This window comes from Halopseudomonas bauzanensis (genome assembly GCF_900114735.1).
GTDB classification, from domain to species: domain Bacteria; phylum Pseudomonadota; class Gammaproteobacteria; order Pseudomonadales; family Pseudomonadaceae; genus Halopseudomonas; species Halopseudomonas bauzanensis.
In genome coordinates this window covers 55,906-113,576 of sequence record NZ_FOUA01000002.1, presented here as the reverse complement: position 1 = coordinate 113,576, position 57,671 = coordinate 55,906, and the positions used below count along the sequence as shown (strand labels likewise).

The 57,671-nt window shown below is 62.2% G+C and carries 52 protein-coding genes (2 of these 52 only partly in view); 21 read left to right on the top strand and 31 right to left on the bottom strand.

Going from position 1 to position 57,671, the window contains the following annotated elements; genetic code table 11:
• The 9 genes from BM267_RS06895 to BM267_RS06855 all read right to left on the bottom strand — a co-directional run.
• On the bottom strand, positions 1–1,038 hold the 5' portion of the coding sequence (locus BM267_RS06895) for an ATP-binding protein (RefSeq protein ID WP_218144716.1). 288 nt of this gene lie to the left of the window's left edge; 1,038 of the gene's 1,326 nt are visible here — the first part of the coding sequence; it begins with the start codon at positions 1,036–1,038; its stop codon lies beyond the left edge, outside the window.
• A 21-nt stretch (positions 1,039–1,059) separates the two neighbouring features.
• Complete coding sequence (locus BM267_RS06890) at positions 1,060–3,606, bottom strand: tellurite resistance TerB family protein (RefSeq protein WP_083392449.1); 2,547 nt, start codon at positions 3,604–3,606, stop codon at positions 1,060–1,062.
• 156 nt (positions 3,607–3,762) lie between these two features.
• Positions 3,763–4,629, bottom strand: a complete 867-nt coding sequence (locus tag BM267_RS06885) for a metallophosphoesterase family protein (RefSeq protein ID WP_074779150.1) — start codon at positions 4,627–4,629, stop codon at positions 3,763–3,765.
• A gap of 147 nt (positions 4,630–4,776) precedes the next feature.
• Positions 4,777–6,762 carry a PhoX family protein gene (locus tag BM267_RS06880; RefSeq protein ID WP_074779152.1) on the bottom strand — a complete coding sequence of 662 codons (1,986 nt, stop codon included), beginning with the start codon at positions 6,760–6,762 and terminating at the stop codon, positions 4,777–4,779.
• A 10-nt stretch (positions 6,763–6,772) separates the two neighbouring features.
• The gene (locus BM267_RS06875) at positions 6,773–7,579 is read right to left on the bottom strand and encodes an energy transducer TonB (RefSeq protein ID WP_074779154.1); all 807 of its coding nucleotides are present in this window, start codon (positions 7,577–7,579) and stop codon (positions 6,773–6,775) included.
• 3 nt (positions 7,580–7,582) lie between these two features.
• Entirely contained in the window at positions 7,583–8,023 is a 441-nt protein-coding gene (gene tolR, locus BM267_RS06870) for a protein TolR (protein WP_036991435.1), read from the bottom strand.
• A gap of 3 nt (positions 8,024–8,026) precedes the next feature.
• The gene (tolQ, locus tag BM267_RS06865; RefSeq protein ID WP_036991433.1) at positions 8,027–8,716 is read right to left on the bottom strand and encodes a protein TolQ; all 690 of its coding nucleotides are present in this window, start codon (positions 8,714–8,716) and stop codon (positions 8,027–8,029) included.
• Positions 8,717–8,730: 14 nt separating this feature from the next.
• Positions 8,731–10,671 carry a phytase gene (locus BM267_RS06860; protein ID WP_074779156.1) on the bottom strand — a complete coding sequence of 647 codons (1,941 nt, stop codon included), beginning with the start codon at positions 10,669–10,671 and terminating at the stop codon, positions 8,731–8,733.
• Positions 10,672–10,739: 68 nt separating this feature from the next.
• Complete coding sequence (locus tag BM267_RS06855) at positions 10,740–13,265, bottom strand: TonB-dependent receptor (protein WP_074779158.1); 2,526 nt, start codon at positions 13,263–13,265, stop codon at positions 10,740–10,742.
• 314 nt (positions 13,266–13,579) lie between these two features.
• Between BM267_RS06855 and BM267_RS06850 the strand changes: the two genes are divergently transcribed.
• Positions 13,580–14,497, top strand: coding sequence for a GGDEF domain-containing protein (locus BM267_RS06850; protein ID WP_074779160.1), 918 nt, complete (start codon positions 13,580–13,582; stop codon positions 14,495–14,497).
• Positions 14,490–15,536: an AraC family transcriptional regulator gene (locus tag BM267_RS06845; RefSeq protein ID WP_074779162.1), complete on the top strand. Its 1,047-nt coding sequence runs from the start codon at positions 14,490–14,492 to the stop codon at positions 15,534–15,536. The genes BM267_RS06850 and BM267_RS06845 overlap by 8 nt, the downstream gene beginning before the upstream one ends.
• Before the next feature lie 99 nt (positions 15,537–15,635).
• On the opposite strand, the gene mtgA is transcribed toward BM267_RS06845, so the two are convergent.
• Complete coding sequence (mtgA, locus tag BM267_RS06840) at positions 15,636–16,388, bottom strand: monofunctional biosynthetic peptidoglycan transglycosylase (protein WP_051611165.1); 753 nt, start codon at positions 16,386–16,388, stop codon at positions 15,636–15,638.
• A gap of 89 nt (positions 16,389–16,477) precedes the next feature.
• On the opposite strand from mtgA, the gene BM267_RS06835 reads away from it, so the two are divergent.
• From BM267_RS06835 to BM267_RS06815, 5 genes are all read left to right on the top strand, one after another.
• Positions 16,478–16,849 (top strand): DUF423 domain-containing protein, encoded by a 372-nt coding sequence (locus BM267_RS06835; protein ID WP_074779164.1) that lies wholly within the window; start codon positions 16,478–16,480, stop codon positions 16,847–16,849.
• Positions 16,850–16,937: 88 nt separating this feature from the next.
• On the top strand, positions 16,938–17,138 hold the full coding sequence (gene thiS, locus BM267_RS06830) for a sulfur carrier protein ThiS (RefSeq protein ID WP_036991423.1): 201 nt from the start codon (positions 16,938–16,940) through the stop codon (positions 17,136–17,138).
• Between the two features lie 17 nt (positions 17,139–17,155).
• Complete coding sequence (locus tag BM267_RS06825) at positions 17,156–17,956, top strand: thiazole synthase (protein ID WP_074779166.1); 801 nt, start codon at positions 17,156–17,158, stop codon at positions 17,954–17,956.
• On the top strand, positions 17,949–18,674 hold the full coding sequence (gene trmB, locus BM267_RS06820) for a tRNA (guanosine(46)-N7)-methyltransferase TrmB (protein ID WP_074779168.1): 726 nt from the start codon (positions 17,949–17,951) through the stop codon (positions 18,672–18,674). Before BM267_RS06825 ends, trmB begins: the two co-directional genes overlap by 8 nt.
• A 300-nt stretch (positions 18,675–18,974) precedes the next feature.
• Positions 18,975–19,835 carry a crotonase/enoyl-CoA hydratase family protein gene (locus tag BM267_RS06815; protein WP_036991417.1) on the top strand — a complete coding sequence of 287 codons (861 nt, stop codon included), beginning with the start codon at positions 18,975–18,977 and terminating at the stop codon, positions 19,833–19,835.
• Here the strand turns inward: BM267_RS06815 and BM267_RS06810 are convergent, their stop codons facing one another.
• The 10 genes from BM267_RS06810 to BM267_RS06765 form a co-directional block, all read right to left on the bottom strand.
• On the bottom strand, positions 19,836–20,267 hold the full coding sequence (locus BM267_RS06810; protein WP_074779170.1) for an acyl-CoA thioesterase: 432 nt from the start codon (positions 20,265–20,267) through the stop codon (positions 19,836–19,838).
• A gap of 195 nt (positions 20,268–20,462) precedes the next feature.
• Positions 20,463–21,623: an iron-containing alcohol dehydrogenase gene (locus tag BM267_RS06805; protein ID WP_074779172.1), complete on the bottom strand. Its 1,161-nt coding sequence runs from the start codon at positions 21,621–21,623 to the stop codon at positions 20,463–20,465.
• Between the two features lie 225 nt (positions 21,624–21,848).
• Positions 21,849–22,985 carry a radical SAM family heme chaperone HemW gene (gene hemW, locus BM267_RS06800; protein WP_074779174.1) on the bottom strand — a complete coding sequence of 379 codons (1,137 nt, stop codon included), beginning with the start codon at positions 22,983–22,985 and terminating at the stop codon, positions 21,849–21,851.
• Positions 22,982–23,584 carry an RdgB/HAM1 family non-canonical purine NTP pyrophosphatase gene (rdgB, locus tag BM267_RS06795; RefSeq protein WP_036991409.1) on the bottom strand — a complete coding sequence of 201 codons (603 nt, stop codon included), beginning with the start codon at positions 23,582–23,584 and terminating at the stop codon, positions 22,982–22,984. Before rdgB ends, hemW begins: the two co-directional genes overlap by 4 nt.
• Positions 23,577–24,026: a DUF4426 domain-containing protein gene (locus BM267_RS06790; RefSeq protein WP_074779176.1), complete on the bottom strand. Its 450-nt coding sequence runs from the start codon at positions 24,024–24,026 to the stop codon at positions 23,577–23,579. Before BM267_RS06790 ends, rdgB begins: the two co-directional genes overlap by 8 nt.
• Positions 24,027–24,038: 12 nt before the next feature.
• Positions 24,039–24,629: a methionine biosynthesis protein MetW gene (gene metW, locus BM267_RS06785; protein WP_036992029.1), complete on the bottom strand. Its 591-nt coding sequence runs from the start codon at positions 24,627–24,629 to the stop codon at positions 24,039–24,041.
• 2 nt (positions 24,630–24,631) lie between these two features.
• Positions 24,632–25,774 (bottom strand): homoserine O-succinyltransferase MetX, encoded by a 1,143-nt coding sequence (gene metX / locus BM267_RS06780; RefSeq protein ID WP_074779178.1) that lies wholly within the window; start codon positions 25,772–25,774, stop codon positions 24,632–24,634.
• Between the two features lie 45 nt (positions 25,775–25,819).
• Complete coding sequence (locus tag BM267_RS06775; protein WP_074779180.1) at positions 25,820–26,410, bottom strand: YggT family protein; 591 nt, start codon at positions 26,408–26,410, stop codon at positions 25,820–25,822.
• Positions 26,411–26,419: 9 nt separating this feature from the next.
• On the bottom strand, positions 26,420–27,238 hold the full coding sequence (gene proC / locus BM267_RS06770) for a pyrroline-5-carboxylate reductase (protein WP_036991405.1): 819 nt from the start codon (positions 27,236–27,238) through the stop codon (positions 26,420–26,422).
• Positions 27,235–27,942: a YggS family pyridoxal phosphate-dependent enzyme gene (locus tag BM267_RS06765; protein WP_036991403.1), complete on the bottom strand. Its 708-nt coding sequence runs from the start codon at positions 27,940–27,942 to the stop codon at positions 27,235–27,237. The genes proC and BM267_RS06765 overlap by 4 nt, the downstream gene beginning before the upstream one ends.
• A 78-nt stretch (positions 27,943–28,020) precedes the next feature.
• Between BM267_RS06765 and BM267_RS06760 the strand changes: the two genes are divergently transcribed.
• Together BM267_RS06760 and BM267_RS06755 are read left to right on the top strand one after the other, a co-directional pair.
• The gene (locus BM267_RS06760) at positions 28,021–29,055 is read left to right on the top strand and encodes a type IV pilus twitching motility protein PilT (protein WP_036991401.1); all 1,035 of its coding nucleotides are present in this window, start codon (positions 28,021–28,023) and stop codon (positions 29,053–29,055) included.
• 45 nt (positions 29,056–29,100) lie between these two features.
• Positions 29,101–30,240, top strand: a complete 1,140-nt coding sequence (locus tag BM267_RS06755; RefSeq protein ID WP_036991400.1) for a PilT/PilU family type 4a pilus ATPase — start codon at positions 29,101–29,103, stop codon at positions 30,238–30,240.
• Between the two features lie 18 nt (positions 30,241–30,258).
• Here BM267_RS06755 and BM267_RS06750 read toward each other — a convergent pair whose 3' ends face one another.
• The 7 genes from BM267_RS06750 to gshB all read right to left on the bottom strand — a co-directional run bounded on the left by BM267_RS06750 (position 30,259) and on the right by gshB (position 36,068).
• A complete protein-coding gene (locus BM267_RS06750) occupies positions 30,259–31,530 on the bottom strand; it encodes a dihydroorotase (protein WP_036991398.1) in 1,272 nt (423 codons plus the stop codon).
• A gap of 2 nt (positions 31,531–31,532) precedes the next feature.
• The gene (locus tag BM267_RS06745) at positions 31,533–32,528 is read right to left on the bottom strand and encodes an aspartate carbamoyltransferase catalytic subunit (protein WP_036991396.1); all 996 of its coding nucleotides are present in this window, start codon (positions 32,526–32,528) and stop codon (positions 31,533–31,535) included.
• 7 nt (positions 32,529–32,535) lie between these two features.
• On the bottom strand, positions 32,536–33,048 hold the full coding sequence (gene pyrR / locus BM267_RS06740; protein ID WP_036991395.1) for a bifunctional pyr operon transcriptional regulator/uracil phosphoribosyltransferase PyrR: 513 nt from the start codon (positions 33,046–33,048) through the stop codon (positions 32,536–32,538).
• Positions 33,045–33,485 (bottom strand): Holliday junction resolvase RuvX, encoded by a 441-nt coding sequence (ruvX, locus tag BM267_RS06735; protein ID WP_036991393.1) that lies wholly within the window; start codon positions 33,483–33,485, stop codon positions 33,045–33,047. Before ruvX ends, pyrR begins: the two co-directional genes overlap by 4 nt.
• On the bottom strand, positions 33,485–34,054 hold the full coding sequence (locus BM267_RS06730; RefSeq protein WP_036991392.1) for a YqgE/AlgH family protein: 570 nt from the start codon (positions 34,052–34,054) through the stop codon (positions 33,485–33,487). The genes ruvX and BM267_RS06730 overlap by 1 nt, the downstream gene beginning before the upstream one ends.
• An 82-nt stretch (positions 34,055–34,136) precedes the next feature.
• On the bottom strand, positions 34,137–35,042 hold the full coding sequence (locus tag BM267_RS06725) for an energy transducer TonB (RefSeq protein WP_036992026.1): 906 nt from the start codon (positions 35,040–35,042) through the stop codon (positions 34,137–34,139).
• A gap of 63 nt (positions 35,043–35,105) precedes the next feature.
• The gene (gshB, locus tag BM267_RS06720; protein ID WP_036991390.1) at positions 35,106–36,068 is read right to left on the bottom strand and encodes a glutathione synthase; all 963 of its coding nucleotides are present in this window, start codon (positions 36,066–36,068) and stop codon (positions 35,106–35,108) included.
• A 211-nt stretch (positions 36,069–36,279) separates the two neighbouring features.
• Here gshB and pilG point away from each other — a divergent pair, with 211 nt between their 5' ends.
• From pilG to BM267_RS06680, 8 genes are all read left to right on the top strand, one after another.
• On the top strand, positions 36,280–36,696 hold the full coding sequence (gene pilG, locus BM267_RS06715; protein ID WP_036992025.1) for a twitching motility response regulator PilG: 417 nt from the start codon (positions 36,280–36,282) through the stop codon (positions 36,694–36,696).
• 37 nt (positions 36,697–36,733) lie between these two features.
• Positions 36,734–37,099, top strand: a complete 366-nt coding sequence (pilH, locus tag BM267_RS06710; RefSeq protein WP_036991389.1) for a twitching motility response regulator PilH — start codon at positions 36,734–36,736, stop codon at positions 37,097–37,099.
• Positions 37,100–37,137: 38 nt separating this feature from the next.
• Entirely contained in the window at positions 37,138–37,674 is a 537-nt protein-coding gene (locus BM267_RS06705; protein WP_036991387.1) for a chemotaxis protein CheW, read from the top strand.
• Between the two features lie 80 nt (positions 37,675–37,754).
• Complete coding sequence (locus tag BM267_RS06700) at positions 37,755–39,791, top strand: methyl-accepting chemotaxis protein (RefSeq protein WP_036991384.1); 2,037 nt, start codon at positions 37,755–37,757, stop codon at positions 39,789–39,791.
• Between the two features lie 53 nt (positions 39,792–39,844).
• On the top strand, positions 39,845–40,726 hold the full coding sequence (locus BM267_RS06695) for a CheR family methyltransferase (protein WP_036991382.1): 882 nt from the start codon (positions 39,845–39,847) through the stop codon (positions 40,724–40,726).
• 2 nt (positions 40,727–40,728) lie between these two features.
• Positions 40,729–46,974, top strand: a complete 6,246-nt coding sequence (locus tag BM267_RS06690; RefSeq protein WP_036991379.1) for a hybrid sensor histidine kinase/response regulator — start codon at positions 40,729–40,731, stop codon at positions 46,972–46,974.
• Positions 46,967–47,926, top strand: coding sequence for a chemotaxis protein CheB (locus BM267_RS06685; protein WP_036992023.1), 960 nt, complete (start codon positions 46,967–46,969; stop codon positions 47,924–47,926). Before BM267_RS06690 ends, BM267_RS06685 begins: the two co-directional genes overlap by 8 nt.
• 30 nt (positions 47,927–47,956) lie before the next feature.
• The gene (locus tag BM267_RS06680) at positions 47,957–48,427 is read left to right on the top strand and encodes a chemotaxis protein CheW (protein ID WP_036991377.1); all 471 of its coding nucleotides are present in this window, start codon (positions 47,957–47,959) and stop codon (positions 48,425–48,427) included.
• Between the two features lie 205 nt (positions 48,428–48,632).
• Here BM267_RS06680 and BM267_RS06675 read toward each other — a convergent pair whose 3' ends face one another.
• Positions 48,633–49,943, bottom strand: coding sequence for an ATP-binding protein (locus BM267_RS06675; RefSeq protein WP_235818254.1), 1,311 nt, complete (start codon positions 49,941–49,943; stop codon positions 48,633–48,635).
• A complete protein-coding gene (ompR, locus tag BM267_RS06670) occupies positions 49,940–50,662 on the bottom strand; it encodes an osmolarity response regulator transcription factor OmpR (protein WP_036991374.1) in 723 nt (240 codons plus the stop codon). Before ompR ends, BM267_RS06675 begins: the two co-directional genes overlap by 4 nt.
• 192 nt (positions 50,663–50,854) lie before the next feature.
• Between ompR and BM267_RS06665 the strand changes: the two genes are divergently transcribed.
• The 4 genes from BM267_RS06665 (at position 50,855) to BM267_RS06650 (ending at position 56,327) form a co-directional block, all read left to right on the top strand.
• Positions 50,855–53,185, top strand: coding sequence for a Tex family protein (locus tag BM267_RS06665; protein ID WP_074779182.1), 2,331 nt, complete (start codon positions 50,855–50,857; stop codon positions 53,183–53,185).
• A 2-nt stretch (positions 53,186–53,187) separates the two neighbouring features.
• Entirely contained in the window at positions 53,188–53,589 is a 402-nt protein-coding gene (locus BM267_RS06660) for a PaaI family thioesterase (protein ID WP_051611162.1), read from the top strand.
• Positions 53,590–53,643: 54 nt separating this feature from the next.
• Positions 53,644–55,215: a glutamate--cysteine ligase gene (gene gshA, locus BM267_RS06655; protein WP_036991369.1), complete on the top strand. Its 1,572-nt coding sequence runs from the start codon at positions 53,644–53,646 to the stop codon at positions 55,213–55,215.
• Positions 55,216–55,349: 134 nt separating this feature from the next.
• Complete coding sequence (locus BM267_RS06650; protein WP_036991367.1) at positions 55,350–56,327, top strand: NADPH:quinone oxidoreductase family protein; 978 nt, start codon at positions 55,350–55,352, stop codon at positions 56,325–56,327.
• Between the two features lie 97 nt (positions 56,328–56,424).
• On the opposite strand, the gene trmL is transcribed toward BM267_RS06650, so the two are convergent.
• Complete coding sequence (gene trmL, locus BM267_RS06645) at positions 56,425–56,889, bottom strand: tRNA (uridine(34)/cytosine(34)/5-carboxymethylaminomethyluridine(34)-2'-O)-methyltransferase TrmL (RefSeq protein WP_036991364.1); 465 nt, start codon at positions 56,887–56,889, stop codon at positions 56,425–56,427.
• 229 nt (positions 56,890–57,118) lie between these two features.
• A protein-coding gene (ntrC, locus tag BM267_RS06640) for a nitrogen regulation protein NR(I) (RefSeq protein WP_074779184.1) crosses the window boundary here: on the bottom strand, positions 57,119–57,671 show its final stretch. The gene runs 878 nt beyond the window's last position; the window shows 553 of its 1,431 coding nt (coding positions 879–1,431); its start codon lies beyond the right edge, outside the window; the stop codon is at positions 57,119–57,121.

The following is a 57,671-nucleotide window of genomic DNA, read 5'->3' as shown; positions in this document are numbered from 1 at the left end:
GCTGGCGAACACGTTACGCAGATTGCGCAACAGGATATAGAGTTCTTCTGGCGTCAAGCTGGCTAGGTGCAGGGCTGGTGAACTGTAATCCACAACGCCGGCGCGCAATGCAAAACTGTTTTGTGCCAAACGCGATTGCAGAGCTTCATAGCTGTACAGCCCCTTGCGGGGGTCAAGCAGGAACTCCGGAGTACCACCCAACAGGAAGCCGAGCCCTTCTACCGAGCCCTGTAAGCAATCATTGAGCATTCGAAGGATCTGCTCGTAATTGGAGGTGCGCGCCTGGGTTGAGTTGAGTTTGTAGAGGTTCACCATTTCATCGAGATTGATCAACAAGCCGGAGTAGCCAGCCTGACGGACGAAAAGGCTCATCAGCTTGAGCGAGTCATAGAACGAGGCATCGTCAATGATCGTACGTACACCCAAGTCAGCTCTGGCTTGGGTCTTGGTAGTGTATTCGGCACGGAGCCAGCGTACTGCATTGGACTTCAGCGTCTCGTTGTCTTGCTCATGCCCATTCCAGTATTGCTCGATGACCTTTGCAAAGTCATAGCCACCCACCATTTCGGATAGCGCTTCGAGGTTTGAGTGGATTACCTCACCGACCGGCTTGGCGGAGGTATCTGCTTCTTTTCTAGCTTGAGTAATGAACCGCTCGATTACACTGGTCAACGCATTGCCGTCCGGCTTGCTGCGGGTAGACATATTACGCATCAGCTCAGAAAACAGATTGCGTGCCTGACCACTGGATGCGTGGACACGCCTATCGGGAGACAGATCCGCTTGAGCTGTAACCATGCGCATCTCTAAAGCAATACTGCGTACCACGCTGAGGAAAAAGGTTTTTCCTGACCCGTAATCACCAATAATCAATCGAAATATCGAACCGCCATCAGCCACCCGCTTGAGATCTTCATGCAGCGCCTTGATCTCGTTTGAGCGGCCCACCTGGATGTGCTGGATACCAATTTTCGGCGTCACTCCAGAGCGTAATGACTGGATAATGGAGTCGCGTTCTCTGGCACGAATTTTCTTGATTGTCATAGCTTGATCCTGGTTTTAATTTTCGAGTTCCTGGGCGACATCAAGGCGAATGTAAATGTCGCCGTCATCATCAAGCACGGCGTCGTCCACTTTTTCAAACGCCCAGTCATTAATCGCTTCCACCGCACCATCAACCATTAGCCCAAGAGGTTCGCAGAATGCATGCACTTCATCACGCGACCACTTCTCCTTGCTCACCAACAGGGAGTAGAGGTGTCGGTGCTGAGGATCGAGGCCGTCATCATCGTCTTCGAGAATGGCCGGGGACTGCTCGACCGGCTCTTCGGCGGTTGTATCTTCCTCGGTATCGGCAAAGATCTCTCTGAGCATACCCTGCACATCCCTGGTTTCATCTTCGTGTTGAGCAATGATGTCGGTATCCAGGTGAAAACCGGTAGGACGTGGTTTAGACGCAGTGAATGTTTCTGTCTTGAGCGGCTTGAGGGTGGCTACCCCGTGGATATCCCCGGCAAGCATGGCTTTATCAAGCCCCAGGCTGACGTACAGTTTTTCCATCTGCTTGATCTCAGCTGGCGAGATTGTTCCATCGGCCATAGCTGTTTTGATCAATATCTTGCTGATACCACGTTTGGCGTCGTCCGACAGTTTTTGGATCTGACTTTTCAGACTGACAAGGTTGTGGGGTGAATTGAGACGCCATGTGAAGTAAGCAAACAAACTGGATTTCTCATTGGAGCTGAGCCGTTCGTTTCCCGAAATGAGGCCTTGGAGAAACAGTACCTCTTCCTCATCAATCTGACCGTCAATAGAAGCGACCATGGCCCCGAGCCGGAGCGACATACTGACTTCATTAAAAGTTTGCGTCGGCTGGTATTCAGGGGAGAGAGGGTCATTCGACAGTACAACGGGTCCATCCAGAGTGGGTTTTGCATCATGGAAGCGGGAGTCTGGTGCGTAAGCGTACCCGGTTTTATCCAGCAGTAACTGAGTGGTATCCAGCGTTGCTTTGCGAAGCTTGTCTACCGGGCTGGGGCTGATTTTGCCTAGAAGGTCAGTAAACGGAATGATCCCGTCATGCTCTGTAATGATCTCTGCTGCCCAGGACCTGAACTCTATGCTGGAGGGCTCTTGCTCAAAGAGCGGCTTTGGAAGCAGTGCAAGCGCAGTCAGCGTCTTCTCCGTACCCTCATTGCGCCCGATATAGCTGCTGTAAGGTCTGAGCTCTTCGTTGCATTGTTCAGCAATTTCAACAAGCCGGTTTTGAACGCTTTTCAATCCGACAGGATTCGGGATTTTGCTTTCCCCCGAGCTGATATAGGAAAGTGTAGAGCTTGCGGGTTGATAGTGTGCCTTGAGAAAGCGTTTGTTGGGTTTGACAATAAAGCCAGCGCCGTATTTTTCCTGGTACTTGATACAAAAAAGTTTGGCGAATTGATCCTTACACCGTCGGGCGGGCGTTTTCGGGATCCATTCGGTGAAGTACAGCCATGACCGCGCCATATCCGCCGAGATTGGCGAGCCAGCCAGGACGGCCGTACCAGCTTGTATGGCAAATGCCAGCTCAAGCCGTTGTTTGGCCATTTCTTCATGGTTGAGGGAGACCAGGTGAGGTCTTTGGATGGTCATCCACTCGAGCAAGCGATAGGCGTAATTTCGGAATGGTGGGCTGGAGTAGTAGACCGAGATAAGCCTGAAAATCTCCCGGCTGATGTTTTCATACTCGGTGTCAGAAACCTGATTAGCCTTGCTCGCATCAGCAATGATGCGGCGCTCAAGGCCGTAGAAATAAATAAACACATAGCCTATGGGGGTTTCAGGGTGTTTACGCCCACCTTCAAGCCAGGATAAATACGCACCTCTGCAGCGGGGTGAGATAGTGCTGTATTTGGGCCAATAAGAAAGGCTGTCGTCTTCGTAGGTTGATGATGATGGGATAACGCTCAGGCTTTCATCTAGCAAAGATGCCTCAATACCGTACCGGCCAACGGCGGCAAGCAGGCCACCGTGATAAAGATACGCCCCACTAATGGTCTTTCCTCCGATACTCAGTGTCTCATCAGAAGTTATCCATCTTGCTGGTTTCTTATTTTTGGATGGTTGCTCTGAGTGGCTATGGGAGACGGAGATTGTAACTAAGCCCTCGGCGTCTGATTCATTTTTCAGATGCCTGACTTCACGAATGACATCGTCGGCCATGCTGTGTGATTCGAAATTTAAAGACGTACGTGCTTTCTCTGCATCGGCAGCAATGCTTGGTGATTTACCAGAGTCAGTCGCAGTGGCGGGTGCTTTTTGCTCCTTGGTCTGGAGGTGCAGGGATGGTTGCTCCCCACGGGCTGTGGGCGAGAGCTCGGGTGAGGGGCTAGTTGGAGCGCCCGGAAGTCTGGATGGTTTACTTTCTACGCTTGTTTGACCAAGGAGGGGACTTGGCTCGATCGCCTTGGCAGTGGGCGCGCGCTGAGGTGCAGCAGAGAGGGCTCTCTTTCGTTGGTTTTGTGCCCGGTGTCGGTAAGCCTTCCCTGTTGCATTATGTGTTTTTATGACGTGATACAGCACGAACACAACTAAAATGATGCCAACGACTCCAATGAAAGAATCCATCACGACTCCCGATCAAGTTGCAAGCGTCCATCAATACTCGCTTTACCTAAAGGCAAGCGGATTCTAATGTCAACATGATATCTTGTTTCGGGTTGGTGTAGGCACAGCGCCGGGGCGTTACACCCCGAGCTTTTGCTCCCCTCCCAGGCGTTTCGCTTATCGCTTCAGACTGAACCGATAATCATGCCGCTCCAACGGTCCATCCAGTCCTACCTGGTAGGTATCCACAACGACCTGATCATCATCCATCACCGTCAGTACGCGGAACATCGGGACGTGGTGGTCTTCGTCCGGGATCTTGGTGCGTTCCAGTGCCGGGATGTGCAGGTGGTGCACGCCGTCAATCTGCTTGGAATGCTCGCTGCGCTCCAGGTCCATGTGCAGGTCGCCGGAAATCATGGCAATCAGATTGGGTTGGGCGCTGACCTCGGCAAAGCCGGGGTGGTGGATGCCCTTGTCGGCGTTTTCCGGAAAGGTGCCGGCGGGGGCGCCATGTACTACCAGCAACACGGGTTTGGGATGCAACTGCTGGATCTGCTGTTTAACCCAGGCAACACCCTCGTCATCGAACTCACGACCTTCGTCCGGTGAAGCCATGACCAGTGCCAGTTGCTCGAACTCCTTGATGTAGCTGGGGCCTTCGATTTCGACCTTGCCTTCATTCCAGAGTTGGACGTAGTGCATATAACGCTCGACGGTGGAGCCGTGTTCCTCGTTGCCCATGATCGGATAGAACGGCAGAGTCAGGCGCTGCAGTACCGGCGTGACGGCTTCATATTGCAGCTCGGTGCCCTTGTGGGCGATGTCGCCGACACCGATGACAAAATCCAGATCCAGGGTGTCGGTCAGATGATTGACGTGGCCGACGGCGGCGGCCAGACCGGGGAATTCGGCCTTGGGCTTGGGTTCGGCGTCACCGAGAATGGCAAAACGCAGTACCGGCTCGGCGGCGCTGGTCAGGGCCGGAGCCAGGGCGGCGCTTGCCAGTAGCAGGCAGGTGGGTAACAGGGTGCGGAGTTTCATGCTGGTTCCTTGTTCAAGTGGTAGTACGGTGTTTTGGCTGGGCCGTCCATCGAGTCCGATCGTGGCCCGTAGTGCTCGACATTCCCGAAGGTGTTCTTGGGAGGGTCGAGCACCAGCTCGACCATTCGGTGCTGGGTACGGGCCGGATCAACTGCCGATCACCTTGCCCTGGTCATGGGTAATGACCACGGTGGTGGAGCGGGGACGGCTGTGGCCGTCACTGGCGGGGTAGCTGATGCCGGGGTGCTGGACGTTGATCCACAGGGTGCGGTAGTCGGGTGTCCAGGTGATGCCGGTGATTTCGCCGCCCCGCGGGCCGACCAGGAAGCGGCGTACTTCCCTGGTTTGCGGATCGGCGCAGAGCAACTGGTTGCAACCGGTGTTGACGGTATGGGCGGCTTCGTCGTCCGAGTCGGTCTGGATCCACAGGCGGCCGGCACCATCGAAGGCCAGGCCGTCCGGCGAGGAGAAGATGTCACCCTGGATATTGCCGATCAGGTTATCCGGCAACGGCTGACCATCGGCATCCAGCGCACCGGGCTGGTCGCCGGCGAGCAGGAACACATCCCACTCGAAAGTGGTGGCGGCGGGGTCGGCGTTGGCTTCGCGCCAGCGCACGATCTGGCCATGCTGATTATTGGCGCGGGGGTTGGCGGCATCCACCGGGAAGCGGCTGCCGCGATCGCGGTTATTGGTCAGGGTGACGTAGACCTCACGGCTGTCAGGGTGCACGGCGACCCATTCCGGGCGATCCATCGGTGTGGCGCCGAGTATGTCAGCGGCGCCGCGAGCGTTGAGCAACACGGCCTGCTGGTCGGCAAAGCCGTTATCCTCGGTCAGGCCGTTCTGGCCCCAGATCAGCGGTAGCCAGTGCCCGTGGCCATCCTCATCGAAGCGCGCGGCATACAGGGTGCCGGTGTCCAGCAGGTGGCGGCTGGCACTGGGGTTACTGGCGTCATGGCGGCCATCGGGCACAAACTTCCATACATATTCGCCCCGGGCATCGTCACCGGAATACACTGCCATACGGCCATCGTCGCCCAGCGAGACCACCGAGCATTCGCGGCCCAGACGGCCCATGGCGGTGCGCTTGATGGGTTTGCTGTCCGGGTCAAAGGGGTCGATTTCCACTACCCAGCCAAAGCGGTTGGGCTCGTTCACATGCCCCTGATATTCCACTGCGGGGTCGGGGGTGGCGTCAAAGCGCGGGTCCACCGACTCCCAGGCGTAATAGGCGCTGTGCTGGTCCTGGCCGATGCCGTAGCGCTGGTGCGTCGGTCTGGTCGCATGGTCGGCGGCGTCGCGGTTGACGAAGTAATTATGAAAATTCTCTTCGCAGGTCAGGTAGGTGCCCCAGGGCGTCACGCCCATGGAGCAGTTGTTCAGGGTGCCGAGTACCTCGGTGCCGCTGGGGTCGCTGGCGGTACGCATGCGCAGGTCGCCGGCCAGCGGGCCGCCGATGGCCATGGGCGTCATGGCACTGATGCGCCGATGCAGGCGCGAGCCGGCTACCCGTTGCCACTGGCCTTCGGCATCCCGGCGGATTTCCAGCACGCTGACGCCGTGGGCGGCCTGCTCTTTGCGCACCTGATCCACCGGGCGCTGGCGCCGACCATCCGCCAAGTGGGTGAACGTCAGACCATCAGGGTGCAATGTCGGGTTGATGTACTCGTGGTTGATGACCAGCAAACCGTGCGTGTTGGGCGCATCCTCGAAGGGGAAGAAGTGCATGCCGTCGTGGTTGTCGCCGGCCTGCAGCAACTGGGCCTGCCAATCCTGGCTGGCATCGTCCAGCCAGGCCGGGGCGTTATCCAGCACTGCATCGCCCCAGCTGAAGAAGGGCCGGGCGCTGTAACCCTCGGCGACCAGCACCTGGTCGAAGTCCGCAGCGGTCTGCGCCGCCACGCCGGTAAAGCCCAGCAGCGGGGCGCTGCCTGGGGTGCCTGGGCTGCGCTGGCAACCGAGCAGACCACCGCCAAACAGGCCGATAGCAGCCAGTGCCAGACCGCCCTTGAGTACCTGGCGGCGGCTGCGGTTGATGATGGTGTCCAGATCGGCCGCCTGGCTCGGGTTGAGGCGACGGTCGTCTACCGCAGCGAGGTCGGTGTGGTAATGCTGATGGTCCTGTCTCATGTTCTGTCCGTCATTGGATGCGATAGCGGAAGGTGTTGCTGACGCCGGGTACGTCCACCGGCTGGCCGTTGACCAGGCGTGGCTGGTAACGGAAGCTGTTGGCGGCGTTCAGCGAGGGGCGTTCGAACGTCGGGTCGTCACAGGCACCTTCGACGACCTGCGGGTCCTTTACCCGGCCCTCGCGGGTTACCGTGTAGCGCACCGTGCAGTCACCTTCGACGCCGCGGTCCAGGGCCCGGCGCGGATAGGATGGCGGCTTCTTGCTGATGGGCTGGTACTGGGCAATGACCGCGGCTTCAGCGGCGCGGCGGGCAGCTTCGGCGTCGGCCAGCGCGCGGGCTTCGGCCTCGGCGGCCTGCCGTTGTTGCTCGGCTCGTGCCTGTTGTTCGGCCTGCTCGCGTTGCTGCTGTTCCCGGGCCAACTGCTGCTGGCGTTCCTGTTCCCGTTGCAGTTCCTGTTGACGCTGTTCCGCCAGCCGTTGTTGCTTTTCCTGCTCTAGCTGCTGCTCTTCCAGTCGCTTGCGGGCTATCTCGGCCTGGTCCACCTGGGGCTCGACCGGCGGGGGTGGTTCGGCTTGTACTACCGGCTCGGGCGGCGGCTCGGGTATCGGTTCCGGTGCGGGCGTGGGCAGGGCTACCAGTTGGGTAATCATCACCGTCTGTGGCGCTCTGGCCGGTGCTTCGGGTGACCAACTGCTGTACAGCGCCCAGGCCGCTACACCGTGCAGCAGCACGGTGGCCGTTGCCGGCAGCAACCAACTGCCGATACGGCTGCTCGGTTGCTGGGGGCGGGGGCTGGTCTGAATCAACTCATTCATGCCTCAGGGTGCCTCGGTAATCAGGCCCAGGCGGGTGATGCCGCCCTGTTGCAGCGCGGCCATGCCTTCGATCACCAGGCCGTAGTCGGCATGGCGGTCGGCACGGATAAACACCTGGGTGTCGGGTTTGGCAGCGACCAGCGCGGTGATGCGCTGACGCATCTCCTCCAGCGAACTGCTGCTGTCGCTGTACTGCTCGGTATTGACCGTGTCGCCTTCGTTCCAGTGGTAATGCCCCTGATCATCGATGGACAAGGTGACAATATTGAGCGGGTCATCGGTGGCCAGTGCCTCGCTGGCAACCTTCGGCAGCTCGATCTGGATACCCTGGGTGAGCATCGGCGCAGTGACCATGAAGATCACCAGCAGCACCAGCATCACATCGATATAGGGCACCACGTTCATTTCTGCGTTGGGCCGCAGTTTTCTCCGGGCCGGACGCATGACTTATTGCTCCGCCCGGCTGTGCAAGCGCCGGTGCAGCAGGGTGGAGAACTGCTCGGCGAAGGTGTAGTAACGGCTGATCAGCCCTTCGCTGCGGGCGGCGAAGCGGTTATATGCGATCACCGCTGGAATGGCGGCGAACAGGCCGATGGCGGTGGCGATCAGCGCTTCGGCAATACCGGGGGCCACCGCTGAAAGGGTAGCCTGCTCGGACTGCGACAGGCCGATAAAGGAGTTCATGATGCCCCATACTGTGCCGAACAGGCCGATATAGGGGCTGACCGAGCCGACCGTGGCGAGGAACGGCAGGTTCTTTTCCAGACGCTCTTCTTCCTGCGAAATGGCCACGCGCATGGCCCGTTGCACACCTTCCATCACCGCGTCCGGGTCGCTCTGCTGCGCGCGCATATGGGCGAATTCGCTGTAGCCGGCGTGGAACACGCCTTCCACGCCGGGGCTGTCGGGTTGCTGTTGCTGGTACAGCTGCTGAAGATCGGTGTCTTTCGACCAGAAGCTGCGCTCGAAGCGCGTCAGCGAGCGCTTGGCGGCGCTCATCAGACTGCTGCGCTGGATGATCAGGAACCAGGAGATCAGCGAGGCGAGTACCAGGATCAGCATCACCCCTTGCACCAGCAGGCTGGCTTCGGCGACCAGCGTCCAGGGCGACATGCTATGGGTAGTGGATGTGGGCATGAGTGGGTTCTCCATCAATCGAGTTGCAAGGCGCTGGCGATGCTCTGCCAGGGCACGTATTTGTAGTTCTGATTACCTTCGGGCATGCGTTTGCGCCCGTCCTGCACCATCAGCATGCCCTGGGTCCATTGCCCGCCGAGGTTGGCCGAAGTCACTTCCAGGCCGTCGGTTTCCGAGACGCCATCGATACCCAACTGGCTGTTCAAACCGATGTGGAAGCTGCCGCGCAGCTGATAGGGCGGCTCGGCATCGACCACCACATAGCTGTCGTTGCCCTGGCTGGAGATCACCAGATAGGGGTGCTCGGGGTGCTGATAGATGGCCAGGCCTTCAATATCGGCTTCGATCGGGCCATCGGTGCTGATCACTCGGGTCATCTCGGTGGAGGCGTTCTCGCCGGCGTCCAGCGCCCACACTGCTTTGCCTTCCTCGCCGATAAACAGCCGCTGGCGCTGGTCATCAACCACGCAGCCTTCGGGCTGGGTGGCGACGGCAAACTCACGTACCAGGGTGCCGTTGAGCTCGCCCTGGCTGCCGTCCAGGCGGTATTGCACAAAACGCCCGTCCTTGTCGTTGGCAATGGCATACATGACACCGTCACTGCTCTGGCCCATGCAGAAGCCGTAGATTTCGTCCAGCGCGGTGGCGATCTGGCCCAATTCGCTTAACTGGCCGTTGGCGGGATCGATGGCCAATACGTGCAGGCTGTTGTGGTCGCGATTGCTGGCTACCGCCAGATCGACCCGTTGCTCACCGAGCTGGAAACCGTGGCGCACATCGACGTTGTTCAGACGGCCCAACGGCAGATACTGCAGCTGTGCACCGTTGAGGTCGTACACCGCCAGGCCATTGCGTTTGTCCGTGCCCAGCACCCGGGAGGCAGCCGGATCGCTGGGGTGCAGCCAGATGGCCGGGTCATCGGCGGCGTCGCCGGGGCTGGGGATCGGGTCGGTTTGTACGGTAGGCAGCACTACCGGCACCTTGGCAGCGGCGGGCAGGGCGCTGACCGGCCAATTGATTCGGCTCTGGTAGAGATTGCCGTCGTCGCCATCGACCAGCAGCAACTGATTCTGGCCGTTGGCGCTGTGTGCGGCGATGCGTTCGGGCTCGACGGTGCCGTCCAGCGCGGCGGGTTCCAGGCTGTCCCAGCCGTCCTCGGTCAGGCGATATCGGTGCAGTTTCTGGGAGTCGGCGTCCAGGGCCAACAGGCCGCCGGGTACTGCAGCCAGGCCCGCAACCATCTCCTGAATTTCGCCGAAGGGTTCGACCATATCCACCGGCTGACGGCTCTGTTCAGCCTCGGGATGCGCGCCATAGGCCCAGATGCCGACGCTTTCCTCGCTGACATACAGCAGGTGCTGCTGGTCATCTACTGCGCAATGTTCGCTTTCCGGCGGCAGGCGCAGGCTGCGTACATGGGCGGCGGTATCGAGCAGCAAGCCTGGGTTGCCGACCAGCCACTGATCGCCCATGCCTTCCTCACCAATGACAAACAGGTGCAGGTTCTGGGACTCGTCCTGATACAGGCAGAGATTCTCGATGCGGTAGGTCGTGGCCGGCAGCTCCAACTGCTGATGCACCTGCAGGTCCGCCGCTGCGGCGCGCAACAGGGTCGGTTGCTGGCTGCTGGCCTGGGTAGTTGCGATTACCAGTTCAGCGTTGTGCTGGCGGGTATCCAGGCTGTAGAAGTTGCCGGGGTGCCGGGCCAGGCGGTTACCGCTGGCATCCAATAACCAGAGGCCTGCGGTATCGGCGGCGAGGCGCTGATCGTTGGCCAGCAGTTGCCAGGATTCGGCCCGCGCGGCATGGCTCGGCTGCCAGTGCTGCAGTTCCACCGGATTCGCCATGCTGGCGCTGTCGACGGTGGGCGTCACGCTGGAGTCGGCGTTGGAGCAACCCAGTAGCAGGCTGGATAAGGCCAGCGCGGCGAGGGGCTTGAGAGGGTATCGCGGCATGAAGGTGTCCATACTGAATAAGAGTCGGGGGTACGGCGGCGGGCAGGTGCCCGCCACCGCTAGTCGGATCAGAAGTGCGTGAGGGTCAGGCCGATCTTGTAGCTGGGGCCGTATTCCTCGTACTGGGCGTTGTAGCGGCGCTTGCCGGTGTACACGTAGTAGGATTCGTCGGTCAGGTTCTGCGCTTCGAAGAACACCTGCAGGTTGTCGCGCAGGAAGTAGCCGGCGCTGAAGTCGACAAACAGCTGGTCGTCCACCTTGTAGTCGTAACGGGCGTCGAGCACGTCGCCGACCTCGTCCAGATAGTTGGATTTATAGTTGGTGGACAGGCGCAGGCTGAGCTTGTCGTTCTCCCAGCCGACAGTCAGGTTGCCGGTCACATCCGACTGGCCGGGCAGGCGGATGCTGCGGCTGCGCATGGCACCCAGATCCGGGTCGAACTGTTCGATGTCGGCATCGGACTTGGTGAAGGTGGTGTTGGCGTTCAGCAACAGGCCATTCCACGGTGACGGCAGCCAGCTGAACTTCTGCGAGTAGGCCAGCTCCAGGCCGTAGACCGTGGCGCTGTCGCCATTGATCGAGGTGATCGCCTCGCTGAAGCCGGCGTATGCACCCGTGCCGGCCACGTCGGCGGTATAGATGAAATTGTCGATGTCCTTGTAGAACACGAAGGCCGAGACCGCGCCGGCGCGCCCCATATAGTGCTCGATGCCCAGGTCGAAGTTGCTCGACTCCAGCGGTTTGAGATCGGGGTTACCGAACTCGGCTTCGTCGCCATCCAGCACAAAGCCGGGGAACATCTGGCCGAAGGTCGGGCGTACCACGCTGTTGGTCCAGGCGGCGCGGATCTGTGTTTGGTCGTTGAGCTGGTAGATGGCATGCAGGCCGGGCAGCCAGTGGTCATAGTCATTGCTGGTGTTGTTGGCAACGAAATCACCCTGATCCAGACCGGTACCGCGGGCCTTGATGCTGGTGTCTTCATAACGCAGACCGGCGATGATGCGCAGGTCATCGATATCCAGAGTGTTCATGATGTAGACGGCGTTGATGTCTTCTTCGATGGTGAAGTCATTGATGCGCGATTCTTCTTCATCATAGAAGTCAGCTCGGTTCAGGCCGCTGATCAGATCCTTCACCGCGCGGTCGGAAATGCGCGGTCCGAAACGGCCCAGCCCGTAATCGGTGGTGCCCCGGCTGAACTGCGACAGATTTAATTGCGCGTCGCTGAAACCCAATTCATCGAAGTCTTCAAAGACCCAGATGTCGAGGTCATTGTCTTTCTCCCGACGGCTGAGCTTGCCACCGAAGGCCAATTGCGAGGGCATGCCGCTCAGAGAGAAGTCGCGGGTCAGATCGAGCTTGATATTCTTCTCGGTGTCGGTGGTTTTCTGTTTTTCCCATTCCACCTCGGTCAGGCTGAAATGGGTGGCGTCGTACAGATCCTGCCCGGCGCGCAGGCGCGGTTTGCGGGTACCGCTGTAACCAACGTTGCTGAAATCGTCATCCGCTTCGAAAGCGGCGGTGCCGATGCCGCCCGGGCTGTCTTCGCCCGCCTTGCTGTAACCGGCCTGGGCGCTGACACCCCAGTCGCCGAGCTGGCGCTTGCCGCCGAACACGAAACTCTTCACTTCCTGGGTTTCTTCCCGGGCCTTGAGCTCGCGGGCGACTTCCGCCTCGCCCAATTCACCAGGCAGCTGTGGGTCGCCAAACGTGGTGACCAAGCCTTGACGTACTTCATCATCCTTGTAACGGCTATACAGGCTGCGGAACCAGACTTCGCTGTGTTCGTCCGGGCGGTAATCCAGGTTCAGACCCAGGCCGGTGCGCTCACGGGTGATGTCATAGCGGCGCTGTTCGATCTCTTCCAGCCGAGCACCGTCATCAAAGTCCCAGGCACCGCCGGTTTCCACGTTGTCCGAACCGAATTTGCGCTCCTGCCAGCTCAGGGCAGCGGCGACACCGAAGTTATCCACGCCGTCGCCAATGCTGAAGCGATTGCTGAAGGCGCCGGACAGCTTGGGGCTGTTCTTGCTGGTGTTTTCATCATGACTGCCTTCGGCGCTGAGGCTGTAGAACAGACCGTCATGGTCGAAGGCTGACAGGCTTTCCACTTCGATGGTGCCACCCAGGGAGTTGGCATCCATGTCCGGCGTCAGCGTCTTGACCACTGACAGCGATTGCACCAGCTCGCTCGGCAACACGTCCATGGCTACCGCGCGGCGATCATCCTCCGGCGCAGGCACCAGAGTGCCGTTGATGGTCACGCTGTTCAGGTCCGAGCCCAGCCCGCGCACCCGCACAAAACGGCCTTCACCCTGGTCGCGCTCGACCGACAGGCCGGGAACGCGTTGCAGCGCCTCGGCAGCGTTGTCGTCGGGCAACTGGCCGATGGCGTCGGCGTGCACCACGCTCTTGATGGTATTGGCGCGGCGCTGGTCATCCAGGGCCTGCTCCAGTTGGGCAGCCTGGCCGATCACATCGACCACTTCGGGTTGCTGCGCCTGCGCGGCCAGCGGTGTGCTTACGGCGATAGCCAGCGCCAGGGCGCTGAGGCGAAACCCGGGGCTCCGGGCGGTAGCGAGTTGCACAGACATTGTTCTTCCCCTGAAATGTGCGGCCGTTGGCGGGGCCGTTGTGGGGGGAACGTTAGGCACGCCTGATGACAGTTATGTGACTATATAGCGCCGATAAGCCGCTAAAAGCCGGGATTGGCACGACAAATGACCTATATTGAGCTGATTTGACTCGCCTGGAGTCACACTGCCGCCCGGTGGCGTGTAATCGCCGCCATACAGGTATGCATTTGATATGGATAAGCTGACAACGCCATGAGCTGATATGACTCCCGCGTTGCCACCGGATTGTCACATCCAGCTGCTTAGCTGGCCGGCAGTAAGGAGAATTGCTTATGACATCCATGCTTGCGATGCATCGTTTCAAGCTCACCGGCCTGCTGATGACGGCGAACACCGGCCTGTTGCTGCATCTGCTGGCCGGTGAGATCAAGCCGGTGGCCGACTGGGACTGGCTGGATATCGCCGGGGAAGGGGGCTCGGCCCTATTGCTGCTTACCTGGCTTGGCCTGCTGCTCAAGAGCCGACCGGCCGGCTATGTGACCAATCTGCTGTTCATGGGGCTGGCCTGCCTGTTCTTCAGTCTGTTCATGGATACTGTTGACGAATTCGTGGCATTACCCGACGCCGTGACCTGGGATGGCTGGCTGGAATCGGGCCCCATGCCCATTGGCTTCATCCTCATGACCCTCGGCATCTTCCACTGGCATCAGGAACAGCTGGCAATCAACGAGCAGATGCGCAACCGCGAGCGGGTGTTTCGGGAACATCGCCAGTTCGACAAGCTGACCCCGCTGGGAGATGCCAATTATCTGCGGGCACAACTACAACTGACACTGGCGGATGCGGCGGCGCAGCAGCAGCCAGTGTCGCTGATCATGCTGGATATGAACGCCTTCTCCCGGGTCAATCGCGAATACGGGTACGCCGAAGGAGACAGGTTGCTGCAGGTGCTGACGCAACTCATGCTGCTCAATCTGCGTACACATGATCTGCTTTGCCGGCTGGCGGGCGATCGCTTTGTGATCATCCTGCCGCATACCGGCGAGCGCCAGGCCCAGATATTGGCTGAGGAGCTTGAACAGGCGGTGCGCAGCCTGGCTTACAAGAGCCGTGCCCAGGGCGAACGTCTGGAGCTGTCAGCCAGCGTGGTTGCGCTGATGGCCCGTGATGAGGATCCGGCAACCCTGCTGGAGCGGATGAACATAACCATGGCCCGGGCCAAGCAGAACCTGACGGTGCGCTATGGTTAGGACAGAGCGCAGCGACCGCTGGCTGGAGTGCACTACGCGCTTCATCCCGGCGCACTATCAGCCTGCCAGCCTGATTGATCTGGCGCTGGGCCGGGGAGTGAATGCCCACCGTTTGTTACAGGGCACCGGGCTGTTCCATGAGGATATTCTCACCGGTAATCGGCTGATCAGTCCGCAGCAGTTCCTGCGTATGATCGAGAATCTGCAGCAGCAACTGCAGGCTGATGACACCAGCTTTCTGCTGGGTCAGCAGTGGTTGCCCGGGCACTACGGCGCGGCCAGTCACGCCTTGAGTCATGCGGCTGATCTACAGGATGCGCTGGAGCGGCTGGTGCGATTACAGCCCCTGCTCTGGCCGCTGCTGCGGCTGCGGCTGCGGGTGGATGAGCGCTACATCTGGCTGGATTGGGGTGACAGCTTTGGCGCTGACGACCAGAGCATATTTCTGGTCGAGGCCAGCATGGCCGCAGTGACCGGCATGAGCCAATGGCTGTCGGGGCAGCGTCTGCCCTGGACCTTTCATCTGGCCCACGCGCAGCCGCGCCATATCGAGCAGTATTGGGTGCACCTGGGAGAAGAGCTACGCTTTGCCAGCCCGCTGAACCAGATGTGCCTGCCACGCAGCTGTCTGCATCACCTCTGGGCCAGCGCCTCGGTTACCGCCGGGCAGGTGGCCGAACAGGAAGGGTTGAAGATGCTGATGGCGCTGCCTGCTACCTGCAGTCTGCTGGATGGCCTGCATGATCATCTGGTGGCACAGGTGCGACAGCCGCTGCGGCTGGAAGGCGTGGCTGAGACCTTCGGCATGAGCCCGGCCACGCTCAAGCGCAAGCTGCAGAAGCACGGCACCGGCTTTCAGCAGCAACTGGACCATGCTCGCGCCCGTGTCGCCATGGAGCTGTATCAAAGTCGCGGCTACTCCAGCGATGAAGTTGCCGACTACCTCAACTTCAATGACCGGGCCAACTTCCGCCGATCCCTACGCCGCTGGACCGGCTTGTTGCCCAGTGAGTTGGGTAATTGGCTGGCGCGGTATTAGCGGGCACCTTCGCAAAGAGTCTCCTGCGAATAAAGCTGCCTGACGAACCTCGCGGGCCGCCCGTCATGTTGCAAGCCTGAGCTATCTACGGCATCGCTATTACTTGTTCAGTTGCTGCTGCCAGTGGCTCAGGGTCAGCCATTGCGGCCAATCTCCTCCGGCTTCCATCTGTCGTAGATAATGGGCGCCGCCCAATTGCCGGGACTGTTGCCGGATCCATCGGCTGCGCTGCAGCGCATGGGGCGGTGGGCTGGCGGCGCTCCAGCGGCGCGGGTTGGGCAGTACGGCGGCCAGCTGAGCGGCCTGTTGGTCGGACAAAACGCCAGCGGCTATCCCAAAGTGATGCTGCGCTGCGGCGCTGATACCGAACACGCCCTCATCCCACTCGACGATATTCAGATACACCTCGAGAATCCGCTGTTTGGGCCAGAGCGTTTCGATGGCCAGAGTGAACCAGGATTCGAGGCCTTTGCGCAGCCAGCTGCGATCGGACCAGAGAAACAGGTTTTTCGCCACCTGCTGACTCAGAGTACTGGCCCCGCGCAGACTGCCGCCGCGCTGGTTATGCTCAATCGCGGCCTGGATGGCCCTGATATCGAAGCCGTGATGCTCGGCGAAACGCTGGTCTTCGGCGGCGATCACCGCCATCTTGATGTTATCGGGGATGGCGCGGTAGGGCAGCCAGCGCTTCTGGAAGTCCACCTGTCGGTCGTCACTGCGGGTTTCGACCCAGCGCTCGAGCATCAGCATCGAGCCAGGCACCGGCACCCAGCGAAACAGGAGTACCGGGAGCAGGCTCAATAACAGGAGAATCAGCAGCCATTTGGCGGTTTTGCGCAAAATCGTCTTCAATGGGTTGGCTCGTCTGCCGGCAACAGCGGTGGTATCGGGTGGTATAGAATGTGTCGCAGTATAAACCCATCGAGCCGGAGTCTTCATTGATGGCCAAGATCCTGTTGTTGCTGGCCTCGCTCAGCGGCTTTACCGGTGTGGCGTTGGGCGCCTTCGCCGCGCACGCCTTGCGCAGTCGTCTGCCGGAAAACATGCTGGGTGTATTTCAGACCGGGGTGCAGTATCAGTTATGGCACACGGCAGCGCTGATCGGCGTGGCGTTGTTGCTGCTGCGCTGGCCCGAGAGCCTGCTGTTCAAGACCTCCGGAGCACTGTTCGTGGTGGGTATTCTGTTGTTCTCCGGCAGCCTGTACCTGATGACGCTCGGTGGTTTGCGGCTGGGTATTGTCACACCGATCGGCGGGGTGTGTTTTCTCGCGGCCTGGGTGTGCTTTGGGCTGGGGGTCTGGCGGTCGCTGTGAGTGCGCTCGCGGAGCCCCAACAATAGGCAGACCGGGCTGTTTCACGCTATCATGCCCAGCCTGATTCCTGAATTCATCGAGTTGTTCCATGCAGATCCAACTGAATGGCGAAGCCCATCCTCTCGATTCCTCCATCAGCCTGGCCGAACTGGTCGAGCGCCTGGGATTGACCGGCAAGCGACTGGCCGTCGAGCTGAATCTGGAGATCGTGCCGCGTAGCCAGTATGCCGACACACGTCTGAACGACGGTGACCGGGTCGAAATCGTTCACGCCATTGGCGGCGGCTAGCCGCAGCGGAGATACCCATGACAAATATGCAGCAAGATGCGCTGGAAATTGCCGGCGTTCGTTACCGTTCCCGTCTTCTGGTCGGCACCGGAAAGTATAAGGATATGGACGAAACGCGGGATGCAATCGAAGCCTCGGGCGCGGAGATCGTCACGGTGGCCGTTCGCCGAACCAATATCGGCCAGAACCCCGGTGAGGCCAACCTGCTGGATGTCATCCCACCGGATCGTTACACCATCCTGCCCAATACCGCGGGCTGTTTCACCGCTGAAGACGCCGTGCGCACCTGCCGCCTGGCCCGCGAGCTGCTGGACGGGCGCAATCTGGTCAAGCTGGAAGTGCTGGCCGATCAGAAGACCCTGTTCCCCAACGTGGTGGAAACCATCAAGGCCGCCGAAGTGCTGGTCAAGGACGGTTTTGATGTCATGGTCTACACCAGTGATGATCCGATCATTGCCCGCCAGTTGGCCGAGATCGGCTGCGTTGCAGTGATGCCGCTGGCCGGTCTGATCGGCTCCGGTCTGGGTATCTGCAATCCCTACAACCTGCGCATCATCCTCGAAGAAGCGACCGTGCCGATTCTGGTCGATGCCGGTGTCGGTACCGCATCGGATGCCACCATCGCCATGGAGCTGGGCTGTGCCGGTGTGCTGATGAACACGGCTATCGCCGGTGCCCAGAAGCCGGTGCTGATGGCCGAGGCGATGAAACACGCAGTGCTGGCTGGTCGCGGCGCTTATCTGGCTGGCCGCATGCCGCGTCGTCTGTATGCCGCGGCCTCTTCACCCTGGGAAGGTACCTTTGTCGGAAATGAATGACGTGAACGAGAATCAGCAGCCCGAGCAGCCAGAAGACGGCCAGCCGCGGCGCGCCATTCGCAGTTTCGTGATGCGGGCGGGGCGCATGACCGAAGGCCAGCAGCGGGGCGTGGAAAAGGGCTGGCCGCTGTTCGGTCTGAGCCTGGCCGGCGGCCTACTGGATCTTGACCAGGTGTTCGGTCGGCAGGCGCCGCGCACTCTGGAAATTGGCTTCGGTATGGGGCACTCCCTGTTGGAGATGGCCCAGGCGGCGCCTGAGCAGGACTTCATCGGTATTGAAGTGCATCGCCCTGGTGTGGGTGCGTTGCTCAACGGCGTGCTCAATGCCGGCCTGGAAAATGTCCGGGTATATGACTGCGACGCCATCGAAGTGCTGAACCAGGCCATCCCCGACGGTAGCCTCGACCGGTTGCTGCTGTTCTTCCCCGACCCCTGGCACAAGAAAAAGCACAACAAGCGGCGCATCGTGCAGCCGGCCTTCGCCGAGCTGGTGCGACGCAAGCTGCGCATCGGCGGTGTGTTGCATATGGCCACCGACTGGGAACATTACGCCGAACAGATGCTCGAGGTCATGAGCGTTGCGCCGGGCTACCGCAACCAGGCAGCCGACGGCACCTTCATCCCGCGCCCGGATGAGCGCCCGATCACCAAATTCGAGAAGCGCGGTGAGCGGCTTGGACATGGTGTGTGGGACCTGAAGTTCGAGCGAATCGATTGATTCTATGGAGGGGCGAGTTTCACCTCGCCCACTGTTGCCGCACGAATTATCGCTGACGGGGATGAAATCCGGCCTTCCGGGACGCTGTTCCCGGGAGGTTCGAGCACCAGCTCGTACCTGGGAGCGGCAGGATACGCTGATGTGGTGTTCGGGCTTTATTCATCGAGCCGGTGCTCGACGTTCCCAGGGGTTTATCTGCTCTGCCTATGGTCCTACATAGCGGTCACCAAGAGTAATGGCCGCAGATGGCCCAGCTACCTACACTGACTCCCATCCAGAACAATTATCTGCGGAGTCCCCATGCAATTTGAAACCCTCGATTATCAGGTACAGGATGGCATTCTCACCCTGACCCTCAACCGCCCTGACCGGATGAACGCCTTCAATGGCCCCATGCGTCGTGAGCTGCTCGCCGCCTTTGATGCAGCGGACGCCGACGATGCGGTACGGGTAATCATAATGACCGGCGCCGGCCGCGCTTTCTGCGCGGGTGCCGACCTGGAGAAGGGCGGTGATACCTTCAACCGCCACACCCGTACCGATCAGCCGGAAGGCGCGGATCTGCGCGATGGCGGTGGTACCGTGTCGCTGCGTATCTACGAGTGCACCAAGCCGGTGATCGGTGCCTTCAACGGCGCGGCGGTAGGTGTCGGCGTAACCATGACCTTGCCGATGGATATCCGTCTGGCCTCGACCAACGCCAAGTTTGGCTTCGTCTTCGCTCGTCGGGGTATCACCATGGAGGCCTGTTCCAGCTGGTTCCTGCCGCGCCTTGTCGGCCCCATGCAGGCTGCTGAGTGGATCCATACCGGCCGGGTATTCAGCGCCGAGGAAGCGCTCAAGGGCGGGCTGGTCCGCAGTATCCACGAACCGGATGAGTTGCTGCCGGCGGCCTACGAGCTGGCCCGGGAGATTGCGGATAATACTTCGCCCATGTCAGCGCTGCTCAACCGGCAGCTGATGTGGCGGATGCTCGGTGCTGACCACCCGATGGAAGCGCACAAGGTCGACTCCCGGGCGATTGCCTTCATGGGCGAATCGGAGGATGCGAAGGAAGGTGTGCGTTCTTTCCTGGAAAAGCGCGCCCCCGAGTTCAAGCTCAGCACCAGCCAGGACCGTCCCGAGTTCTTCCCCTGGTGGGAAGAGCGTCCGTTCAAGTAATCAGCTGAGCAGCAAGCGTTCCAGTGCCGCGCGCGGCCCCGGTGGGATCGGGCAGGCGCGGTTGCTGGCGCGTTCGACAAATACATGCACGAAGCGCCCGGCGGCGCAGGCTTCGGCCGTTCCCTCCTTGAACAGGGCCAGTTCGTAGTGCACTGAACTGTTGCCCAGCTTGGCCACACGTACACCAATCTCGATCGGCTCGGGAAAGGCCACTGGCGCGAAGTAATCGCAGCCGGAACTCACCACAAAAGCCACCTGCTCCCCGTCATGGATATCCAGCCCGCCCTCATTGATCAGCCAGCTGTTCACTGCGCTGTCGAAGAACGCGTAATAGGTGACGTTGTTGATATGGCCATAGATGTCGTTGTCGTGCCAGCGGGTGGTGATCGGGTGCAGGTAGGGATAATCGGTGCGTTGGGGTTTGGTGGTCATGCTGAGTGTCTCGATTAAATGGAGGGCCGGTCGCGGCCCGGCCGGGTTCCATCCCGGCTAGTGGGGTTGATGTCACGCACGCTGGTTAAGCTTCACTGGGTGCGTCGAGCGCCAGCTCGATGCGCGGAGTAGCAGCGCACGTCAAGGTACGAGCTGGTGCTCGAACCTCCCAGAAACCCCCGCTAATGCGTTTAATCAATACGCCTGCCGATAGATCGCCAGGGCATCCGCCTCGGTGACCTCGCGCGGGTTGTTCACCAGCAACCGCTGCTGCAGCATCGCCTCGCTGGCCAGCAGCTCCAGGCTGCTTTCCGGCACGCCGGCATCACGCAGCCGGCTGGGCAGGTTGCAGCGGGGGCTGAGCTGCGAGAGGGCGGTAATCAACTGGTCGGTCAGGCTCGCGGCGTCACCCGGCTGGCAATCCGGCACCAGCAGCGGCGCCAGTTCGGCGTACAGGGACTCGGTCGCGGGAGCATTGAAGGCAACCACGCTGGGCAGCACCAGAGCATTGGATAGGCCATGGGGAATATGGAAATGCCCGCCCAGCGGATAGGCCAGCGCATGCACTGCGGCCACCGGGGCATTGGCAAAGGCTTGGCCGGCCAACAACGAGCCCAGCATCATGGCCTGACGGGCGTCACGATTGCTACCGTTGTGCACCGCCTCGTCCAGGTTATTCGCCAGCAGGCGCAGGGCTTTGCGCGCCAACATGTCGGACAGCGGATTCTTCTTCAGCTTGCTGGTATAGGCCTCGATGGCATGCACCATGGCGTCAATGCCGGTGGCGGCGGTAACCGCCGGCGGCAGTCCGAGAGTCAGTTCGGCATCCAGCACTGCCAGATCCGGCAGCAGCAGCGGCGAGACTACCCCGGATTTGGTGGTTTCGCCGGTAGTGATAATGGCAATCTGAGTGACCTCCGAGCCGGTACCCGCGGTGGTCGGTACCTGGATCAGCGGTAGTCGCTGACCCCGTGCGTTATCCACACCATAGATCTCGTTCAGGCTTTGGGAAGTATGCGGATGGGCCAGCAGGGCGACCAGCTTGGCCACGTCCATCGAGCTGCCGCCACCAAAACCGATGATCAGTTGCGCATTCATCGCCTGCGCCTGGTGCACGGCGGCGAAAACCACTTCCTCCGGCGGATCGGCCACTACCTGATCGAACACCTCCACGCTCATGCCGGTATCGGCGAAGCCTGGCAGCACATCGCCCAGCAGGCCCAGTTGGGTGATGCCGGGGTCGGTAACGATCAATACCCGCTGCGCGTCCCGCTCCCGGCACAGTTGCGCAAGGCGGCTGGCGGCGCCGGTTTCGCAGAGGATGCGGGCGGTGGTGGCGAAGCTGAAGGATGACATGGGCACCTCGTGGTCGCGGACAATGGTTTGATGAGCAACCACTGTAGGAGCATGGGCGCGAGGCGGCAAGCGTAGGCGGGACACATTGGAGGTTGTGAATACTTGCCTATGGCCGGGACCGCGATGCCGCATGGCGTACTCCGAACGCCGACCGGGGTGCTACACCCCGGATCAGTGCCACCCGCGATGGTCGTGGTTCGCGGGCGGATGAGGTTGGCGCAGGCCCTAGAGAAACATTTCCAGCAGATCGTTGAGGAATAGCCGGCCCTGCGCGGTGGGGCGCAGGTGTTGCTGCCACGGCTCCAGCAGACCGCGTTCCACGGCGCGATCCAGCAGCGGAGCGATATCGGCGAGGGGCTGCCCGGTGCGCTCTGCATACCAGGCGCTGGGCACGCCATCGACCAGGCGCAGGGCATTCATCAGGAAGTCGAAGGGAATCTCTGCGGCGCTGAGGATCTTGTTGCCGGCGCGGTAAGCCTTGTCTGAATTCAGATAATCCTTCGGCTGGCGGGTCTTCCAGTAGCGCTCGATGCGGCCATCGGCGTGGGTGAATTTGCCATGGGCGCCGGCGCCGATACCAAGGAAATCACCGTACTGCCAGTAGTTGAGGTTGTGCCGGGCGCGGCGGTTATCCCGTGCGTAGGCGGAGATTTCATACTGGGCGTAGCCGGTCTCGGCCAGTCGAGTCTGCCCGGCTTCCTGGATATCCCACAGCACATCATCTTCCGGCAGGGTCGGCGGTCTGGAGTAGAACACGGTGTTGGGTTCGAGCGTCAGCTGATACCAGGACAGGTGTTCTGGCCCCAATGCAATGGCTTGCTCGATATCAGCCAGCGCCTGCTCCAGGGTTTGCTGCGGCAGGCCATGCATTAGGTCCAGATTGAGATTGTCGAAGCCGGCGCGGCGGGCCATATCGACCGCTGCCAGCGCCTCGCGGTCATCATGGATGCGGCCCAGCGCCTTGAGGTGCGTTGGGTTGAAGCTCTGGATGCCGATGGACAGGCGGTTGATTCCGGCGGCGCGGTAATCATGGAACTTGGCCTGTTCGAAGGTGCCCGGGTTGGCCTCCAGGGTGATCTCGATATCATCGGCAAAGCGCAGCCGTTGCTGCATGGCCTCCAGCAGCCGGCCAAGGCTGGCTGCTGAGAACAGGCTCGGCGTACCGCCGCCGAAGAATATCGATACCAGTTCGCGCCCGCCGGTGTCCGGCAGATCCTGCTCCAGATCGGCGATCAGCGCATCGATATAGGCGTCTTCCGGCAGGCCGCCCTGGTGGGTGTGCGAGTTGAAATCGCAGTACGGGCACTTGCGCACGCACCAGGGGATGTGGACGTACGCAGCCAGCGGCGGCAGTGAAATCACGCCAGCCCCAACCGTTGACGCAGCAGCACCATTGCCCGGGCGCGGTGGCTCAGCTGGTTCTTCTGTTCGGCGGGCAGTTCGGCGCTGGAGACGCCCAGTTCCGGCACCAGGAACAGTGGGTCGTAGCCGAAGCCGTGTTCGCCCTTGGCGGCATGCAGAATGCGGCCTTCCCAGGCGCCTTCGCAGATGATCGGCACCGGGTCGTCGGCATGGCGCACCAGTGCCAGCGCGCAGATAAAACGCGCGCCGCGCTGGTCATCCGGTACGTTCTTCAGCGCGTCCAGCAGTTTGGCATTGTTCGCAGCATCGCCCTGGCCGTCGGCATAGCGGGCCGAGTAGATGCCCGGTGCGCCGCCCAGCGCATCCACTGCCAGCCCGGAGTCGTCAGCCAGCGCGGGCAGACCGGAAGCGCGGGCGGCATGGCGGGCCTTGATAATGGCGTTCTCGATGAAGCTCAGGCCGGTTTCTTCGGCTTCCTCACTGATGAACTGGCTCTGCGGCAACACCTCGATATGCGCGCCAAGCATGGCCTGCAGCTCCTTGAGCTTGCCGGCATTGTTGCTGGCCAGCACCAGCCGGCTGAAAGTGACCTCACTCATCGGGATGGAACTCCTGCTGGAAACGCAGGGTATGCACCGGCGCGCCTTCCTCGGCCTGTACGCGCACCTCGAACTGCAACAACCCGCGTTGGCCAGCGCTGTAGTTGGCAACGAAGTAGACGGCGTCCTGCTCCTGAATACGCATGAACTTGAGCGGGGTGGTCTGCTGCAGCAAGTTCTTCACCGAGCCTTCGACTCGGGCGTCCACCGCCTCAGGCCCATCGGCACCGTTGCGCTGCACGGCGATATTCACTACGCCTTGCCGGGGGCCGCGCTGCAGACCGGCAGCGGCGGCGATCTCAGGCTGCAGATAGGAGCTGTTGAAGGTGTTGTGATAGATCAGCAGGTCGCCGAAGCGCTGCGGGCTCTGCGCTGGGCCCGACTGGGCGGCGGCGGTGGCGGCGGCGAGCATCAGCAGGCCGGCGAACAGGATGCGTTTCATGAAGTCTCCTTGTCAGCGGGTGACACGGTAAATGGCGACCTCGCCGAGCAGGTTGGGCCACATGGCGCTCAACATGCTGCTGCGATGGGTCTGATCCACCACCAGACGATCAAGGATGCGTACCGAGCGCTCGTGACACAGCTTCTCGAAGTCCTTGAAGGTGCAGAAGTGGATGTTGGGTGTGTTGTACCAAGTGTACGGCATGAACTCGGATACCGGCATGCGCCCCTTGGTCCCCAGGTACAGGCGGCAGCGCCAATGACCGAAGTTGGGGAAGGTGAGAATTGCCTCGCGGCCGATGCGCAGCATGTCCTCGAGGATGCGGTCGGGGTAGTGCACCGCCTGCAGGGCCTGGGTCATGACCACGGTATCGAAGCTGTGGTCCTCGAAATTGTCCAGATCCTGATCGAGGTCTTTCTCGATGACATTCACGCCCTTGCCGATGCAGGCATTGATGTTGTCCGGGTCGATTTCCAGGCCGTAGCCACGCACCTGCCGGTTGTCCTGCAAATAGTGCAGCAGCTCGCCCTCACCACAGCCGAGGTCCAATACCCGGCTGCCGGGCTGGATCCAGTTCTGGATGATCTGCAGATCTGCGCGCAGGGTCATGCGTCCACCTCGATACGGTTCATATAGCTGCTCAATGCCTGGATATAACGGGGAATCGGTAGCAGGAAGGCATCATGGCCCTGGGCGGCGTCGATTTCCAGATAGCTGACGTCCTTGCGGGCGGCCAGCAGTGCGTTGGCCAGCTCCCGCGAGCGCGCCGGGGCGAAACGCCAGTCGGTGCTGAAGGAAATCACCAGGCTGCGAGCGGTGACTGGCGCCAGCGCCTTGGCCAGATCATCGCCATGGGCACGAGCCGGGTCGTAATAGTCCAGCGCCTTGGTCATCAGCAGATAGGTGTTGGCGTCGAAGCGCTCGGAGAACTCCTGGCCCTGATAGCGCAGATAGCTCTCGACCTGGAACTCGACGCTGCTGATATCGTAATTCAGCCGCTCGCTGCGCAGTTCGCGGCCGAATTTCTGCCCCATGGCATCATCGGACAGGTAGGTGATATGCCCGACCATCCGCGCCAGGCCGAGGCCGCGCTTGGGGATCACGCCGAAGGCAGCATAATCGCCACCATGGAAATCCGGATCGGTGATGATCGCCTGCCGCGCTACTTCATTGAAGGCGATATTCTGCGCCGACAGCTTGGAGGCGGTGGCAATGGCCACGCAATGGCGCAGCCGGTCAGGGTAGTGGATAGCCCACTGCAGCGCCTGCATGCCACCAAGACTGCCGCCCACCACCGCGGCCCAGCACTGGACCCCGAGATGATCGGCCAGGCGCGCCTGGCTGTTGACCCAATCCTCGACCACGATCATCGGGAACCGCCCGCCATAGGTCTTGCCGGTCTCGGGATCAATACTGGACGGGCCGGTGGAGCCATGGCAGCCGCCCAGGTTGTTCAGGCTGACGACAAAAAAGCGGTTGGTATCGATGGCCTTGCCGGGGCCGATGCAGGCGTCCCACCAACCCGGCTTGCGGTCATCTTCGCTGTGATAACCGGCAGCATGGTGATGCCCGGACAGCGCATGGCAAATCAACACCGCATTGCTGCGGCTGGCATTCAGCTGGCCATAGGTCTCGTAGACCAGCTCGTACTGCGGCAGGCTCCGTCCGCACGCCAGCGCCAGGGGCTCGGTAGAGATATGGCGCTGCGGCGAAACCAGGCCGACGGAATCAGCAGGGAATCTGGACATGGGTGTTTCTACTTTCCTGTATCAGTGGAGCTGGTAGCGCTGAACTCAGAGCGCCAGCGTGAGCCCTCGTGGCATACCCGTGGCCATGGCCATGTTGGTTACTACCAGCATATCCAGCAGATTCAGCGCGATGAAAGCGAAGATCGGCGACAGGTCCAGCCCGCCCAGGGACGGCAGGAACCGGCGGATCGGTGCCAGCACCGGCTCGCACAGCTGGTACACCAGCACTGCGGCAGGGTTATGGCTGTGCGGTGCGACCCAGGACAGTATCACGCTGATGATCAGGGCGAAGAAGAAGATCTTCAGGAACAGTGCGGTGATGCCTACCAGCGACCAGACCAGCAGCTGCAATATGGCCGGCAGGGCATAACCCATCAGCTTGATGATGATCGCCATCACCACCAGTTGCACGATCAGCGCCAGTACCAGGGAGGCGAAGTCGATCCCGGCGAAGCCCGGAATCACGCGCCGCAGCGGGCGCAGTATCGGTTGGGTGGCGCGCACGATGAACTGCGAGAGGGGGTTATAGAAGTCGGCGCGCACCAGCTGCAAGATGAAGCGCAGCAGTACGATCAGCAGATACAGGCTGCCGAGCGTCTGCACTATATAAATGGCAGCCATGTTCATTCCGGTCATGATGTCTCCTCAGGCGAATTCTTTTGATAGTTCGGCGGAGCGTGCAGCGGCTGCCTGCATCGCACGGGCTACCATGCCGGGCAGGTCATCCCGGCTGAAGCTGTTGATGGCCTGCTCGGTAGTGCCGTTGGGCGAGCAGACGCGGCGGCGCAGTTCGGCGGTATCCACATCGCTGTGCACGGCCATGTCGGCGGCGCCCAGGGCGGTGAACAGGGTCAGGCGTTCGGCGATGTCGCGGGGCAGCCCGAGCTGTTCGCCGGCATTGGTCATGGCTTCCATCAGATAGAAGAAGTACGCCGGGCCGCTACCGGAGACCGCGGTGACCGCATCGATTTGCTCTTCCTGGTCCAGCCACAGGCTGATGCCCACCGCGTTCATGATCTTCTCGGTCAGTTGTTTCTGTTCGGCGGACACCGCAGCCGAGGCGAACAGACCGCTGACACCCTGGCCGCGCAGGGACGGGGTGTTGGGCATGCAGCGAATGATGGCGGTGTCGGCGCCCAGCCATTCGGCCAGACTGCGGCAGGCGATACCGGCAGCAATCGAGATCACCAGCTGGCCAGGCTTGCGCTGGCTCGGCAGTGCCCGGCAGACCGCCTGCATGATCTGCGGCTTGACCGCCAGCACCAGCACATCGCAATCGCGGGCCAACTGATCGTTATCGGTTGAGGTCTGGATGCCGAACTGGCGGCTGAGCTTGTCCAACTGCTCGGCATTGCGGTCGCTGGCCAGGATCTGGCCGGGCTTGAAGCTCTGCTGCAGCATACCGCCGATCAGGCTGGTGGCCATATTGCCAGCGCCAATGAATCCGATGGTCGGAGCGGTCATCTGAAATCATCCTTCGAAAGGGGAGTGGAATAGTCGCGGGCACCGAACAGGGCGCTGCCGATGCGGACAATGGTGGCGCCTTCCTGCACCGCTTCGGTGAGGTCGTCGCTCATACCCATCGACAGGGTATCCAGCGGCAGGTCCAGGCTGGCCATGGTTTCACGCAGAGCCTGCAACGGCGCGCGCCGCCCGGCGCTATCACTGGCCGGGGCGGGGATGGCCATCAGTCCGCGCAGCTGCAGATTCGGTAGCGCCGCAACGGCATTGGCCAACTGCGGCAGCTCGGCCAGGGTGACGCCGGATTTGCTGGCCTCGCCACTGATGTTGATCTGCAGGCAGATATTCAGCGGCGGCAACTGTGCCGGGCGCTGCTCTGACAGCCGCTGGGCGATTTTCAGCCGGTCGACACTGTGCACCCAGTCGAAATGTTCGGCGATGGCGCGGGTCTTGTTCGACTGGATGGGGCCTATGAAATGCCAGACCAGCGGCAGGTCCTGTAACTGGTCGATCTTGTCGAGGGCTTCCTGCAGGTAGTTTTCACCGATATGGGTCAGTCCGGCAGCCCAGGCATCGCGAATTGCGCTGGCTGGTCGGGTCTTGCTCACGGCCATCAGGGTAATGCTCTGCGGGTCGCGCTCAATAGTGTGCGCTGCACGCGAAATGCGTTCACGAACGTTTGCAATATTGTCTGCTATCGTGGACATTACGGACGTTATTTACCTTGCCAATGGAATTGACCTGCCCGCCATTCTACATGCTTGCAGGCTGCAATGGGGAACCCTATGGATATAACCGAGCTGTTAGCCTTCAGCGCCAAACAGGGCGCGTCGGACTTACACCTGTCGGCCGGATTGCCGCCCATGATTCGAGTGGATGGCGATGTGCGTCGGATCAACGTGCCGGCACTGGAACACAAGCAGGTTCATGCGCTGATCTACGACATCATGAATGATCGCCAGCGCAAGGATTTCGAGGAATTTCTCGAAACCGACTTCTCCTTCGAAGTGCCCGGCGTGGCTCGCTTCCGGGTTAACGCCTTCAACCAGAATCGCGGCGCCGGCGCGGTGTTCCGGACCATTCCCTCCAAGGTGCTGACCATGGAAGAGCTGGGGATGGGCGACGTGTTCAAGAAGATCTCCGATGTGCCTCGCGGGCTGGTGCTGGTCACCGGACCGACCGGCTCGGGCAAGTCCACCACCCTGGCGGCGATGATCGATCATCTGAACTGCAACAAGTACCAGCACATTCTCACTATCGAAGACCCGATCGAATTCGTCCACGAATCAAAGAAGTGCCTGGTCAACCAGCGCGAGGTGCACCGCGATACCCACGGTTTCTCCGAAGCCCTGCGCTCGGCCCTGCGCGAAGACCCCGACATCATCCTGGTGGGTGAGATGCGTGACCTGGAAACCATACGCCTGGCGCTGACGGCGGCTGAGACCGGTCACCTGGTATTCGGCACCCTGCACACCACCTCGGCGGCCAAGACCATCGACCGGGTGGTCGACGTGTTCCCCGGCGAGGAAAAGGCCATGGTCCGCTCGATGCTCTCCGAATCATTGCAGGCGGTGATCTCCCAGACCCTGCTGAAGAAGATCGGCGGCGGTCGGGTGGCAGCCCACGAAATCATGATCGGCACCCCGGCGATCCGCAACCTGATCCGCGAGGACAAGGTGGCGCAGATGTATTCGGCGATCCAGACCGGCGGCAATATCGGCATGCAGACGCTGGATATGTGCCTGAAGAACCTGGTATCCCGCGGTTTGGTTACCCGGGAAGCTGCGCGCGAGAAAGCCAAGGCGGGCGAAAGCCTCTGACAGACAGAATGGCGGGTGCGGGATGCGCCCCGAGACGAGGGCATTATGGAGTTTGAAAAACTGCTGCGACTGATGGTCGAGAAGGGCGCTTCCGACCTGTTCATCACCGCTGGTGTGGCGCCGAGCATGAAAGTGCACGGCAAGATCCTGCCGGTGACCAAGACTGTATTGTCACCGGAACAGACCCGGGAAACCGTGCTGGGGGTGATGTCCGAGGCTCAGCGCCGGGAATTCGCCGAGAACAAGGAATGCAACTTTGCGATCAGCGCCCGGGGTGTCGGTCGCTTTCGGGTCAGTGCCTTCTACCAGCGCAACCTGGTGGGCATGGTGCTGCGCCGGATCGAGGTCAATATCCCAACCATGGAAGAGCTGCGGCTGCCGGAGATCCTCAAGCAGCTGTCGATGACCAAGCGCGGCCTGGTGATCTTCGTCGGCGCCACCGGTACCGGTAAATCCACTTCGCTGGCATCGATGATCGGCTATCGCAACAAGAACTCCAGCGGACACATCATCTCCATCGAAGACCCGATCGAATTCATTCACCAGCATCAGAATTGCATCGTCACCCAGCGGGAAGTGGGCATCGATACCGATTCCTTTGAGGTGGCGCTGAAGAATACCCTGCGCCAGGCGCCGGATGTGATCCTGATCGGTGAGGTGCGGACCCGCGAAACCATGGACCATGCGGTGGCCTTTGCCGAAACCGGCCACCTATGTCTGGCCACGCTGCATGCGAACAACGCCAACCAGGCGCTGGACCGCATCATCCACTTCTTCCCCACCGAGATGCATCAGCAGGTGTGGATGGACCTGTCACTCAATCTCAAGGCCATCGTCGCCCAGCAGCTGATCCCGACGCCGGATGGCAAGGGTCGCCGTGCCGCCATCGAGGTGTTGCTCAACACCCCATTGGCTGCCGACATGATTCGCAAGGGCGAAGTGCATGAGCTCAAGCCGCTGATGGCGCGTTCCAACGAAGTGGGTATGCAGACCTTCGACCAGGCGCTGTACAAACTGTACAGCCAAGGCGAGATCACCTACGAAGATGCGCTGGCCCACGCCGATTCGGCCAACGACCTGCGGCTGCTGATCAAGCTGGGCTCGGAGACCGATGGCAAGCATCTGATGGGCAAGGCGGTAGACGGCCTGGCACTGGAAGACTCGGATGATAACCGGCGGTACTGACACCGCCGGTTATTGTACTCAGGCCTGATACACCAGCCGCCCCTGGCACAGGGTGTGGGTGACTGCCCCCGGTGCACTCTGGCCAATAAAGGGGCAGTTGGTACCTTTGGACAACCAGTGCTGGCCGATTTCGCTGGTTACCGCCGGGTTGAACAGCGTGATGTCGGCACTGGCACCTTCGGTGAGCTGCCCGGCCGACAGGCCGAAGATGCCCGCGGGCCCGCAGGTCAGCCGCGCCAGCAGGGCCGGCAACTCCAGTAAACCATCCGCGACCAGGGTCAAGGCCAGTGGCAGCAGGATTTCCACGCTGCTGATGCCTGGCGCCGAGGCGGCGAAGGGTACCCGTTTGGCTTCCGACTCGTGGGGCTGGTGGTGCGAGGCGATGGCCTGGATCACGCCGCTCTGCACCGCCTGGCGCAGGGCGCGCCGGTCCGCGCTGCTGCGCAGCGGCGGCATCACATGCAGCAGACTGGAATAGCCGTCCAGATCTTCATCACACAACAGCAGCTGATACATGGCCACGTCCGCGGTCACCGGCAGGCCGCGGGCCTGGGCATCGGCCAGCATGTCGATGGCGCGGGCGCTGCTCAGGCCACTGAAATGGGCACGGACGCCGGTCTGCTCGATCAGCAGCAGATCCCGCGCCAGGGCCACGGTTTCTGCGCTTTCCGGAATCCCGATCAGGCCCAGGCGGGCGGCCGTCGGGCCTTCATGGGCGACACCGCCCTCGGCCAGTGACGGATCCAGCGGCGTGAAGATGACCGGCAGGTCGAAGCCGGCGGCGTATTCCAGCCCCCGGCGCAGGATGCGATTGCTTTTCATCGGTGCCAGGCCCTGGGTAAAGGCCACGCAGCCGGCGTCACGCAGGGCCACCAGTTCGCTCAGATGCTCGCCGTCCAGTCCCTTGGTCAGGGCGCCGATCGGGAATACGCGGGTCTGGGCGGCGCGCTCGCTGCGATCCAGAATGAGCTCGGCCACGGCCGGGGTATCCAGTACCGGGCGGCTGTTGGGTGGGCAGCACAGGCTGGTCACGCCACCGACTGCAGCGGCGCGGGTCTCGCTGGCAATACTGCCTTTGCGACCGAAGCCCGGCTCGCGCAGGCTGACATTCAGGTCCACCAGGCCGGGGCAGGCGATCAGGCCGCGGGCATCGATGGTCTGCGCAGCGACAAAGCCTTCGGGCGTCTGGCCCAGAGCGCTGATCTGACCGGCATCGATATGCAGGTCGGTGATGGCGTCGAACTGGCTGGCCGGGTCGATGACCCGCGCGCCTTGAATGGTGATACGCATGTTCACTGCCCTCCCTGACTGGACTGGCGCTGGGTGGTCTGTCCAGCCATGGCCATGGACATGACCGCCATACGCACGGCGATGCCGTAGGTCACCTGGTTGAGGATTACTGACTGCGGGCCGTCGGCCACCGCCGATTCGATTTCCACGCCGCGGTTGATCGGGCCGGGGTGCATGACCAGGGCGTCGGGCTTGGCCAGCGCCAGGCTGTCGCTGGTCAGGCCGTACTGGCGGTAGAACTCGCCTTCGCTGGGCAGCAACCCGCTTTGCATGCGTTCCTTCTGCAGGCGCAGCATTATCACCACATCCACATCGCGCAGGCCGACGCGCAGGTCGTTGAACACCCGCACGCCGTATTGCTCGATGCCCACCGGCAACAAGGTGCGCGGGGCAATGATGCGGATATCCGGGCAGCCGAGAATGCGCAGCGCTTCCATGTTCGAGCGGGCCACCCGCGAATGCAGGATATCGCCGACGATGGCCACCGACAGTTGCTCGAACCCGGCCCGGTGCCGGCGGATGGTCAACATATCGAGCATCGCCTGGGTCGGGTGGGCATGGTTGCCATCGCCGGCATTGATGATGGCGACATCCGGGCAGACGTTGCGAGCAATGAAGTGGGCGGCGCCGGAATCACCGTGACGCACCACGAACATGTCAGCGGCCATGGCCTCCAGGTTGCGCAGGGTGTCGTACAGGGTTTCACCCTTGCTGGTGGAGGAGGTCTGCACGTCGAGGTTGAGCACGTCGGCGGACAGCCGCTTGGCGGCCAGCTCGAAGGTGCTGCGGGTGCGCGTGGAGTTCTCGAAGAACACGTTGCACACGGTCTTGCCACGCAGCAGCGGTACCTTCTTGATGGCGCGCTCGCCGACTTCGAGGAAGGAGTCGGCGGTGTCCAGGATCTCGGTCAGCAGTTCGCGGGACAGGCCGTCGATGCCGAGGAAATGGCGCAGCTGGCCCTGTTGGTTGAGTTGCAGTTGGCTGGATTTCAGGCTCATTGGGCTCTCATGGCTGGGCGACGTTGATCAGGGTCAGGTGCAGTGGGTCCGGGCCGGCTAATTTTACCCGCTGCCCAGGCGGCAGGGCCAGGCTGGCACCGAGGATGTCGGCGCGGATCGGCAACTGGCGCGCTTCTATATCCACTAGTGTGACCAGCGTCACGGATGCCGGCCGGCCATAATCGAACAGTTCGTTGAGCGCGGCGCGGATGGTGCGGCCGGTCATCAGCACGTCGTCCACCAGCACCAGATGGCGATCATCCACGCTGAACGGCAGTTCCGAGGGGCGTACACCCTGTTGCAGGCCGATCTGGGCGAAATCATCCCGATAGAAGGCGATATCCAGCGTGCCCAGGGGCGCGTTCGGCAACCATTGATCGCGCAACTGCTCCGCGATCCAGACGCCACCGGTATGGATGCCGACAATGGCGGGGTCGGTTCGCTGGGTGCGGTCCAGCCAGGCGGTCAATTCCTGTCCCATGCGTTGCAGCAATGGGCCGACGTCAGGCAATGCAGTCATTCTTTCTCCTTTTGGCCTGCCAGCCAGGTTTCCAGTAATAGGGCGGCGGCCAGGCTGTCGACCGGGTTGTCCCGGTAGCTGGCCGGTGCACCGCGTCCGCTGTCCCGCAGGGTTTGTTTGGCTTCGAAGGTGGACAGGCGCTCGTCCACGCAGTGCACCGGCAGCTGGAAGCGGCCATGCAGGCGGCGGGCAAATTTCTCCGCACGGGCGCTCATCTCGCTGGGGCTGCCGTCCATGTTCAGCGGCAGGCCGACGATCAGTGCATCGGGTTGCCACTCCTTGAGCAGCGTGCCGATCTGGTCCCAGTCGGGAATGCCATCGCGGGCGCGCAGTTCCTTGAGTGGGTTGGCATGGCCGGTGAGAGTCTGGCCGACCGCGACGCCGATCTGGCGGGTGCCGTAGTCGAAACCGAGCACACGTTGCAGGGACGCCCCCATCAGGCGTGCCCTGCCTGACTGGTGAGCAGGCTGAGATCGATCCCCAGATGGCGAGCGGCAGCATCCAGGCGCTGCTCGGCTGCCAGCTCGAAGAGAATCTGGTAATCGGCGGGGCAGCTCAGCCAGACGTTGTCGGCCAGTTCCTGGTCCAGCTGGCCGGCTTCCCAGCCGGTATAGCCCAGGGCGACGAAGATATCCTCGGGGCCGCTGCCGCTGCTCATGTCCAGGAGGATATCCCGCGAGGTGGTCAGCTGCAGCGGGCCGAGATCCAGGCTCGACTCCCATTGCTGTGGGCCGCGATGCAATACGAAGCCGCGCTCGGATTGTACCGGGCCGCCGTTGAACACCACCCGATCGCTGACGGTCCGGGGCACGCTCAGCTCAGGTGCGGTCTGCTCCAGCACATCACCGAGATTCAGGCCGCTGGGCTGGTTGATCACCAGGCCCATGGCGCCGTCCTCGTTGTGCTCGCACAGGTAGATCACGGTGTGAGCGAAACGCGGGTCGTCCATGTGCGGCATGGCGATCAGGAAGTGATGTTTGAGATAGGTAGGTAAGGTCTGGGTCATGCGCCATAGTATTGGGCGCGCGGGCGGGAAGGGCAAGAGCATGACGCGGTGAAGTTGTACGCATCATGCCCGTCCCGCTGGTTCAGAAACTGGAAATCCGGTCGCCCGGTTCGAAGCGCCAGGTGCGGATGATCTCCAGTACGTCGACGTCCATCAGCTCGCCGGTGAAGGGGGCGTAAGGGGCGGCCAGCCGGACGATGCGCATGGCGGCATTGTCCAGCACCGCATGGCCGGATGATTCGAGAATCTGCACATCTCGCAACGAGCCGTCACGATTGATCGCCACCAGCAGCCGCAGGTTGCCATAGATGCCCTGGCTGCGGGCTTCGGCGGGGTAATTCTGGTTGCCGATACGCTCTACCTTGCGGCGCCAGGCATCCTTGTAATAGGCGCCCTTGTCGCGCATGGTGGAAGCCGCATTGATCCGGTGCACCCGTGGCCGCTTGGCATACAGCTGGCGCTCTTCGGCCAGCTGCGCTTCGAGACTGCTGATTTCCTCCGACAGGCGGGACATGTCGAAGCGCTGCATGGTCTGCGGCGCCTCCACCGGATCGGGTTTGGGAGGCGTGCGCACGGCCTTGTCCGGTGCGGGCGCGGTGGTGGTCACGACTTTCTCCGGCGCGCTGGGCGCAGGGGGCGGCGCGGCTGGTTCGGCTGGTGATACCTGATTGATCTCGCTGTCCTGGAATACCGCTTCTTCCGGTGTGCTGGGTGCGGCCTTGTCATCCAGCGTGCCGCTGCCTTCCTGATCGAATTGCGCCAGGTAATCGGCATCCTCTGGCGTGGTCTCGCTCGGCTGACTGGCCAGGGTAATTTCCAGCGTGCGGGACAGTTTGCTCGGGTCGGGCAGGTCGAAGGTGATGCCGAGGACGATCAGCGCGTGCAACACGGCCGCCAGGAACAGGGTGAAGCCGAGACGGTCTCGGGGCTCGATGGCCGGCTGGGCAGCCGGTCGAGTGGTTGAAGGCGGCATCGCTGCTGTGTTCATGCTATCCATAGCCTGACGAGGGGGCATACTGCTGCGCAGTCTGCCCCGGTGATGAGAAAAAGTCTACGCACTGCGCCGCGCTTCGAGCTGCTGGTCGATGATGTCCATCAACTTGCCGCCGATATCCGTATCGTAGGCTGCATCGATTTCGCGGATGCAGGTGGGGCTGGTCACGTTGATTTCCGTAAGGTAATCACCGATCACATCCAGGCCGACGAACAGCAGCCCGCGACGGCGCAATTCGGGACCGACTTCGGCGGCGATCCAGCGGTCCCGGTCGCTCAGCGGACGGGCTTCGCCACGGCCGCCGGCGGCCAGGTTGCCGCGGGTCTCGCCGGCCTGGGGAATGCGCGCCAGACAATAAGGTACCGGTTCGCCATTGAGCATCAGGATGCGCTTGTCGCCATCCTTGATTTCCGGCAGGTAGCGCTGGGCCATGATCTGCTGCTGCCCATGCTCGGTCAGCGTCTCGATGATGACGCTGATGTTGGGGTCGTCCTGACGCACGCGGAAGATCATCGAGCCCCCCATGCCGTCCAGCGGCTTGAGGATGACATCCTTGTGCTCGATGATGAAGGCACGCAGCACATCGGCCCGACGCGATACGGTATTGGGCGGGCAGCATTGCGGGAACTGGGTGGCGAACAGTTTCTCGTTGCAGTCGCGCAGGCTGGCGGGGCGGTTCACCACCAGCACGCCGGCCCGTTCAGCGGCCTCAAGGATATGCGTGGCATAGAGGAACTCATTATCGAAAGGCGGATCCTTGCGCATCAGGATCACGTCGAGTTCGGCCAATGGTGCCTGACGCATATCACCGAGCTGATACCAGTGCTGCGGATCAGCGAAGACCTCCAGTGGACGGCTGCAGCCCATGGCCTGGCCATCCTGCAGATACAGATCCTGGGGCTCCATATAATGCAAGTTCCAGCCACGCTGCTGGGCGGCCAGAAGCATGGCCAGGGAACTGTCCTTCTTGTAATGGATCGCGCTGATCGGATCCATGACGATGCCAATGTCGATGCTCATGTTTGGAGGGTCGCTGTCATGATGGGGAAGTAGCCGCAGTGTACCCTTTGCTCCGGCAGCGATGAAAGTCACCGCATGTCTCATCTTCGAGAAGGGTTTATGGATTGCCCGGGAAATCTATGTTAAAAGTAGCCGCAAATGGAATTGGCCGGTCTCCGCCGGGAACCAGACCACCTTGCAGTTGACCGACGTTTATACAAGGGCTGTGTTTATGGATGAAAATTTCGAGAGCCTGAAAGTCATGGTGATTGATGACAGCAAGACCATTCGGCGCACTGCGGAAACGCTGCTGAAAAAGGTTGGATGTAACGTCATTACCGCTGTTGACGGCTTTGATGCCCTGGCCAAGATCGCTGACAATCACCCCGATATCATCTTTGTCGACATCATGATGCCCCGTCTTGATGGCTATCAGACCTGCGCGTTGATCAAGAACAATTCGGCGTTCCGCTCCACCCCGGTGATCATGCTGTCCAGCAAGGACGGGCTGTTTGACAAGGCCAAGGGGCGTATCGTCGGCTCCGATCAATATCTGACCAAGCCATTCAGCAAGGAAGAACTGCTGGGCGCCATCCGGGCCCACGTTCCGCAGTCGGAAACCAAAGTGGCCGGATCCGCGGGGGCCTGAGCTCTCGACGGCCCAATTTGACTATCCAGGGGGATAAATGGCTCGCATTCTAGTAGTGGACGATTCGCCGACCGAGTTGTACAAGCTCACCGGCATGTTGGAGAAACACGGCTTCGAGGTACTCAAGGCGGAAAACGGCGCCGATGGCGTAGCGCTGGCCCGTCAGGAGAAACCCGATGCGGTATTGATGGACATCGTCATGCCCGGCCTCAACGGCTTCCAGGCCACCCGTCAACTGACCAAGGATCCGGAGACCACTGGTATTCCAGTGATCATCGTGACCACCAAGGATCAGGAAACCGACCGGGTCTGGGGCAAGCGCCAGGGCGCCAGGGACTATCTAACCAAGCCGGTGGAGGAAGCCACCTTGGTGCAGACGTTGAAGGCAGTACTCGAGGCCTGACGACGCCGCGCGGCACGGCACATGACAACAGGGACGGTATGTCAGACACAACACATCCTTTCGATCTTCTGCTGCAGCTGGCGGCCCATTGCCGTCGGCAGGCTGCCGGCTTGCCGGCGCAGCAGGCGGTGGCCGAAACCTGGAGTGGCATCGGCTTCCGACTGGCCGGCCAGCCGATGGTCGCGGCCATGGGCGAGGTCAGCGAGATCCTTCATGAGCCGCGCTACACCGCGCTGCCCCGGGTCAAGTCCTGGGTGCGGGGCGTAGCCAACGTGCGCGGTCGGCTGTTGCCGATCATCGACCTGAGTCACTTTCTCGGCGCGTCGTCCAACATCCCGCGTAAACAACGCCGGGTGCTGGTACTCGACCGCGACGAGCTGTTTGTCGGCCTGTTGGTCGATGAATTGTTCGGCATGCAGCATTTTCCAGTAAGCAGCTTTACCACCACGGTGCCGGCCCTCGCTGAGGAGCTCCGGCCCTTTGTGGTGGGCGCCTATACCGGGGAGCAGGTATCGCTGATATTCAATTTCCGAGCATTGGCGCGCGACCAGGCGTTTCTCGATGTGGCGATCTGATCGTGGGAGGGGCGTGCCGGTTCCCGGCATGCAATTCAGGACTCTAAGAAGCACGCGGTAGGCCAGGTAGGGGCCAGAAAATGAAAAAGCTTGATACCAATATACTGTCGACCTTGCGCAGCAATCGGACGATCAGTGGCCTGTTTGCCGCGCTGATCCTGTCATTGATCCTGCTGTTCATCAACTTCCTGTATCTGAACGTCCAGAGTTCATACGATACGGAATACATCGGTCACTCCGGCGAGCTGCGGGTACTGTCCCAGCAGATCTCCAAATCAGCGACCGAAGCGGCCACCGGTACGCCGGAGGCCTTCGGCCTGCTGCTGGAGGCGCGCAACGACTTCGAGGAGCGCTGGAGTTATCTGACCGACGGGCGCGAGGAAACCGGCCTGCCGCCGACGCCCTCATCCTTGCAGGAACCGCTGGCACGGGCCCAGGCCGACTGGGACAAGGTGAAGAACAACGCCGACGCCATCCTCAACAGCCAGAACACGGTTCTGTCGCTGCATGAGGTAGCCGCGACATTGTCCGACACGGTGCCGCAGCTGCAGATCGAATATGAAGACGTCGTGGATGTGCTGATCGAAAGCGGCGCGTCCCCCGCGCAGGTCTCCATCGCCCAGCGTCAGTCGCTGCTTGCCGAACGTATTCTCGGCTCGGTGAACCGGGTACTGACCGGTGACGCCGATGCGGTACTGGCAGCGGACAGTTTTGGCCGTGACGCCAGCCTGTTCGGTCGCGTCCTGCAGGGCATGCTGGAGGGCAACGAGATCATGGACATCAGTCGGGTAACCGATCCTGATGCCGTGAGCCGACTCACCGAAATTGCCGACCTGTTCAGTTTCGTTTCGGATTCGGTGGATCAGATCCTGCTTACTTCTCCTGAGCTGTATCAGGTACGTACCGCCGCGAACGATATCTTCACCGATTCCCAGGTACTGCTGGATAACGTGTCGGATCTGTCCGCCGGCTTTGAGCAGCGCAGTGATTCCCGTTGGTTGAACACCCTGCTGGGTTACCTGCTGGCCATCGTCGCGTTGGGTAGTATTCTGCTGATCGGTGTGCAGATGACCCGCGAGACCCGCCAGCGCCTGGCCGAAACCGCGGCCACCAACGAGCGTAACCAGGCGGCGATTCTGCGTCTGCTCGACGAGATCGCTGACCTGGCCGATGGTGACCTGACCGCCGAGGCGACGGTAACCGAAGATTTCACCGGGGCTATCGCTGACTCCATCAACTTCTCCATTGACCAGCTTCGCGCGCTGGTGGAAACCATCAACCACACGGCCTCCCAGGTGGCCATGGCGGCCCAGGAAACCCAGGGCACGGCGATGCACCTGGCCGAAGCCTCTGAACACCAGGCTCAGGAAATAGCCGGTGCCTCGGCGGCGGTCAACGAGATGGCGGTATCCATCGACCAGGTATCGGCCAACGCTGCAGAATCGGCGGCGGTAGCGGAGCGCTCGGTAGCCATTGCCAACAAGGGCAACGAAGTGGTGCAGAGCACCATTTCCGGTATGGATATCATCCGTGAGCAGATCCAGGACACCTCCAAGCGAATCAAGCGCCTGGGTGAATCGTCCCAGGAAATCGGTGACATCGTCAGCCTGATCAACGACATCGCCGACCAGACCAACATTCTGGCCTTGAACGCGGCGATCCAGGCTTCCATGGCCGGGGATGCCGGACGTGGCTTCGCGGTGGTAGCCGACGAAGTGCAGCGCCTGGCGGAACGCTCCTCGGGTGCTACCAAGCAGATCGAAGCGCTGGTGAAGACCATTCAGACCGATACCAACGAAGCGGTTATCTCCATGGAGCAGACCACCGCCGAAGTGGTCAGTGGTGCGCGTTTGACCCAGGATGCCGGTGTCGCTCTGGAGGAGATCGAGAAGGTATCCACCAGTCTGGCGGCACTGATCCAGAACATCTCCAACGCCGCCCGACAGCAGGCTTCCTCGGCGGGCCACATCTCCAACACGATGAACGTCATCCAGGAGATCACCTCGCAGACCTCGGCAGGTACTACCGCCACCGCCCGCAGCATTGGCGAACTGGCCCAGTTGGCCGAAAGCATGCGGCAGTCGGTGGATGGTTTCACCTTGCCCGAGCAGGCCTGAGGGCAAGCGGCGGCTGCGGCCGCCGCGGATAATGGCACAGCGGGAGTCGCACAGTGCAGACAACGCCACACTGGTCATTGGAGCAGTTGCCAGACATGGATGGAGCGCAGTTCCGCCAGTGGCAGGCTTTGCTGGAGACGCGTACCGGCGTTTGCGTCAGCGAGCAGCGCCGGGCGTATCTGCAGACCAGTCTCGGTGCGCGCATGCGTGAACTGGGCATCCGCGACTATCAGGCCTATTACGACCACGTCACCCGGGGCATCAGTGGGGCACTGGAATGGTCGGCTCTGGTCGAATGGCTGACCGTACGTGAGACCAGCTTCATGCGCCACCGCGCATCCTTCGACTGCGTGGCACGGTTTCTCGACCAGCGCCGGGCAGCGGATGATCAGCGGCCTGCGCAGTTCTGGAGTGTCGGTTGCGCCAGCGGCGAGGAAGCCTATTCTCTGGCTATCATCATGGAGCAGAGCCTGGCGGCGAACGGTCATGAACGGCGCGACTACGGTGTGTGGGCAACGGATATCAGCCAGCACGCGCTGGATCAAGCCCGCGCCGGTTGCTATTCGGCCCGCCGATTGGGCGGCCTGACCGATGCCGAACGCGGGCAATGGTTTGAACAACTGCAGGATGGACAGTATCGAGTGACGCCGGCGCTGCGTGACCGAGTGTGCTTCACTCGACTGAACATCCTGGAACTGGCCCAGGCCCCGATCCGGGACCTGGATATCATTTTCTGCCAGAACTTGCTCATCTACTTCCGGCGCTGGCGCCGTCGAGACCTGCTCAACCAGCTGGCAACGCGGTTGGCGCCGGGCGGCATGCTGGTGATCGGGCCGGGTGAAATAATGGACTGGAATAATCCCCTGCTGGAGCGCGTACCCGATGAGCGGGTACAGGCTTACCGGCGGCGGAACAGCATGGAATGTCTGGAGTGACTATGGGTGATCGGCATGATTATGTCGCCCTCGACTGGGTCAAAGGCGAAATTTCCGAGACGCTGAATCAAGCGCGTCAGGCCCTGGAAGCCTTTGTAGATAACCCCGAGGATACGACGCGCCTGCGTTTTTGCCTGACCTATATCCACCAGGTTCATGGCACCTTGCAGATGGTGGAATTCTACGGCGCAGCCCTGCTGGCCGAGGAGATGGAAAAGCTTGCTCAGGCGCTGATGCATGGCACCAGCCATCGGGAAAACGAGGCGCTGGAAGTGCTGATGCAGGCGATCCTGCAGATGCCAGCCTACCTCGACCGGGTGCAGAGTGGTCGGCGTGACCTGCCGCTGCTGTTGCTGCCGCTGCTCAACGACATGCGCACCGCGCGGGGCGAAAAGCTGTTGTCGGAAAACGCCCTGTTCAGCCCCGACCTCGCCGCGGGCAGATCAGCCGGGGCAGCCCAGCAGGTCGATTTCACCAGCGAGCAGGTGACCCTGCAGTTGCGCAAGCTGCGCCAGGCCATGCAGATCGCCCATGCGGCAATCATCCGTGAACAGAACGTACCGGCCAGCGCCCACCAACTGGTTCGGGTCTTCGGCCGTCTGGAGAACCTTTTCCAAGGCACCGGTTTCGCCGAGCTGTGGAGTATTTTCGCTGGCGTGGCGGAAGGGCTGGAGACGGGTTCGATCGACAATGGCGCCGCTATCCGCCAGCTCCTGCGCCAGGCTGACCGCGAGCTGCGTCAACTGCTGGACGATACCGCCAGCATCGCCGACCGCGCGCCAGCTCCGGAATTGCTGCGCAACCTGCTGTTCTATGTGGCCAAGAGTAACGGCGACAGCCCACGACTGACTGCGCTGAGACAGCAATACCAGTTGCAGTCGCTGTGGCGCGAAGATGATCAGGCAGCAGCCAGCGACAACCGCATGGTCGGGCCGGACCGCGGCACCATGCATTCGGTTGCCCAGGCGCTGGATGAGGAGCTGTTGCAGGTCAAGGAGCGTCTGGATCTGTTCGTGCGCAGTACCGAGCGCGCGCCCCAACTGCTCGAAGAGTTGTTGCCGGCGATGAAACGTATTGCCGACACCCTGGCGGTGCTGGGCCTTGGCCAGCCGCGGCGCGTGCTACAGGAGCAGGTCGAGCGGGTCGAGATCCTGAGCCGCGCCGATACCGCACCGAGTGATGCGCAATTGATGGAAGTGGCCGGCGGCGTGCTCTATGTGGAAGCCAGCCTGCATGGCATCTTCGCCATGGATCGCACCCCGACCGAGCCCGAGGAAGATGATCGCCAGAGCCGGCAACTGGCCGGCGCCCAGGACATGTTCCTGGTGCAGCAACAGGTGGTGCTGGAGGCGCGCAATGCGCTGGAACAGACCCGAGATGCGATCAATGCCTTTATCGCCGGGCAGTGGGATCATGCCCAGCTGGAGCCGGTGGATGACCTGCTCAACAGTGTGCGCGGCGGACTGGCCATGTTGCCCCTGGAGCGTGCCGCCGGCGCGGTTGCCGCCTGCCGGCTGTACCTGAGCCAGCAGTTAGTGCGCGAGCGCAAGGTGCCCGACTGGGAAGCGCTGGATGCGCTGGCCGATGTCATTACCAGCATCGACTACTACCTGGAGCGGGTGGCTGAGGATAATGCCGACCGCGGCGATAGCATTCTTGCAGTCGCCGAGGAGCGCCTGGCATCGCTCGGTTATGGCCCGGAGCAACTGGCGGCGCTGGACTGCGCAGCGGAAACGCCGCCCGAGCCCGTTGCCCCGGTCGTACCTGTTACGCCAGCCGTGGCGGCGTCCGAAGACGATGATGAGCTGGACCCCGAGCTCATGGAGATTTTCATCGAGGAAGTCGGCGAAGTGCTCGACAGCTTCGATGAGTACCTGCCCGCCTGGCAGGCGGACACGCAGGACAAGGCGGCCCGCACCGAGGTGCGGCGCGGCTTCCATACCCTCAAGGGTAGCGGTCGTATGGTGCGTGCCGGGATCCTGGCCGAGCTGGCCTGGTCGGTCGAGAATATGCTCAACCGGGTCATCGATGGCAACGTCGAGGCCAGCCCGGCGGTATTCACGGTGGTCAATGCGGTACGCGCGCTGATCCCCACCCTGCTGGATGATTTTGCCGCTGGCCATCAGCGTACCCTGCCGGAGGTCGAGCAGTTGGCGGCACAGGCTGATGCCCTGTCTCGTGGCGAACCGCTGCCCGTACTGGAAGACCAGACCGAATCCTGCAGTCTGCCGACTGCCGAACGGGAGATCCTGTCTACCGATGCAGAGCTGGAGCCGGCCGAGGCCGCCGAGTCGATGGATGCCCTCCCGCCGATAGAGGAGCTGGAGCTGACCGCGCTGGATGACATTGATGACGTCGCTCCGTCGTCGCCGACAGAATCAGGCGAGCCGGCAGAAGACTGGGCTGCCGAACCAGTTGCTGAAATCGAGGCGGAATTCGAATCTGAAACAATCGCAGCCGAGCTGGCAACTGATGTCCAGGCCGAGGTCGAACAAGCCGACGTCGAGCCTGCGGATATGGCAGCGCTGCTGGAGCCGTCTGGCTCTGATTATTCGGTGGATGCTGAACCGAGCGAACCGACTGATGGGCCAATCACCATTGAGCCGGAGGTCGACCAGCCGACTAGTGAGCTGGCAGATACGGCAGAGCTGGACCCGCTACTGCTGAAGATCTTCCGCGCCGAGACCCAGGCCCATATCGAGCAGATCAACGGCTTCCTCGACAAGAGCGAACAGCAACTGCCGTGTCCGCTCAGCGACAGCCTGCAACGTGCGCTGCATACTCTCAAGGGCAGCGCGCACATGGCCGGTATCCAGCCGATCGCGGTGCTGGCGACGCCACTGGAAAAACTGACCAAGGATTTCAAGGGCAACTTGATTCCGGCCGACCAGGCGGTGATCGAGCTGCTGCGCGACGCGGTGAATATGCTCGAAGCCTGGCTGGACCGGGCGGATGCCGCCTCGGTCGAACCGGTTACTGGCACCGATGCCTTCCTGCAGCGGCTGGACGCCATCTACCGCGATGGCATGGAGCGACGCGACAACAGCCGGGCCGATCTGGATGGGCCATCCGATGCCAGTCTGTTGTCGATCTTCCTCACCGAGGGCGTCGACTTGCTGCTGGATGCGGTGGATGAACTGGCGCATTGGCCGCCGGTTGCCGCCATCGACCATACCGGCCTGGCCCGTGCTCTGCGGGCATTGGCCGAGGTCGCGGTGGAAGTCGAATTGCCGGCGATCGACGAGCTTTGTCAGGGCCTGGAAGATGTCCACGAAGCGCTGATTGGTCAGCGCCTGCCCTTCACCGCCGAGGTGGCGGCATGTCTGGCCAGCGGCCATGATCGGTTGATCGGCATGATGGACCAGGTAGCGGCGCACCAGCATGTGCAGCCGGCTGCTGATGAGCTGGCAGCCTTGCAGGCGCTGTTCCAGATCAGCCCGCCCAGCATGGACGAAGTGTCCGCGCTCGACGGCAGTATCGCCCAGGGTGCAGCAGACACCTGGCATCCGGCGGACGCCGGTACCGACGCTGAATTGGTGGACATCTTCCTCGATGAAGCCCAGGAAATTCTGGATACATCCGCAGCCAGCCTGCAGTTCTGGCTGGCTGAACCCGATAACGAAGCCCCCCTGCATGCCCTGTTGCGGGATCTGCATACGCTCAAGGGTGGCGCGCGGATGGCTGAAATCCGCCCGGTGGGTGATCTCGCCCACGAGCTGGAATTTGTCTATGAAGGCTTGGTAGCGCAGCGCTTCAGCCTGATCGACGGCTTGCCGGAGCTGTTGCTGGCCTGCCAGGACAGCTTGACCGACATGGTCGAAGGCGTAGTGGCGGGGCGGCCAATCAGTGACGGCATGCGGTTGGTCCGGGCGATTCGCGATTTCCGTGCCCAGCCGGATCAACCGCCGCAGTGGGCTGACGTGGCTGATGCCCCGGTGGCCGACGCAACACCACCGCAGCCCGCTACCCCCTCGGCGGAAGCAGGCATGCTCGGCATGTTCATCGAAGAGGCGCTGGAGTTGCTGCAGCCATGCGCTGATCTGCTGGCGCGCCGCGACGCCGAACCGGCAGCAGCTGATGAGCTGTTGCACCGCATCCAGACGCTCAAGGGCAGTGCCCGTCTGGCCGGTCGCACCGCTGTGGCGGAGCAGGCGCGCCAGCTGGAAACCGCGCTGCAGCAGGCTACCCTGGCGCCGGCCGACGAGCTGAGCGCAATGCTGGCCGAGCTGCAGACGATGATTGAGCAGTTGGCCGATGGACATCAGGATGCCGGCGAGTGGGTCACGCCCATTATGCCGGCACCGGCGCCGCTGTCGGTCTCGCCGGAGCGGTCATTGGCCGAGGTCCGGGCGCTGTTGCAACAGGCAATGGAAGGCACCCGGGAATCCGCGCAGACCAACAGCCGTGGCGCGGTACAGGAAACCATCAAGGTACCCGCCGGGCTGCTGGAGGATCTGGTCAACCTGGCCGGTGAAACGTCCATTTTCCGCGGCCGCGTCGAGCAACAGGTCAGCGACATCAGCCAGACCCTGAGCGACATGGAAAGCACCATCGAGCGGGTACGTGATCAGCTGCGCCGGTTGGACATGGAGACCCAGGCGCAGATCCTGTCACGCCACCAGGAAGAGATCGAGCAGGGTTACGAGGACTTCGACCCGCTGGAGATGGACCGCTATTCCCAACTGCAGCAGTTGTCGCGTTCGCTATTCGAGTCGGCCTCGGACATGCTCGACCTGAAGGAAACCCTGGCCACCCGCAGCCGCGATGCGGAAACCCTGCTGCTGCAGCAGGCGCGGGTCAATACCGAACTGCAGGAAGGTCTCATGCGCACCCGCATGGTGCCCTTCGAGCGGTTGTTGCCACGCCTGCGTCGGGTGGTGCGCCAGGTATCTTCGGAGTTGGGCAAGCAGGTCAATCTGGCGGTGGGCAGCGCTGAAGGGGAGATGGACCGCAGCGTGCTCGAGCGCATGATGGGGCCGCTGGAGCACATGCTGCGCAATGCGGTCGACCATGGTATCGAGTTGCCGGCGCTACGCGTGGCCGAAGGCAAGCCAGAGGCAGGTAGTGTCACCCTGGATGTACACCGCGAGGGCAGCGAGATCGTCATCCGCCTCAGCGATGACGGGCGCGGTGTCGATCTGCAGGCGGTGCGGGACAAGGCCATCGAGCGTGGACTGATGGACGCCGATGCGGCACTGACCGACCAGGAAGTGTTGCAGTTTATCCTTGAGGCCGGTTTCAGTACCGCTCAGCAGATCACGCAGATTTCCGGGCGTGGGGTCGGCATGGACGTGGTCAATGCCGAGATCAAGCAGCTGGGTGGCAGCATGACCCTGGCCACCGAGCCCGGCCAGGGCACCAGCTTCAATATCCGCCTGCCGTTCACCGTGTCGGTGAACCGGGCGCTGATGGTGTATTCCGGTGAAGACCTGTATGCCATTCCGCTGAATACCATCGAAGGTATTGTGCGGGTGTCCGGCTATGAGCTGGAAGCCTACTATGCGCCGGATGCGCCGCCCTTCGACTATGCCGGCAAGTCCTATGACCTGCGTTATCTCGGCGACCTGCTGGTCACCGGCCAGCAGCCCAGGCTGAGCGGGCACAGCCTGCCGCTGCCGGTGATTCTGGTGCGCGGTACCGATCACAGCGTGGCGGTGCAGGTCGATGCCCTGGCCGGTTCGCGGGAAATCGTGGTGAAAAGCCTCGGCAAGCAGTTCGCGGTCGTGCCGGGTATTTCCGGCGCGACCATCCTCGGTGATGGCCGGGTCGTGGTGATTCTCGATCTGCTGGCGGTGATCCGTGCCCAGCAGGCCTTGCTTTCGCAGCAGCAACTGGCTGCCGAAAGGGCCGCGGCGGGGGCGACGCCGACCCACCGTGCGACGCTGGTGATGGTGGTGGATGACTCCATCACCGTACGCAAGGTGACTACCCGCCTGCTGGAGCGCCATGGCATGGAGGTGGTGACCGCCAAGGACGGTGTCGACGCCATCGCGCGCCTGCAGGATATCCAACCGGACATCATGCTGCTGGATATCGAAATGCCGCGCATGGACGGTTTTGAAGTGGCCACACTGGTGCGCCATGACGAGCGGCTGAAAGACCTGCCGATTGTCATGATCACCTCGCGTACCGGCGAGAAGCACCGTGAACGGGCGCGCAGCCTGGGTGTGAACGAGTACCTCGGCAAGCCCTATCAGGAAACCCAGCTGCTGGAGGTTATCGACAGCCTGGTTGCGCTGCGTGACTGACGCCCAGGCGCCCACCATCGCGCTGCTGGTCAGCAGTGAGCGTGGGCGCCGGACGTTGGGCCAGGCGGTCCAGGGCTTCGGCTACCAACTGGTCTTCGACACCGCGCCGGAGCGGGTCCAGCTCAGCGAACTGACCGAGGTGGTGGCGGATCTGTGGCTACTGGATATGCCAGACGAATCAGCACTGGCGGATTGGTTACTGGAATCCAGCCCGGTACCGGTGCTGCTTGGCTCGGGGGAGATACCGCCGCCCGAACACGAGGATCATGTCCGCTGGCAGCGCCGGCTGTTACAGAAACTCAGCGCGCTGCTGGGTGACGCGCCGCAGGCACCGCCGGTACGGCTGGTGCCGACGCCGCTGCCCGTCAGCCGTCGCTGCGTATGGCTGCTGGGTGCGTCGCTGGGCGGCCCGGCAGCGGTCAAGCAGTTCCTGGATGTGCTGCCGGCGCAGGCGCCGGTGGCCTTTGTTTACGCGCAACATATCGACGCCGGCTTCGAGTCGCAGTTGCCCCATATACTCGGTCGTCAGAATGCCTGGCGAATCCGCAACTGCACGGAAGGTAGCCAGTTGCAGCATGGTGAGGTGCTGGTAGCGCCGATCGGCCGGATGCTGCATTTTGGTGCAGAAGGCCAGGTGCAACTGCAGGAACAGCCCTGGCCCGGCGCCTATCAGCCGGCGATAGAAACCTTACTCGATGAGCTGGCCAGAACCTTCGCGCCGCACTGCGGGGCGATCATTTTCAGCGGTATGGGTGAGGATGGCGTGGCCGCCTGCGGTCGGCTGCGTCGGCAGGGGATGGAAGTCTGGACGCAGAGCGCGGCCAGTGCCGCCTGCTCAACCATGCCCCAGGCCGTGCGAACAGCCGGCTACAGCAGTCGCGATGGCTCGCCCGACGAGTTGGCCGCCGCCCTGCAACAATGGCTAGAACAGGAACGTGCGGCGGATGCCTGAGGCACGGCGCGCAGTGAGAGGAATAATGCGATGACAGATGCACTGGAAAGCTTGAATGGCCTGATTGTTCCCCTGGCCGGGCAACCGCTGTTGCTGCCCAACGTGGCGGTGGCGGAACTGGTCGGCTATCGCCTCAGCCAGCCGGCGAATGACGGGCCGGCCTGGTTCCTCGGCTGGATACTGTGGCGTGACCAGCGGGTACCGCTGATTGACCCCGAAGTCCTGCTCGGCCAGCCCGCCGCGGAGCCGCCCCAGGCGCCGCGCAGCCTGGTGTTGAATGCGGTGGGTGGGCGTGCGGGTTCGAGTTTTATCGCCATGCGGGTACGTGGTATCCCGCGCTCGAAGAAGATCATCCGTGGGGAAATCGACGCGGCGGGCAGCGCCAGCGAGTTCGTCAGCCAGCCGGTGCGACTGGCCGATGAAGCGGAAACCCTGCTGATTCCCGACCTGGCGGCTATCGAGCAGGCATTGGCGCAGGCCGGCGTGCTGCCGGCGGAATAACGGGCAGCCCCGCTAGGAGCCTTCGCTCTGTTGTTGGTTCGTGCAGCATGCCTGTCTGCTGCATGTTCCGCAAAGACGCCGTGAATACGTCCCTGTAGGCTCCCTGTTGCCATCCCTGGCAACAGAGGCTTTGCTCCACATGCAGCAGACAGGCATGGATGGCTCAGGTGGGGCTTGACTCCCGCATCCTCAGTGCCCGCTGCGCTCAGGCCACCTGCACCGGAAACATCAGCCGCGCTTCGGTACCGCCGCCGGCGCGATTGAGCAGTTGCACGCTGATGCCATGGCTGTCGGCGATACGCTTGACGATCGCCAGACCCAGGCCGGTGCCCTTGGTGGAGCGCGCCCGGTCGCCGCGAATGAACGGCGTGAACAGGTCTTCGCCTTCACTTTGATCAATGCCCGGGCCGCGGTCCAGCACACTCACCACCACGCAGGGCTGAATGGCGCTCTGCTCCAGATAGCTGCAGACCTCCACCCCGGTGCCGCCATGATTCAGCGCGTTCTCCACCAGGTTGGTCAACAGCCGCTTGATCGACAACCGCCGCAGCGCCAGATCCGGAATCGGATCCAGCCATAGCCGCACCAGATCCTCGTTGACGTTGACCGGCGCGACCACCTCGCGAATCAACTCGTTCAGATCGCAGGGCTCGATGGGTTCGGCGCTGCCGTCACGGATATAGGCCATGAACTGATCGAGAATCGCGTCCATGTCTTCGATATCGCGGATCATCCCGTCGGTCAGTTCGGGTTCGACACCGGACATCAGCTCGGTGGACAGGCGCATGCGGGTCAGCGGGGTGCGCAAGTCATGGGACACCCCGGCCAGCAGCAAAGCGCGGTCATTGTTGGCCTGCTCGACATCCTGAGCCATCTGGTTGAAGGCGCGGTACACCTCGGCAATCTCCGCCGGGCCGCTGGTATCCAGCAGTCGCACGCTGTGGCCCTGGCCGATGCGCTGGGCGGCGCGTTCCAGCACCTTCAGCGGCCGGTTGAGCTGGCGCACGAAAATCCAGGCGGCGCCAGTGGAGAGCATGCCGATCAGGCTCAACCAGCTGACCACCAGCCAGATCCGGTGACCGCGCAGTGGATGAGCGTACAGCGGCACTTTCAACCACTGATCGCCGTAGCTCGGCTGATGTACCCAAATCGCCGGCTGGTCCACGGTCTGTACGCGAATCTGGGTACGGTCACCCAGCTCATCACGCAGCTGATTGGTGAACACGCCGGAATAGGGCCAATGGATTTCCCCCGGGGGCACCAGGCTTTCGTGTATCAGCTCCATGCCGGAGAGCGCCTGCATATCGGCCCGGGCCTCGGGGCCACTGGCCCAGTAGGCCTGTACCAGCATGGCGGTGCCGTGGCTGTACTGGCGATCGACCAACAGGTCCTCGTTGCTCATCAGGTAGAGCAGGGTGAGGATCTTGGAAAACAGCGTGACCAGCAGTACCAGCAGCAGAGTGCGGGCAAAGAAGCTGCGTGGCAGCAGCGGATGCCAGCCGGGGCCGCCCTTCACTGTTGTTGGCCATCCGGCACGAAGACGTAGCCAACTCCCCAGACTGTCTGGATATAGCGCGGCTTGGAAGGATCGGGTTCGAGCAGACGGCGCAGGCGCGAGATCTGCACATCGATGGAGCGTTCCAGCGCATCCCATTCACGACCGCGGGCCAGTTGCATGAGCTTGTCGCGGGTCAGGGGCACCCGTGGATGGTGCACCAACGCCTTGAGTACGGAGAACTCACCGGATGTCAGCATATGCACTTCATCGCCGCGCTTGAGTTCGCGGGTGGCCAGGCTGAGTACGAAGTCGCCGAAGGTCACTTCGTTGTCATCGGCTGAGGGCGCGCCGGGAATCTGCGGCGCCTGGCGGCGCAGCACCGCCTTGATCCGGGCTACCAGTTCGCGAGGGTTGAAGGGCTTGGGCAGATAATCGTCAGCGCCCATCTCCAGGCCCTGGATGCGGCTGGTTTCATCGCCCTTGGCGGTGAGCATGATGATGGGCGTGGTGGTGCCCCGTTCACGCAGGCGGGCGCAGGCCTTGAGGCCGTCTTCACCAGGCAGCATCAGGTCCAGCACGATCAGCGAAAACAGCTCGCGGTCGAGCAGGCGATCCATCTGCGCGGTATTTTCCACCGCGCGGGCGCGATAGCCTTGCTCGCTGAGAAAACGCTCCAGCAGGCGACGCAGGCCCGCGTCGTCATCCACGATCAGTATTTTTTCGCCTTCATTGCTCATAGGGCCACCACCTTTTTCGAAGAAATGTATTGTCGCTGATGCCAGTTGTCGCGGGAGCTGGCCATTGTTACAAGAGGTTTCCCCCGGTGCGATGGACTAACCGATGGCCATCGTCGGGGGACCGGGCTGCATCCCGCGGCGGCGACTCGGTTATACTGCCGCGTCTGAAATGATCGATGTGGATATCTAGCCATGGACAGTATTGCCTCGCGTATCGCTACCGAACTGGCGGTGCGCCCCGAACAGGTGACCGCGACCGTCGGCCTGCTCGACGAGGGCGCCAGCGTGCCCTTTATCTCTCGCTACCGGAAGGAAGTGACCGGCAGCCTGGATGATACCCAGTTGCGCTACCTCGAGGAACGGCTGCGCTATCTGCGCGAGCTGGAGGAGCGCCGCCAGAGCATTCTGGCAAGCATCGGCGAGCAGGGCAAACTGACCCCCGAGCTGGAGCGCGACATCCGCCAGGCCGAGACCAAGACCGGCCTGGAAGATCTGTACCTGCCCTACAAGCCCAAGCGCCGCACCAAGGGCCAGATTGCCCTGGAAGCCGGCCTCGGCCCGCTGGCCGAGCAGCTGTATGCCGATCCGAACCTGAATCCCGAACAACTGGCTGCCGACTTTGTTGACGCCGACAAGGGTGTGGCCGATACCAAGGCTGCATTGGACGGCGCCAAGTACATTCTCATGGAGCGTTTCAGCGAGGATGCCCGTTTGCTCGAACGGCTGCGTCAGGCCCTGCGCCAGGACGGCCGGGTGGTGTCCCGACTGGTGACCGGCAAGGAGCAGGAGGGCGCCAAGTTCCGTGACTACTTCGAGTATGACGAGCCGCTGCGCAATGTGCCGTCGCACCGGGCGTTGGCGATTCTGCGCGGGCGCAACGAGGGTATTCTGAACATCGCCCTGCAGTTGGGCGACCCGGAGGCACCGGCCACCGCCAGCCACCCCTGCGAAGGCATGATCGCTGAGGCGGCGCAGATCAGTGACCAGGGCCGGCCTGCCGACCGCTGGCTGAACGAGGTGGTGCGCTGGACCTGGCGGGTCAAGTTGTCCGGCCATCTGGAAACCGAGCTGCTCGGCGAGCTGCGCGAGGCGGCGGAGGATGAAGCCATCCGCGTGTTCGCCAGCAATCTCAAGGATCTGCTGCTGTCGGCGCCAGCCGGGCCCCGGGTTACCCTGGCGATGGACCCGGGCCTGCGCACCGGCGTCAAACTGGCCGTGATCGAGGCCACCGGCAAGCTGGTCGATACTGCGACCATCTTCCCCCACGCACCGCGCAACCAGTGGGATCAGTCGCTGGCGGTGCTGGCGACGCTGTGCCGCAAGCACCAGGTCAACCTGATCGCCATCGGCAACGGTACCGCCTCGCGCGAGAGCGACAAGCTGGCCAGTGATCTGCTCAAGCAGTGTCCCGAACTGAAGATGCAGAAGATCACCGTCTCCGAAGCCGGCGCCTCGGTGTATTCCGCCTCGGAACTGGCAGCGAAGGAATTCCCCGACCTGGACGTGACCTACCGCGGTGCGGTATCCATCGGCCGCCGGCTGCAGGACCCGCTGGCAGAGCTGGTGAAAATCGAGCCCAAGGCCATCGGCGTTGGCCAGTATCAGCATGACGTATCCCAGGTGAAGCTGGCGCGCAGCCTGGATGCGGTAGTCGAGGACTGTGTGAACGCCGTCGGCGTCGACCTCAATACCGCATCGGTGCCGCTGCTGACCCGCGTATCGGGGCTGAATCCGACCATCGCCCGCAACATCGTCGACTACCGCGACCAGCACGGTGCCTTTGCCAGCCGCCGCGAACTCCTGAAGGTCAGCCGGCTGGGCGATAAGACCTTCGAACAGGCAGCGGGTTTTCTGCGGGTAATGAGTGGCAGCAACCCGCTGGATGCCTCCGCCGTGCATCCGGAGGCCTATCCGCTGGTCCAGCGGATCGCCGAGCAGACCGGCCGCGACATCCGTAGCCTGATCGGCGACTCGGCATTTCTGCGCAAGCTGGATCCGGCGCGCTATACCGACCAGCACTTCGGCATCCCGACCATCACCGATATCCTCAGCGAGCTGGACAAACCCGGGCGCGACCCGCGCCCCGAGTTCAAGGCGGCTACCTTCCAGGAGGGCGTGGAGAAGATCAGCGATCTGGAGCCCGGCATGGTGCTCGAAGGCGTGGTCAGCAACGTGGCCAACTTCGGTGCCTTCGTCGATATCGGCGTGCATCAGGATGGTCTGGTGCATATATCCATGCTGGCTGACAGCTTCGTCAAGGATCCGCGCGATGTGGTCAAGGCCGGCGACATCGTCAAGGTCAAGGTGCTGGAAGTGGACATTCCGCGCCAGCGCATCAGCCTGACCATGCGCATGGGCGACCAGCCCGGGGCCACAAGCAACGCCCGTGCCGGTGCTCCGGCTGGTGAGCGCAATCGTCCGCGCCAGCCGCGGGCAGACAAGGGCCATGCTGGCTCCCCGCCACAGGCCGGTGGTACCTTTGCCAACCTGTTTGCCAATGCCAAGAACCTGAAGAAGCGATAACCATGAGCCAACACCCGAAACTGAGCGACATCCAGGACAACCGCATGAGCCCCTTCACCGAATCCCTGGGCCTGGAGCTGGTCAGCCTGGATCAGGAGGGCTGCACCATGCGCCTGGAAATCAGCCCGCAGCATTTCAATACCACGGCGCGGGTCCATGGCGGCGTTATCTTCAGTCTGCTGGACTCGGCCATGGGCGCGGCCGTCTACGCCCGGCTGGACGCCCATGAGGCAACCGCTACCATTGAATGCAAGATCAACTACACCCGCGCGGTCACCGGTGGGGTACTGGAATGTCGGGCCAAGGTGGTGCATGCCGGCACGCGGACCATGGTTGTCGATGGCGAGGTCTGGCAGGACGGCGCGCTGGCCGCCAAGTGCCTGGGTACCTTTGCCCGCATCTGAACCGGTCGCCGATAGCCGACGCCGATCATTTTCACCGTTTGAGGAGTGACGCGCTTGTCACCACTGTTGAAGCAACGCCTCGACCTGCTGGCACAGCCGGCGCTGCAGAGCAGCCTCGCTGCCTGCATGCATGGCATCGAGAAGGAGAGCCTGCGCATCGATGCCGGCGGGATTCTGTCACAGCAACCCCATCCTGCCGGGCTGGGATCGGCGCTGACGCACCCGACCATCACCACGGATTATTCCGAAGCGCTGATCGAGCTGATCACCCCGGTGAGTCGGAATATCGATGGACTGTTCCAGCATCTGGACGAGATTCACCGCTTTACCTATGGCGAGCTGGGCGAGGAGCGGCTGTGGACCGAGTCCATGCCCTGCGTGTTGCCGGCCCGTGACGAGGACATTCCCATCGCCTGGTACGGTAGCTCCAATGTGGGCATGCTCAAGCATGTCTACCGGCGCGGTCTGGCGGTGCGTTATGGCAAACCGATGCAGTGCATTGCTGGTATCCACTACAACTTCTCGCTGGCGCCCGAACTGTGGGAGGCGCTGCGTCAGCAGGACCATGACGCGCGCAGCGAGCAGGATTATCAGTCCGAGCGTTATGTAGCGCTGATCCGCAACTTCCGCCGTTACGCCTGGCTGTTGATGTACCTGTTCGGCGCATCGCCGGCGCTGTGTGCAAGCTTCCTGCAGGGGCGGGATCACCGGCTGGAGCCACTGGGCGAGAAGAGCCTGTATCTGCCCTACGCCACCAGCCTGCGCATGAGCGACCTGGGCTACAACAACGATGCCCAGGCGGACCTGAGCGTCTGCTACAACAGTCTGGACAGCTACATCGCCAGCATGCAGAAGGCGATCAGCCTGCCCTATGCGCCCTACGCCGCGCTGGGCACCCATGATGCCGATGGCCAGTGGCAGCAGCTCAATACCAACCTGTTGCAGATCGAGAACGAGTTCTACAGTTCGATCCGGCCCAAGCGCGTGGCGCGCAGCGGCGAGAAGCCGGTGCACGCGCTGGCCGCGCGGGGCGTGGAGTATGTCGAAGTGCGCTGCATGGATATCGATCCGTTCAGTCCGCTGGGGATCGAGCCGAGCACCGCGCACTTTCTCGACAGCTTCCTGTTGTTCTGCGCGCTGGCCGATAGTCCGGCGATGTCTGACGAGGAGTGCCGGACGAGCAACGACAACTTCGCGCTGGCAGTCAAGCGCGGCCGCGAGCCGGGTCTGCAACTGATCCGCAAGGGCCAGCCGTGCAGCCTGATCGAGTGGGGCGAGCACCTGCTGGACAATATCGCCGCTTGCGCCAGCCTGCTGGATCAGGCCGGGCAGACCACCGCGCACAGTGACAGCCTGCAGCTGCAGCGCGACAAGCTGCATGATCCGGCACTGACCCCCTCGGCGCGGGTGCTGGAGGCGATTGCCGAGCACGGCAACAGCTTCTTCCGCTTTGCCCTGGGGCAATCCGAGGCGCACCGCGAGCATTTCCTGGCACGGCCGCTGAGCGCCGCGCAGTCGCAGGAGCTCGCCGCCGTGGCTACCCAGTCGCTGGCGGATCAGGCAGCCGTTGAGGCAGCCGATCAGGTGGACTTCGATACCTACGTGGCGCAATACCTGAGCCAGTAACGACTGGCGGGTGGCGCCGGAGTTGCCGCGGCTGGCAGTTGTCTTATGCAGGGTGATCAATCACCGGTATGGTGATTGACCCCACCGCAGTGGGCCCAGCTAGACTGTGGAAAATACCCAATCAAGGAGCCACCATGAAAGCCGTACTGTGCAAAGCCTACGGACCTGCCAGCACGCTGTCGCTGGAAGAGACCGCCGATCCGGTCGCCAAGGACAATGAGGTTGTCATCGATGTCCACGCCGCCGGCGTCAACTTCCCTGACACCCTGATCATCGAGGGCAAATACCAGGTCAAGCCGCCGTTCCCCTTTTCGCCAGGTGGTGAAGCCGCCGGTGTGGTTGCCAGTGTGGGCAGTCAGGTCACCCATCTGAAGCCGGGCGACCGGGTCATGGGGCTGACCGGCTACGGCGGTTTTGCGGAGAAAGTAGCGGCCGCCGGTACTCACGTGCTGCCGATGCCCGATGATATGGACTTCGTCACCGCGGCTGGCTTCAGCATGACCTACGGCACCTCCATGCACGCCCTGGCCCAGCGCGGCAATCTGCAGCCCGGCGAAACCCTGCTGGTGCTCGGCGCCTCCGGTGGTGTTGGCCTGGCGGCGGTGGAAATCGGCAAGGCCATGGGCGCCCGGGTGATCGCGGCGGCCTCCAGTGACGAGAAACTGGAAGTTGCCCGTCAGGCCGGCGCCGATGAGCTGATCAACTACAGCGAAGGCGAGCTCAAGGAGCAGGTCAAGGCGCTGACCGGTGGTCAGGGCGCTGACGTGATCTACGATCCGGTGGGTGGTGACCTGTTCGACCAGTCCATGCGCTGCATCAACTGGCGCGGACGGCTGCTAGTGGTCGGTTTCGCCAGCGGCCGGATTCCCGAGCTGCCGGCCAACCTGGCTCTGCTCAAGGGCGCTGCGGTGGTCGGTGTGTTCTGGGGTGCCTTTGCCAAGCGCGAGCCCCAGGCCAACCTCGAGAACTTCCAGCAGCTGTTCCGCTGGTACAGCGAGGGCAAGCTCAAGCCGCTGGTATCCCAGACCTTCGAAATGAACCAGTACGAAGCAGCGTTGACCACCCTGACCACGCGTCAGGCCGTGGGCAAGATCGTCATCAAGACGCGTTAAGCCTCTGCGGCTTCGGGTTAGGGACGGGTTTGTCCGCGAGGAGCTGTAGAAAGCTTCGCGGACAAGGCCGCTCCTGCCTCTTGCCACCGCCCTGCCTTCAATTGGCCCCGGCAAAACCCTGTTGCCGCCAGGCCTCGTAGACCAGCACCGCAGCACTATTGGACAGATTCAGGCTCCGGTTATCCGGATGCATGGGGATGCGCAGCACCTGCTCGGGTGGCAGCGCGTCACGGATATCCGCAGGCAGGCCACGGCTTTCCGGGCCGAACAGAAATAGATCCCCTGGCTGATAGCTGACCTCGCTGTAGCACTGCCGGCCCTTGGTGCTCAGGGCGAACACCCGGTTGGGTTGTACCTTCGCCAGACAGCTGGCCAGATCCGCATGGGTCTGCACCGGTGCGTACTCGTGATAATCCAGTCCCGCCCGGCGCAGGCGCTTGTCATCCAGTTCAAACCCCAGGGGTTCAATCAGATGCAGCTGGCAGCCGGTATTGGCGCACAGCCGGATGATATTGCCGGTATTGGGCGGGATCTCGGGTTCGAGCAGGGCGATATGAAACATGCGGCGCATTCCAGTGAAAAACGCGCCAGTGTAACCGGAATTGGTTGGAGCCAGACAGAGATTGAGGCAGCGGGGATACGCTTTCAGCAGGAGCGACCTTGGCCGTCGGCCCTCCAGTATTTGCCGTAGCCAAAAAAAGGTGACCCCAGCCTGCCTGAACCGGAGCCACCCCAATACACCCACTGACAGACTAAGCAGCTAGTGTGCCAGTTTCATTGCAGATCCATGATCATTCGGTGTCGTCCTCCTCATCTGCACCCAATTCCAGGCCCAGGTCCTTGATCTTGCGGGTCAGGGTATTGCGGCCCCAGCCCAGCAGCTGTGCGGCGTCCCGGCGGCGGCCGGCGGTGTGCTTCAAGGCGGTCTCGATCATGATGCGTTCAAACGCAGGCACTGCCTGATCCAGCAACTGGGTGACGCCGCGGGCCAGCTCACGGTCGGCCCAGATGCGCAGACTGTGCTCCCAGTGACCGTCGCCTGCACTGTCCTGGTGCTGAACGAGCAACTCCGGCGGCAGGTCTTCAACCAGCACTTCCCGGCTGGACGCCATGACGGTGATCCAGCGGCAGGTGTTCTCCAGCTGGCGTACGTTGCCCGGCCAGGGCAGGCCGCGCAGATAGTCGCGGGTCTGCGGCTTGAGAATCTTGGGCTCCACGGCCAGCTCCTGGGCCGCGCGGGAGAGGAAATGCTGGGCCAGTGTCGGGATATCCTCCCGGCGTTCGGACAGGCGCGGGATATGGATGCGGATGACGTTCAGGCGGTGGAACAGATCCTCGCGGAAC

Coding starts and splice junctions, on each gene's coding strand:
- BM267_RS06890 (WP_083392449.1), bottom strand. CDS start 3,606: ATGGATTCTTTCATTGGAGTCGTTGGCATCATTTTAGTTGTGTTCGTG.
- BM267_RS06885 (WP_074779150.1), bottom strand. CDS start 4,629: ATGAAACTCCGCACCCTGTTACCCACCTGCCTGCTACTGGCAAGCGCC.
- BM267_RS06880 (WP_074779152.1), bottom strand. CDS start 6,762: ATGAGACAGGACCATCAGCATTACCACACCGACCTCGCTGCGGTAGAC.
- BM267_RS06875 (WP_074779154.1), bottom strand. CDS start 7,579: ATGAATGAGTTGATTCAGACCAGCCCCCGCCCCCAGCAACCGAGCAGC.
- tolR (WP_036991435.1), bottom strand. CDS start 8,023: ATGCGTCCGGCCCGGAGAAAACTGCGGCCCAACGCAGAAATGAACGTG.
- tolQ (WP_036991433.1), bottom strand. CDS start 8,716: ATGCCCACATCCACTACCCATAGCATGTCGCCCTGGACGCTGGTCGCC.
- BM267_RS06860 (WP_074779156.1), bottom strand. CDS start 10,671: ATGCCGCGATACCCTCTCAAGCCCCTCGCCGCGCTGGCCTTATCCAGC.
- BM267_RS06855 (WP_074779158.1), bottom strand. CDS start 13,265: ATGTCTGTGCAACTCGCTACCGCCCGGAGCCCCGGGTTTCGCCTCAGC.
- BM267_RS06850 (WP_074779160.1), top strand. CDS start 13,580: ATGACATCCATGCTTGCGATGCATCGTTTCAAGCTCACCGGCCTGCTG.
- BM267_RS06845 (WP_074779162.1), top strand. CDS start 14,490: ATGGTTAGGACAGAGCGCAGCGACCGCTGGCTGGAGTGCACTACGCGC.
- BM267_RS06835 (WP_074779164.1), top strand. CDS start 16,478: ATGGCCAAGATCCTGTTGTTGCTGGCCTCGCTCAGCGGCTTTACCGGT.
- thiS (WP_036991423.1), top strand. CDS start 16,938: ATGCAGATCCAACTGAATGGCGAAGCCCATCCTCTCGATTCCTCCATC.
- BM267_RS06825 (WP_074779166.1), top strand. CDS start 17,156: ATGACAAATATGCAGCAAGATGCGCTGGAAATTGCCGGCGTTCGTTAC.
- trmB (WP_074779168.1), top strand. CDS start 17,949: ATGAATGACGTGAACGAGAATCAGCAGCCCGAGCAGCCAGAAGACGGC.
- BM267_RS06815 (WP_036991417.1), top strand. CDS start 18,975: ATGCAATTTGAAACCCTCGATTATCAGGTACAGGATGGCATTCTCACC.
- BM267_RS06810 (WP_074779170.1), bottom strand. CDS start 20,267: ATGACCACCAAACCCCAACGCACCGATTATCCCTACCTGCACCCGATC.
- BM267_RS06805 (WP_074779172.1), bottom strand. CDS start 21,623: ATGTCATCCTTCAGCTTCGCCACCACCGCCCGCATCCTCTGCGAAACC.
- rdgB (WP_036991409.1), bottom strand. CDS start 23,584: ATGAGTGAGGTCACTTTCAGCCGGCTGGTGCTGGCCAGCAACAATGCC.
- BM267_RS06790 (WP_074779176.1), bottom strand. CDS start 24,026: ATGAAACGCATCCTGTTCGCCGGCCTGCTGATGCTCGCCGCCGCCACC.
- metX (WP_074779178.1), bottom strand. CDS start 25,774: ATGTCCAGATTCCCTGCTGATTCCGTCGGCCTGGTTTCGCCGCAGCGC.
- BM267_RS06775 (WP_074779180.1), bottom strand. CDS start 26,410: ATGACCGGAATGAACATGGCTGCCATTTATATAGTGCAGACGCTCGGC.
- proC (WP_036991405.1), bottom strand. CDS start 27,238: ATGACCGCTCCGACCATCGGATTCATTGGCGCTGGCAATATGGCCACC.
- BM267_RS06765 (WP_036991403.1), bottom strand. CDS start 27,942: ATGTCCACGATAGCAGACAATATTGCAAACGTTCGTGAACGCATTTCG.
- BM267_RS06760 (WP_036991401.1), top strand. CDS start 28,021: ATGGATATAACCGAGCTGTTAGCCTTCAGCGCCAAACAGGGCGCGTCG.
- BM267_RS06755 (WP_036991400.1), top strand. CDS start 29,101: ATGGAGTTTGAAAAACTGCTGCGACTGATGGTCGAGAAGGGCGCTTCC.
- BM267_RS06750 (WP_036991398.1), bottom strand. CDS start 31,530: ATGCGTATCACCATTCAAGGCGCGCGGGTCATCGACCCGGCCAGCCAG.
- BM267_RS06745 (WP_036991396.1), bottom strand. CDS start 32,528: ATGAGCCTGAAATCCAGCCAACTGCAACTCAACCAACAGGGCCAGCTG.
- pyrR (WP_036991395.1), bottom strand. CDS start 33,048: ATGACTGCATTGCCTGACGTCGGCCCATTGCTGCAACGCATGGGACAG.
- ruvX (WP_036991393.1), bottom strand. CDS start 33,485: ATGGGGGCGTCCCTGCAACGTGTGCTCGGTTTCGACTACGGCACCCGC.
- BM267_RS06730 (WP_036991392.1), bottom strand. CDS start 34,054: ATGACCCAGACCTTACCTACCTATCTCAAACATCACTTCCTGATCGCC.
- BM267_RS06725 (WP_036992026.1), bottom strand. CDS start 35,042: ATGAACACAGCAGCGATGCCGCCTTCAACCACTCGACCGGCTGCCCAG.
- gshB (WP_036991390.1), bottom strand. CDS start 36,068: ATGAGCATCGACATTGGCATCGTCATGGATCCGATCAGCGCGATCCAT.
- pilG (WP_036992025.1), top strand. CDS start 36,280: ATGGATGAAAATTTCGAGAGCCTGAAAGTCATGGTGATTGATGACAGC.
- pilH (WP_036991389.1), top strand. CDS start 36,734: ATGGCTCGCATTCTAGTAGTGGACGATTCGCCGACCGAGTTGTACAAG.
- BM267_RS06705 (WP_036991387.1), top strand. CDS start 37,138: ATGTCAGACACAACACATCCTTTCGATCTTCTGCTGCAGCTGGCGGCC.
- BM267_RS06700 (WP_036991384.1), top strand. CDS start 37,755: ATGAAAAAGCTTGATACCAATATACTGTCGACCTTGCGCAGCAATCGG.
- BM267_RS06690 (WP_036991379.1), top strand. CDS start 40,729: ATGGGTGATCGGCATGATTATGTCGCCCTCGACTGGGTCAAAGGCGAA.
- BM267_RS06680 (WP_036991377.1), top strand. CDS start 47,957: ATGACAGATGCACTGGAAAGCTTGAATGGCCTGATTGTTCCCCTGGCC.
- ompR (WP_036991374.1), bottom strand. CDS start 50,662: ATGAGCAATGAAGGCGAAAAAATACTGATCGTGGATGACGACGCGGGC.
- BM267_RS06665 (WP_074779182.1), top strand. CDS start 50,855: ATGGACAGTATTGCCTCGCGTATCGCTACCGAACTGGCGGTGCGCCCC.
- BM267_RS06660 (WP_051611162.1), top strand. CDS start 53,188: ATGAGCCAACACCCGAAACTGAGCGACATCCAGGACAACCGCATGAGC.
- BM267_RS06650 (WP_036991367.1), top strand. CDS start 55,350: ATGAAAGCCGTACTGTGCAAAGCCTACGGACCTGCCAGCACGCTGTCG.
- trmL (WP_036991364.1), bottom strand. CDS start 56,889: ATGTTTCATATCGCCCTGCTCGAACCCGAGATCCCGCCCAATACCGGC.